65 protein-coding genes and 2 tRNA genes (2 of these 67 cut by a window edge) are annotated in these 53,735 nt (G+C 60.8%); 14 read left to right on the forward strand and 53 right to left on the reverse strand.

Features of this window, described 5'->3' with window-relative positions; translation table 11 throughout:
• The 5 genes from AC07NR_RS02390 to AC07NR_RS02410 all read left to right on the forward strand — a co-directional run.
• A tRNA-Met gene (locus AC07NR_RS02390) sits at nucleotides 1–63 on the forward strand (it extends 114 nt beyond the left edge of the window).
• 209 nt (nucleotides 64–272) lie between these two features.
• Nucleotides 273–349 (forward strand) — tRNA-Met (locus tag AC07NR_RS02395).
• Between the two features lie 279 nt (nucleotides 350–628).
• Entirely contained in the window at nucleotides 629–3,268 is a 2,640-nt protein-coding gene (mprF, locus tag AC07NR_RS02400) for a bifunctional lysylphosphatidylglycerol flippase/synthetase MprF (RefSeq protein ID WP_085712914.1), read from the forward strand.
• The gene (locus tag AC07NR_RS02405) at nucleotides 3,268–4,560 is read left to right on the forward strand and encodes a virulence factor family protein (protein WP_114881688.1); all 1,293 of its coding nucleotides are present in this window, start codon (nucleotides 3,268–3,270) and stop codon (nucleotides 4,558–4,560) included. Before mprF ends, AC07NR_RS02405 begins: the two co-directional genes overlap by 1 nt.
• Nucleotides 4,561–5,120: 560 nt before the next feature.
• Entirely contained in the window at nucleotides 5,121–5,453 is a 333-nt protein-coding gene (locus AC07NR_RS02410) for a DUF3077 domain-containing protein (RefSeq protein WP_248738125.1), read from the forward strand.
• A 51-nt stretch (nucleotides 5,454–5,504) separates the two neighbouring features.
• On the opposite strand, the gene AC07NR_RS02415 is transcribed toward AC07NR_RS02410, so the two are convergent.
• The 3 genes from AC07NR_RS02415 to AC07NR_RS02425 form a co-directional block, all read right to left on the reverse strand.
• A complete protein-coding gene (locus AC07NR_RS02415; RefSeq protein ID WP_248738126.1) occupies nucleotides 5,505–5,792 on the reverse strand; it encodes a type II toxin-antitoxin system RelE family toxin in 288 nt (95 codons plus the stop codon).
• An 11-nt stretch (nucleotides 5,793–5,803) separates the two neighbouring features.
• Nucleotides 5,804–6,094, reverse strand: coding sequence for a type II toxin-antitoxin system Phd/YefM family antitoxin (locus AC07NR_RS02420; protein WP_248738127.1), 291 nt, complete (start codon nucleotides 6,092–6,094; stop codon nucleotides 5,804–5,806).
• A gap of 173 nt (nucleotides 6,095–6,267) precedes the next feature.
• On the reverse strand, nucleotides 6,268–8,109 hold the full coding sequence (locus AC07NR_RS02425; RefSeq protein WP_371321039.1) for a potassium transporter Kup: 1,842 nt from the start codon (nucleotides 8,107–8,109) through the stop codon (nucleotides 6,268–6,270).
• A gap of 350 nt (nucleotides 8,110–8,459) precedes the next feature.
• Between AC07NR_RS02425 and rimO the strand changes: the two genes are divergently transcribed.
• From rimO to tsaA, 6 genes are all read left to right on the forward strand, one after another.
• Nucleotides 8,460–9,797, forward strand: coding sequence for a 30S ribosomal protein S12 methylthiotransferase RimO (gene rimO / locus AC07NR_RS02430; RefSeq protein WP_495077732.1), 1,338 nt, complete (start codon nucleotides 8,460–8,462; stop codon nucleotides 9,795–9,797).
• Nucleotides 9,798–9,909: 112 nt separating this feature from the next.
• Nucleotides 9,910–10,383, forward strand: coding sequence for a GNAT family N-acetyltransferase (locus AC07NR_RS02435; protein ID WP_248744349.1), 474 nt, complete (start codon nucleotides 9,910–9,912; stop codon nucleotides 10,381–10,383).
• An 82-nt stretch (nucleotides 10,384–10,465) separates the two neighbouring features.
• Nucleotides 10,466–11,176, forward strand: a complete 711-nt coding sequence (locus tag AC07NR_RS02440; RefSeq protein ID WP_495077733.1) for an rRNA pseudouridine synthase — start codon at nucleotides 10,466–10,468, stop codon at nucleotides 11,174–11,176.
• Nucleotides 11,177–11,249: 73 nt separating this feature from the next.
• Nucleotides 11,250–11,717: a YehS family protein gene (locus tag AC07NR_RS02445; RefSeq protein ID WP_114881683.1), complete on the forward strand. Its 468-nt coding sequence runs from the start codon at nucleotides 11,250–11,252 to the stop codon at nucleotides 11,715–11,717.
• 127 nt (nucleotides 11,718–11,844) lie between these two features.
• Complete coding sequence (locus AC07NR_RS02450) at nucleotides 11,845–12,615, forward strand: SDR family oxidoreductase (RefSeq protein ID WP_495077734.1); 771 nt, start codon at nucleotides 11,845–11,847, stop codon at nucleotides 12,613–12,615.
• A gap of 59 nt (nucleotides 12,616–12,674) precedes the next feature.
• Nucleotides 12,675–13,373 carry a tRNA (N6-threonylcarbamoyladenosine(37)-N6)-methyltransferase TrmO gene (tsaA, locus tag AC07NR_RS02455; RefSeq protein ID WP_248738132.1) on the forward strand — a complete coding sequence of 233 codons (699 nt, stop codon included), beginning with the start codon at nucleotides 12,675–12,677 and terminating at the stop codon, nucleotides 13,371–13,373.
• 69 nt (nucleotides 13,374–13,442) lie between these two features.
• On the opposite strand, the gene fpr is transcribed toward tsaA, so the two are convergent.
• Complete coding sequence (gene fpr, locus AC07NR_RS02460) at nucleotides 13,443–14,222, reverse strand: ferredoxin-NADP reductase (RefSeq protein WP_003222277.1); 780 nt, start codon at nucleotides 14,220–14,222, stop codon at nucleotides 13,443–13,445.
• Nucleotides 14,223–14,366: 144 nt separating this feature from the next.
• On the opposite strand from fpr, the gene AC07NR_RS02465 reads away from it, so the two are divergent.
• On the forward strand, nucleotides 14,367–15,293 hold the full coding sequence (locus AC07NR_RS02465; protein WP_085712905.1) for a LysR family transcriptional regulator: 927 nt from the start codon (nucleotides 14,367–14,369) through the stop codon (nucleotides 15,291–15,293).
• Here AC07NR_RS02465 and AC07NR_RS02470 read toward each other — a convergent pair.
• The 3 genes from AC07NR_RS02470 to AC07NR_RS02480 all read right to left on the reverse strand — a co-directional run bounded on the left by AC07NR_RS02470 (nucleotide 15,290) and on the right by AC07NR_RS02480 (nucleotide 17,351).
• Entirely contained in the window at nucleotides 15,290–15,652 is a 363-nt protein-coding gene (locus tag AC07NR_RS02470; protein WP_003222276.1) for a diacylglycerol kinase, read from the reverse strand. The two genes, AC07NR_RS02465 and AC07NR_RS02470, sit on opposite strands and share 4 nt — an antisense overlap.
• 75 nt (nucleotides 15,653–15,727) lie before the next feature.
• Nucleotides 15,728–16,378 (reverse strand): response regulator transcription factor ErdR, encoded by a 651-nt coding sequence (gene erdR, locus AC07NR_RS02475; protein WP_085647827.1) that lies wholly within the window; start codon nucleotides 16,376–16,378, stop codon nucleotides 15,728–15,730.
• Nucleotides 16,379–16,607: 229 nt separating this feature from the next.
• A complete protein-coding gene (locus AC07NR_RS02480) occupies nucleotides 16,608–17,351 on the reverse strand; it encodes a tRNA-uridine aminocarboxypropyltransferase (RefSeq protein ID WP_495077735.1) in 744 nt (247 codons plus the stop codon).
• Nucleotides 17,352–17,540: 189 nt separating this feature from the next.
• On the opposite strand from AC07NR_RS02480, the gene AC07NR_RS02485 reads away from it, so the two are divergent.
• Nucleotides 17,541–17,966 carry a PA3611 family quorum-sensing-regulated virulence factor gene (locus AC07NR_RS02485; protein WP_119427211.1) on the forward strand — a complete coding sequence of 142 codons (426 nt, stop codon included), beginning with the start codon at nucleotides 17,541–17,543 and terminating at the stop codon, nucleotides 17,964–17,966.
• Here the strand turns inward: AC07NR_RS02485 and AC07NR_RS02490 are convergent, their stop codons facing one another.
• Entirely contained in the window at nucleotides 17,967–18,161 is a 195-nt protein-coding gene (locus tag AC07NR_RS02490) for a hypothetical protein (protein WP_085712901.1), read from the reverse strand. It lies immediately after the preceding gene.
• Nucleotides 18,162–18,515: 354 nt separating this feature from the next.
• On the opposite strand from AC07NR_RS02490, the gene AC07NR_RS02495 reads away from it, so the two are divergent.
• Nucleotides 18,516–19,634, forward strand: a complete 1,119-nt coding sequence (locus tag AC07NR_RS02495) for an LOG family protein (protein ID WP_495077736.1) — start codon at nucleotides 18,516–18,518, stop codon at nucleotides 19,632–19,634.
• A gap of 73 nt (nucleotides 19,635–19,707) precedes the next feature.
• On the opposite strand, the gene recX is transcribed toward AC07NR_RS02495, so the two are convergent.
• The 45 genes from recX to AC07NR_RS02720 form a co-directional block, all read right to left on the reverse strand.
• Nucleotides 19,708–20,178 (reverse strand): recombination regulator RecX, encoded by a 471-nt coding sequence (gene recX / locus AC07NR_RS02500; protein ID WP_305837031.1) that lies wholly within the window; start codon nucleotides 20,176–20,178, stop codon nucleotides 19,708–19,710.
• A gap of 8 nt (nucleotides 20,179–20,186) precedes the next feature.
• Nucleotides 20,187–21,245 carry a recombinase RecA gene (recA, locus tag AC07NR_RS02505; protein ID WP_085712898.1) on the reverse strand — a complete coding sequence of 353 codons (1,059 nt, stop codon included), beginning with the start codon at nucleotides 21,243–21,245 and terminating at the stop codon, nucleotides 20,187–20,189.
• Nucleotides 21,246–21,328: 83 nt separating this feature from the next.
• Nucleotides 21,329–21,829, reverse strand: a complete 501-nt coding sequence (locus tag AC07NR_RS02510; protein ID WP_085712897.1) for a CinA family protein — start codon at nucleotides 21,827–21,829, stop codon at nucleotides 21,329–21,331.
• Nucleotides 21,830–21,897: 68 nt separating this feature from the next.
• A complete protein-coding gene (locus AC07NR_RS02515) occupies nucleotides 21,898–22,416 on the reverse strand; it encodes a lysis system i-spanin subunit Rz (protein WP_495077737.1) in 519 nt (172 codons plus the stop codon).
• On the reverse strand, nucleotides 22,395–22,961 hold the full coding sequence (locus AC07NR_RS02520; RefSeq protein WP_085729863.1) for a glycoside hydrolase family 19 protein: 567 nt from the start codon (nucleotides 22,959–22,961) through the stop codon (nucleotides 22,395–22,397). The genes AC07NR_RS02515 and AC07NR_RS02520 overlap by 22 nt, the downstream gene beginning before the upstream one ends.
• Before the next feature lie 34 nt (nucleotides 22,962–22,995).
• Nucleotides 22,996–23,250 (reverse strand): hypothetical protein, encoded by a 255-nt coding sequence (locus tag AC07NR_RS02525; RefSeq protein WP_432218786.1) that lies wholly within the window; start codon nucleotides 23,248–23,250, stop codon nucleotides 22,996–22,998.
• On the reverse strand, nucleotides 23,250–24,410 hold the full coding sequence (locus AC07NR_RS02530) for a glycine-rich domain-containing protein (protein WP_495077738.1): 1,161 nt from the start codon (nucleotides 24,408–24,410) through the stop codon (nucleotides 23,250–23,252). The genes AC07NR_RS02525 and AC07NR_RS02530 overlap by 1 nt, the downstream gene beginning before the upstream one ends.
• Nucleotides 24,411–24,428: 18 nt before the next feature.
• Nucleotides 24,429–24,875 (reverse strand): phage tail assembly chaperone, encoded by a 447-nt coding sequence (locus AC07NR_RS02535; RefSeq protein ID WP_248738137.1) that lies wholly within the window; start codon nucleotides 24,873–24,875, stop codon nucleotides 24,429–24,431.
• Nucleotides 24,876–25,763, reverse strand: a complete 888-nt coding sequence (locus AC07NR_RS02540; protein WP_134825685.1) for a gp53-like domain-containing protein — start codon at nucleotides 25,761–25,763, stop codon at nucleotides 24,876–24,878.
• Nucleotides 25,764–25,804: 41 nt separating this feature from the next.
• Nucleotides 25,805–26,272 carry a phage tail assembly chaperone gene (locus AC07NR_RS02545; protein ID WP_495077739.1) on the reverse strand — a complete coding sequence of 156 codons (468 nt, stop codon included), beginning with the start codon at nucleotides 26,270–26,272 and terminating at the stop codon, nucleotides 25,805–25,807.
• Nucleotides 26,272–27,198, reverse strand: a complete 927-nt coding sequence (locus AC07NR_RS02550) for a glycine-rich domain-containing protein (RefSeq protein ID WP_305837025.1) — start codon at nucleotides 27,196–27,198, stop codon at nucleotides 26,272–26,274. The genes AC07NR_RS02545 and AC07NR_RS02550 overlap by 1 nt, the downstream gene beginning before the upstream one ends.
• A gap of 83 nt (nucleotides 27,199–27,281) precedes the next feature.
• The gene (locus AC07NR_RS02555; protein WP_495077740.1) at nucleotides 27,282–27,863 is read right to left on the reverse strand and encodes a tail fiber assembly protein; all 582 of its coding nucleotides are present in this window, start codon (nucleotides 27,861–27,863) and stop codon (nucleotides 27,282–27,284) included.
• A gap of 7 nt (nucleotides 27,864–27,870) precedes the next feature.
• Complete coding sequence (locus AC07NR_RS02560) at nucleotides 27,871–28,911, reverse strand: phage tail protein (RefSeq protein WP_248738141.1); 1,041 nt, start codon at nucleotides 28,909–28,911, stop codon at nucleotides 27,871–27,873.
• 127 nt (nucleotides 28,912–29,038) lie between these two features.
• Nucleotides 29,039–29,554, reverse strand: a complete 516-nt coding sequence (locus AC07NR_RS02565; protein ID WP_495077741.1) for a phage tail protein — start codon at nucleotides 29,552–29,554, stop codon at nucleotides 29,039–29,041.
• The gene (locus tag AC07NR_RS02570; protein ID WP_248738143.1) at nucleotides 29,551–30,702 is read right to left on the reverse strand and encodes a phage tail protein; all 1,152 of its coding nucleotides are present in this window, start codon (nucleotides 30,700–30,702) and stop codon (nucleotides 29,551–29,553) included. Before AC07NR_RS02570 ends, AC07NR_RS02565 begins: the two co-directional genes overlap by 4 nt.
• An 11-nt stretch (nucleotides 30,703–30,713) precedes the next feature.
• A complete protein-coding gene (locus tag AC07NR_RS02575; RefSeq protein ID WP_248738144.1) occupies nucleotides 30,714–31,313 on the reverse strand; it encodes a YmfQ family protein in 600 nt (199 codons plus the stop codon).
• Nucleotides 31,301–32,344, reverse strand: a complete 1,044-nt coding sequence (locus AC07NR_RS02580; protein WP_495077742.1) for a baseplate J/gp47 family protein — start codon at nucleotides 32,342–32,344, stop codon at nucleotides 31,301–31,303. The genes AC07NR_RS02575 and AC07NR_RS02580 overlap by 13 nt, the downstream gene beginning before the upstream one ends.
• On the reverse strand, nucleotides 32,334–32,732 hold the full coding sequence (locus tag AC07NR_RS02585) for a phage GP46 family protein (protein WP_096819584.1): 399 nt from the start codon (nucleotides 32,730–32,732) through the stop codon (nucleotides 32,334–32,336). Before AC07NR_RS02585 ends, AC07NR_RS02580 begins: the two co-directional genes overlap by 11 nt.
• Nucleotides 32,732–33,241, reverse strand: coding sequence for a phage baseplate assembly protein V (locus tag AC07NR_RS02590; RefSeq protein WP_305837020.1), 510 nt, complete (start codon nucleotides 33,239–33,241; stop codon nucleotides 32,732–32,734). Before AC07NR_RS02590 ends, AC07NR_RS02585 begins: the two co-directional genes overlap by 1 nt.
• Before the next feature lie 29 nt (nucleotides 33,242–33,270).
• Nucleotides 33,271–34,314, reverse strand: a complete 1,044-nt coding sequence (locus AC07NR_RS02595; RefSeq protein ID WP_495077743.1) for a phage baseplate assembly protein — start codon at nucleotides 34,312–34,314, stop codon at nucleotides 33,271–33,273.
• 3 nt (nucleotides 34,315–34,317) lie between these two features.
• Nucleotides 34,318–35,553 (reverse strand): DNA circularization protein, encoded by a 1,236-nt coding sequence (locus AC07NR_RS02600; RefSeq protein WP_495077744.1) that lies wholly within the window; start codon nucleotides 35,551–35,553, stop codon nucleotides 34,318–34,320.
• Nucleotides 35,540–37,228, reverse strand: coding sequence for a phage tail tape measure protein (locus AC07NR_RS02605; RefSeq protein WP_495077745.1), 1,689 nt, complete (start codon nucleotides 37,226–37,228; stop codon nucleotides 35,540–35,542). The genes AC07NR_RS02600 and AC07NR_RS02605 overlap by 14 nt, the downstream gene beginning before the upstream one ends.
• Before the next feature lie 130 nt (nucleotides 37,229–37,358).
• Entirely contained in the window at nucleotides 37,359–37,655 is a 297-nt protein-coding gene (locus tag AC07NR_RS02610) for a phage tail assembly protein (protein ID WP_003222226.1), read from the reverse strand.
• Nucleotides 37,652–37,999 carry a phage tail tube protein gene (locus AC07NR_RS02615; protein WP_007908779.1) on the reverse strand — a complete coding sequence of 116 codons (348 nt, stop codon included), beginning with the start codon at nucleotides 37,997–37,999 and terminating at the stop codon, nucleotides 37,652–37,654. The genes AC07NR_RS02610 and AC07NR_RS02615 overlap by 4 nt, the downstream gene beginning before the upstream one ends.
• Before the next feature lie 67 nt (nucleotides 38,000–38,066).
• Complete coding sequence (locus AC07NR_RS02620; protein ID WP_248738150.1) at nucleotides 38,067–39,563, reverse strand: phage tail sheath subtilisin-like domain-containing protein; 1,497 nt, start codon at nucleotides 39,561–39,563, stop codon at nucleotides 38,067–38,069.
• On the reverse strand, nucleotides 39,563–39,742 hold the full coding sequence (locus AC07NR_RS02625) for a DUF2635 domain-containing protein (RefSeq protein ID WP_007954893.1): 180 nt from the start codon (nucleotides 39,740–39,742) through the stop codon (nucleotides 39,563–39,565). The genes AC07NR_RS02620 and AC07NR_RS02625 overlap by 1 nt, the downstream gene beginning before the upstream one ends.
• Entirely contained in the window at nucleotides 39,739–40,323 is a 585-nt protein-coding gene (locus AC07NR_RS02630) for a phage tail terminator protein (RefSeq protein WP_102621403.1), read from the reverse strand. The genes AC07NR_RS02625 and AC07NR_RS02630 overlap by 4 nt, the downstream gene beginning before the upstream one ends.
• A gap of 62 nt (nucleotides 40,324–40,385) precedes the next feature.
• Entirely contained in the window at nucleotides 40,386–41,414 is a 1,029-nt protein-coding gene (locus AC07NR_RS02635; RefSeq protein WP_248738152.1) for a phage late control D family protein, read from the reverse strand.
• 9 nt (nucleotides 41,415–41,423) lie between these two features.
• Nucleotides 41,424–41,636, reverse strand: a complete 213-nt coding sequence (locus AC07NR_RS02640; protein WP_423205019.1) for a tail protein X — start codon at nucleotides 41,634–41,636, stop codon at nucleotides 41,424–41,426.
• The gene (locus AC07NR_RS02645; protein WP_248738153.1) at nucleotides 41,629–42,012 is read right to left on the reverse strand and encodes a phage tail protein; all 384 of its coding nucleotides are present in this window, start codon (nucleotides 42,010–42,012) and stop codon (nucleotides 41,629–41,631) included. Before AC07NR_RS02645 ends, AC07NR_RS02640 begins: the two co-directional genes overlap by 8 nt.
• On the reverse strand, nucleotides 42,009–44,204 hold the full coding sequence (locus tag AC07NR_RS02650) for a phage tail tape measure protein (protein ID WP_495077746.1): 2,196 nt from the start codon (nucleotides 44,202–44,204) through the stop codon (nucleotides 42,009–42,011). The genes AC07NR_RS02645 and AC07NR_RS02650 overlap by 4 nt, the downstream gene beginning before the upstream one ends.
• A 128-nt stretch (nucleotides 44,205–44,332) precedes the next feature.
• On the reverse strand, nucleotides 44,333–44,914 hold the full coding sequence (locus tag AC07NR_RS02655; protein WP_423205017.1) for a phage tail assembly protein: 582 nt from the start codon (nucleotides 44,912–44,914) through the stop codon (nucleotides 44,333–44,335).
• A 153-nt stretch (nucleotides 44,915–45,067) separates the two neighbouring features.
• On the reverse strand, nucleotides 45,068–45,574 hold the full coding sequence (locus AC07NR_RS02660; protein ID WP_134825665.1) for a phage major tail tube protein: 507 nt from the start codon (nucleotides 45,572–45,574) through the stop codon (nucleotides 45,068–45,070).
• Nucleotides 45,574–46,740, reverse strand: a complete 1,167-nt coding sequence (locus AC07NR_RS02665; protein ID WP_248738157.1) for a phage tail sheath protein — start codon at nucleotides 46,738–46,740, stop codon at nucleotides 45,574–45,576. The genes AC07NR_RS02660 and AC07NR_RS02665 overlap by 1 nt, the downstream gene beginning before the upstream one ends.
• A gap of 2 nt (nucleotides 46,741–46,742) precedes the next feature.
• Nucleotides 46,743–46,928 carry a hypothetical protein gene (locus AC07NR_RS02670; RefSeq protein ID WP_039771239.1) on the reverse strand — a complete coding sequence of 62 codons (186 nt, stop codon included), beginning with the start codon at nucleotides 46,926–46,928 and terminating at the stop codon, nucleotides 46,743–46,745.
• 224 nt (nucleotides 46,929–47,152) lie between these two features.
• Entirely contained in the window at nucleotides 47,153–47,737 is a 585-nt protein-coding gene (locus AC07NR_RS02675) for a hypothetical protein (RefSeq protein ID WP_423205016.1), read from the reverse strand.
• 9 nt (nucleotides 47,738–47,746) lie between these two features.
• Entirely contained in the window at nucleotides 47,747–49,363 is a 1,617-nt protein-coding gene (locus AC07NR_RS02680) for a phage tail protein (protein ID WP_495077747.1), read from the reverse strand.
• Nucleotides 49,364–49,999: a phage tail protein I gene (locus tag AC07NR_RS02685; RefSeq protein WP_423205014.1), complete on the reverse strand. Its 636-nt coding sequence runs from the start codon at nucleotides 49,997–49,999 to the stop codon at nucleotides 49,364–49,366.
• The gene (locus tag AC07NR_RS02690; RefSeq protein WP_495077748.1) at nucleotides 49,996–50,991 is read right to left on the reverse strand and encodes a baseplate J/gp47 family protein; all 996 of its coding nucleotides are present in this window, start codon (nucleotides 50,989–50,991) and stop codon (nucleotides 49,996–49,998) included. The genes AC07NR_RS02685 and AC07NR_RS02690 overlap by 4 nt, the downstream gene beginning before the upstream one ends.
• On the reverse strand, nucleotides 50,988–51,320 hold the full coding sequence (locus AC07NR_RS02695; RefSeq protein ID WP_085712866.1) for a phage baseplate protein: 333 nt from the start codon (nucleotides 51,318–51,320) through the stop codon (nucleotides 50,988–50,990). Before AC07NR_RS02695 ends, AC07NR_RS02690 begins: the two co-directional genes overlap by 4 nt.
• Nucleotides 51,321–51,334: 14 nt before the next feature.
• Nucleotides 51,335–51,943, reverse strand: coding sequence for a phage baseplate assembly protein V (locus AC07NR_RS02700; RefSeq protein WP_495077749.1), 609 nt, complete (start codon nucleotides 51,941–51,943; stop codon nucleotides 51,335–51,337).
• A 3-nt stretch (nucleotides 51,944–51,946) separates the two neighbouring features.
• Nucleotides 51,947–52,468, reverse strand: a complete 522-nt coding sequence (locus AC07NR_RS02705; RefSeq protein WP_305837011.1) for a hypothetical protein — start codon at nucleotides 52,466–52,468, stop codon at nucleotides 51,947–51,949.
• Between the two features lie 72 nt (nucleotides 52,469–52,540).
• The gene (locus AC07NR_RS02710; protein ID WP_495077750.1) at nucleotides 52,541–52,879 is read right to left on the reverse strand and encodes a phage holin family protein; all 339 of its coding nucleotides are present in this window, start codon (nucleotides 52,877–52,879) and stop codon (nucleotides 52,541–52,543) included.
• A 94-nt stretch (nucleotides 52,880–52,973) separates the two neighbouring features.
• On the reverse strand, nucleotides 52,974–53,555 hold the full coding sequence (locus AC07NR_RS02715; RefSeq protein WP_495077751.1) for a DUF642 domain-containing protein: 582 nt from the start codon (nucleotides 53,553–53,555) through the stop codon (nucleotides 52,974–52,976).
• On the reverse strand, nucleotides 53,552–53,735 hold the 3' portion of the coding sequence (locus AC07NR_RS02720) for a Com family DNA-binding transcriptional regulator (protein ID WP_495077941.1). The gene runs 11 nt beyond the window's last position; only the last 184 of its 195 coding nucleotides appear in the window; the start codon falls outside the window, past its right edge; the stop codon is at nucleotides 53,552–53,554. The genes AC07NR_RS02715 and AC07NR_RS02720 overlap by 4 nt, the downstream gene beginning before the upstream one ends.

A 53,735-nucleotide genomic window follows, 5' to 3' on the forward strand; every position in this document is an offset into this window, starting at 1 on the left:
GTCTGGTAGCTCGTCGGGCTCATAACCCGAAGGTCGTCGGTTCAAATCCGGCTCCCGCAACCAAACATCAAAAAAGGCCAATCGAAAGATTGGCCTTTTTTGTGCGTGTCTGTTTTTCATTGGGTAACCATCCGGGCCAAACAGGAATCCTTTGCAATTCCGAAACTTACCGCCCTCCTGCGACGGATTGACGCGATTTCACGCTTATTTGACCCTTCGCGGGATTAACGGTTGACACCCCGCCGTTCGCCTGTAGAATGCCGCCACACAGACGCGGGATGGAGCAGTCTGGTAGCTCGTCGGGCTCATAACCCGAAGGTCGTCGGTTCAAATCCGGCTCCCGCAACCAAACATCAAAAAAGGCTGCTCGAAAGAGTGGCCTTTTTTGTATCTGTGGAAAAAGTCCTTTCGCAACAATGATCTGTCACTGTGCAGTGAACCGCTCAGGATCTTCAGACCCGCCGAGTTGCGACTATGCTTGAGTCGCAGGCAAGAGGTCTGCAATCCGAGACCTGCCCTCGCCGATACCCGACGAGAGGCGTAGTATTTTGTGATTATTTTTTTCTACAGGGATTGGTAACTTGGCTGGATACCCCCATCCTGTCGCGCACAATCCAAGAGGTGATTGATGCGCGCCAACTCGTCTGATCCACAAGACACCCTCACCGTGAATCCATCGATCAAGCCCGAGCGCATGCGCTTGCTGGATCGAATCAGCAAATACCGGCAACCGATTGGTCTGGCGGTCACTTTGCTGTTGTTCGCTATCGCGCTGATTGCCTGTCGCCATCTGCTCAGCGAACTCGACCTCTATGCCCTGCACGACTCGATTCTCGACGTGCCGAAGCCGGCCCTGCTTGGCGCTTTCGGCGCGACCGTCGTCGGCTTCATCATTCTGCTGGGCTACGAATGGTCGGCCAGCCGCTATGCCGGCGTGACCATCCCGCCGCGCACGCTGGCGCTCGGTGGCTTCACGGCTTTTGCGATCGGCAACGCCATCGGCCTGTCGATGCTGTCCGGCGGCTCGGTGCGTTACCGTTTATATGCACGGCTTGGCCTGGGCGCTTCGGAAGTCGCGCACATGACCCTGTTCGCCAGCCTGTCGCTGGGTTGCGCCCTGCCCCCGCTGGCGGCGCTGGCCACACTGAGTGACCTGCCAGCCGCTTCCCAGGCGCTGGGCCTGTCCGAAGGCCTGCTGGCCACGATTGCCTCTGCCGTGCTGCTGCTCGGCGCGATTCTGGCCATGGGCATTTATCGTCGGCGTCTGCCGGAACAGCCTTACCGCGACAACCTGCTGGTCAAGGTCGGCCGCCGCACCCTGCGCCTGCCGGGCCGCCGCCTGACATTCCTGCAACTGGTCATCACCGCCCTCGACGTCGCCGCTGCCGCTACCGTGCTGTACATGTTGCTGCCGGAAGCACCGCCATTCGGCGCGTTCCTGCTGGTGTACCTGCTGGCCCTGGCTGCCGGTGTGCTCAGCCATGTACCGGGCGGTGTCGGGGTTTTCGAAGCGATTCTGCTGGCCGCCTTCGCCGACAAGCTCGGCGCAGCACCGCTGGCCGCCGCCCTGCTGCTCTATCGCATGATCTATGTGGTGCTGCCATTGCTGGTGGCCTGCGTACTGCTGCTGATCAATGAAGGTCAGCGGCTGTTCCAGACCCAGACCATGCGCGCCGCTTCCGGTCTGGCCGCACCGATCCTCGCGGTGCTGGTGTTCCTGTCCGGCGTGGTGCTGCTGTTCTCCGGCGCCACCCCTGAAATCGACACGCGCCTGGAACACATCGCCTACCTGATTCCCCATCGTCTGGTCGATGCCTCGCACTTCGGCGCCAGCCTGATCGGCGTGCTGTGCCTGATGCTTGCCCAGGGCCTGCGTCGCCGGCTGTCGGCGGCGTGGATGCTGACCACCATTCTGCTGCTGGTGGGTGCCCTGCTCTCGCTGCTCAAGGGTTTCGACTGGGAAGAAGCCACGCTGATGACCCTCACGGCAGCACTGCTGGGGGTGTTCCGTCGTTCTTTCTATCGCCCGAGCCGTCTGACTGAAGTGCCGTTCTCGCCGCTGTATCTGGTGGCGAGCCTGTGCGTGCTCGGCGCTTCGACCTGGCTGTTGTTGTTCGCCTACCAGGACGTGCCGTACAGCCATCAGTTGTGGTGGCAGTTCACCCTCGACGCCGATGCCCCGCGCGGTCTGCGTTCGCTGCTCGGCGCTGCGGTGCTGTTGCTGGTGATCGCCCTGACCTGGCTGCTGCGTACCGCCCGCCCGGTGATTCATCTGCCGACCCCGGACGAGCTGGAGCGCGCCTCGAAGGTCCTGATGGCCTCCTCGCAACCGGACGGCGGCCTGGCCCTGACCGGTGACAAGGCGCTGCTGTTTCATCCCAACGACGAAGCCTTCCTGATGTACGCCCGTCGCGGCCGCAGTCTGGTGGCGCTGTACGACCCGATCGGCCCCGGCCAGCAACGGGCGGAAATGATCTGGCAGTTCCGTGACCTGTGCGACATCCACCACGCCCGTCCGGTGTTCTATCAGGTGCGCGCCGAGAACCTGCCGTACTACATGGACATCGGCCTGACCGCGATCAAGCTGGGCGAAGAAGCCCGGGTCGATCTGCATCGCTTTGACCTGGATGCCAAGGGCAAAGAGATGAAGGACCTGCGCTACACCTGGAACCGCGGTACCCGCGACGGTCTGTCGCTGGAGATCTTCGAGCCGGGCCAGGCGCCAATGGATGAGCTCAAGGTGATTTCCGATGCTTGGCTGACCGGCAAGAACGTACGCGAGAAAGGCTTCTCCCTCGGCCGTTTCAGCGACGATTACCTGAAGCATTTCCGCATCGCGGTGATTCGCTTCGAAGGCCGCCCGGTGGCGTTCGCCAACCTGCTCGAGACTTACAGCCATGACCTGGCCAGCCTCGACCTGATGCGCTCGCACCCGGACGCCCCCAAGCTGACCATGGAGTTTTTGATGGTCGGTCTGATTCAACATTATAAGAGTCACGGATACGCGCGTTTCAGCCTGGGCATGGTGCCGTTGTCGGGGTTGCAACCCCGTCGTGGTGCACCGCTGACCCAGCGCCTGGGCTCGATGGTTTTCCGCCGTGGTGAGCAGCTGTACAACTTCCAAGGCTTGCGCCGCTTCAAAGACAAGTTCCAGCCTGACTGGGAACCCCGTTATATGGCAGTGCCCGCCGGACTCGATCCGCTGGTGGCACTGGCCGATACTGCTGCCCTGATCGCGGGCGGCTTGACTGGATTGGTGAAACGCTGATGATTCAACGCTCCCTGAAGTACATCCTGGCCGCACTGATTGTGCTGGCCGTGATTGCCGGCGGCGGTTACTGGTACCTCAAACGCCCGGCACCGGAACCGACCCTCGAACAGCTCACGCCGGCTGACGGCACCGTGATGACCCGGGTCATCCCCGGCACCAAGCCCAAGGCCCAGGTGCTGGTGGCGGTCGAGGACGACAAGAAACTCACCGACAATCAGCTGACCACCCTGAGCCGCAGCGCCTCGGCGCAGATCGTCCAGGTGATTCTGCCCAAGGACTGCCTGCTGCAGAGCCGCGCACTGCAAAGCGGTCTGCGTGAACTGAACGGCCCGGCGACCCTGGTCAGCGGCATTGGCCCTGGCGCGGTGCTGGCCTGGCGCTGGCTGTCGGAACAGAAGGACGACAAGGCTCAGGCCGTGTCGGTCGATCTGGCCCTGGAAAAAGGCGGCTGCACCCACCTGTTGCCGAAATCCGCCGCCCACGGCCACTGGCTGGTGGCCTGGAACGACAACCCGGACGACACTAGCGCCGGTTTCGTGCGCGATCAACCGAACGCCGAAACCAGCATCAGCGACTACGACATCAACCTGCCGCAAGTGCTGAACAACGAACTGCGCAAGATCCTCGTCGGTGGCGACAAAGCCAACGGCGGCCTGCAGATCCCGGTGGTGGAAGTCCCGGCCGGCCAGGCCAAGGACACCGTGACCCTGTTCCTGTCCGGTGACGGCGGCTGGCGCGACCTCGACCGTGACGTGGCCGGTGAAATGGCCAAGATCGGCTACCCGGTCGTCGGCATCGACACTCTGCGCTACTACTGGCAGCACAAGAGCCCGGAGCAGAGCGCGCTGGACCTGACCGAACTGATGCAGCACTACCGCCAGAAATGGGGCACCAAACGCTTCATCCTGACCGGTTACTCGTTCGGCGCCGACGTCCTGCCGGCGATCTACAACCGCCTGCCGGAAACCGAGCAGCAGCGCGTCGACGCAATCATCCTGCTGGCCTTCGCCCGCACCGGCAGCTTCGAAATCGAAGTCGAAGGCTGGCTCGGCAACGCCGGCAAAGAAGCCGCCACCGGCCCGGAAATGGCCAAACTGCCACCGGCCAAGGTCGTGTGCATCTATGGCGAAGAAGAGAAGGATGAAAGCGGCTGCACCGACAAGACAGCGGTGGGCGAAGCAGTGAAGCTGCCTGGCGGCCACCACTTCGACGAGAACTACCCGGCGCTGGCCAAGCGGTTGGTGGATCTGATCGAGAAGCGTCAGAGCAAGGATCAGCCGGCAGAGTGATCTGAGGCGCTCCAACGAAAAGCCCCCGCAACCTTAGGGTTGCGGGGGCTTTTTCATTCATTGCTTGACTCTTCATGAAGCTGAAAACGCCAGGTGTCCACATTCCATAAAACGTGGACACCTGCTCCACTGGCCTTTTCGAGTAGTCAACTCCTCATTCATCTTCCGCACCGAAGAAGCGCCAAACCTCCACCAACGTTTAGTTTCGTTTACGTCTGGTGTCGCAATATCAGATGACGTCCGAGTACCTTGTAGGCAAACTCCTAATCTCGTGTTTGGGCACTTTGCCGCCCTATTGCACTGTTTTTTGACGGGATACTCTCCAGAGGTCGCTGACCCTTTCAGCGATCGGGTGTGGTAACCCGGATAAACCAGCGCAACAGCGCCCCATTCACAATCACAGGCACTTTCATGTCTGTGATTTCGATTTATGGCAGCTGTGCGTGGGACGCCTTCGGGCGTGCCGGTTTCCTTGGTTCCCGGTTTACCACCCTGCGTACAGCTGCCTCCCTTTCGTGTGGTAACGGAAGTTGCAGCTCCTCGAACCAAGGAGTAACACCATGACCGAAACGAAATCGTCTACACCCACAGACTTTACAACCATCGGCTTCACCTCCTTTCTCTATGGCTCTGGCTCCGATCAAGCGTTTTTCAATGTCCGCTCTGGCGTCCCCATCGTCGAAGCCCTGTCACAGGCTTCAGATCTGTTGTTCCTCGCCAAATCCTTCGCCGAGGATGCCGCCTACGACAAGGAAAACGACCGCCACGCCTGGGCTGCGCATTACCTGACAATCATGGGCAAGGCCTTGATGGATGATGTGACGAAATCCCTGATGCCACGAGCAGCGCGGACAAAAACCGAGTCTGAAGAAGATTTGCCAGAAAGCATCTAAAGACATAGAAACAAAAAAGCCCCCGACAGCCGCAAGGCTGGCGGGGGCTATTTAAAGGCGCCGCTCCGCTGCGTCATACACTTCTTCGTCACGTCGCGCGCCGACAGCAACGATCAACACCTGGATGGCCCGGCCATCGACTCGATAGACGATTCTCGTATCGCCCGCTCGAATTCTTCTACAACCAGCAAGACTGGCCCTCAGAGGCTTGCCACTTTTGTCGGGCTCACCATTGATGATCCGCTCCTCAATGACATCAAGTATCCGGTTGGCTGCCGTAGATCCAAGCTGATCCAGATCCCCTTGGACCTCCGGATGATAAATCACTCCCCAAACCATCCAGCACTCCTTTAATCCTTCCGCGCATACCTTGCCCGCATATCTTCATGGCTGACTGCCTGGGTCTGATCAAAATTGCTCAAACGCTCACGGGCTGCCGCTTCGATGCGAAGGTTCTCAAGTTCATCCAGCATTTCCTGATAGGCCTGCACGTTGATGATGACCGCTGCCGGTTGATTGTCCTTGAAGATAACCAGACGCTCGGTGGCACGACTGGAAATCTCCTTGAGCTTCGCGCTGAAGCTCCTGACCATGGCAGTCACGGAGATTGCCTGGTCAGCACGCTCTAATAATGCCGTCATAATTACCTCTCACTCACATGCTGATGCGTACGTTAATGCACAAAGTATTGTGCTGAATTAAACATAGTGCAACTTGCTGTTTCCACTATCCGACCAAACACTCAAACCGGACACGCACAAAAAAGCCCCCGCCAGCCACAAGGCCGACGGGGGCTTTTCAATTAAGGCGGAGCCTACATCTCCACCTGCGTCCCCAACTCAATCACCCGGTTCAATGGCAGATTGAAGAACCGCAGGTTGCCGTTGGCATTCTTCAACATGAACGCAAACAGCGCTTCACGCCAACGGGCCATACCTTCGAGTTTCGAGGCGATGACCGTTTCGCGGCTGAGGAAGTAGGTAGTGCGCATCGGGCTGAAGTCCAGGTCGTCCAGATGACACAGCTTCAACGCCTGCGGCACGTCCGGCTCGTCGGTGAAGCCGAAATGCAGGATCACCCGGAAGAAGCCTTCGCCGTGGGCTTCGACTTCGAAGCGTCGGGATGGCGGTACGCGCGGGATGTCTTCGTAGACCACGGTCAGCAGCACAACTTGCTCGTGCAAGACCTGGTTGTGCAGCAAGTTGTGCAACAGCGCATGCGGTACTGCGTCGGAGCGGGCAGTGAGGAACACGGCAGTGCCCTGCACCCGGTGTGGCGGCTGCACGCGGATACTGCTGATGAAGATCGGCAGCGGCAGCGCGCCTTCGTCCAGGCGCTCGACCAGCAATTGCTTGCCACGCTTCCAGGTGGTCATGAGGATGAACAAGGCGATACCGGCGACCACCGGGAACGCACCGCCCTGGACGATCTTCGGCACATTGGCGGCGAAGTACAGGCCGTCCACCAGCAGGAAGCCGATCAGCACCGGCACGGCCAGCACCGGAGGCCATTTCCACAACAGCAGCATGACCGCCGACACCAGAATGGTGGTCATCAGCATGGTGCCGGTCACCGCTACGCCGTAAGCCGAGGCCAGGGCGCCGGAAGACTCGAAGCCCAGCACCAGCAGCACCACACCGACCATCAGCGTCCAGTTCACTGCACCGATGTAGATCTGGCCCTGCTCATCACTGGAGGTGTGCTGGATGTACATGCGCGGGATGTAACCGAGCTGGATCGCCTGACGGGTCAGGGAGAACGCGCCGGAAATCACCGCTTGCGAGGCGATCACCGTGGCCAGGGTCGACAGACCCACCAGCGGAATCAGCGCCCAGCTCGGCGCCAGCAGATAGAAGGGGTTGCGCGCCGCTTCCGGGTTGTCCAGCAGCAAGGCACCCTGACCGAAGTAGTTGAGCACCAGCGCCGGCAGCACCAGCAGGAACCACGCCCGGGCGATCGGCTTGCGACCGAAGTGGCCCATGTCGGCGTACAGCGCTTCGGCACCGGTCAGCGCCAGCACCACGGCACCGAGGATCGCCACGCCCATGCCGGCATGCACCATGAAGAAACGCACGGCCCAGATCGGGTTCAGCGCCTTGAGCACTTCCGGGGAATGACTGATGCCGTACACGCCGAGGGCGCCGAGCACCAGGAACCAGGTGACCATGATCGGCCCGAAGAGAATGCCGATCCGCGCCGTACCGTGACGCTGGATCAGGAACAGGCCCACCAGCACCACCAGCGACAGCGGCACGACCCAGTGGTCGATGCCATCGAACGCCAGACCCAGACCTTCAATGGCCGAGAGTACGGAAATCGCCGGGGTGATCATGCTGTCGCCGTAGAACAGCGCCGCGCCGATCAGGCCGCAGACCACCAGCAGCGAACGCAACTTCCTGCGCTCCCCCGCCGCCCGTCGCGCCAATGCGGTGAGTGCCATGATCCCGCCTTCGCCCTGGTTGTCGGCGCGCAGGACGAACATCATGTATTTGATCGACACGACCCAGATCAGCGACCAGAAGATCAGCGACAGAATGCCCAGCACTCCGTCGTGATTGACCGGTACGCCGTAACCGCCGGAAAACACTTCTTTGAGGGTGTACAACGGGCTCGTGCCGATGTCGCCGTAAACTACCCCGACTGCCGCGACCAGCATGCTCAGCGGTTTTGCAGCCGAATGCTCGGCGCCCGCCGCCTGACTACTTGCCTGACCCATCCAACACTCCTGATTTCCAGACCGGCTTCTTTGAACGAAGCACTATGCTTTTTGATGCAGCATGCGCTGTTTTACCTGTTGTTACAGTCGTTTTGTTGACTGTAAAAAATTGGTAAAGCCCAACGGCGCGAAGCATAGCGCAGCACTCGTCGCATTTCCCTGCATAAAGCTGGTCAAGTGCGCTGCTCATCGCTAGAATTGCGCACTTTTTGATCAGAGGCGCACTTCAAGCGCCCGTCCGTCGGCTTCCGCCATCAGGCAAGCGGCGTCACAAAATACCGAGGTTAGACATGTCCACCACTCCTGCGCCGGCCAATCCAAAGGTTGGCTTCGTATCTCTGGGTTGCCCGAAAGCACTGGTCGACTCCGAGCGCATCCTGACCCAGCTGCGCATGGAAGGCTATGACGTGGTGTCCACCTATCAGGACGCCGACGTGGTCGTGGTCAACACCTGTGGCTTCATCGACTCGGCCAAGGCCGAATCCCTGGAAGTCATCGGCGAAGCGATCAAGGAAAACGGCAAGGTCATCGTGACCGGCTGCATGGGCGTCGAAGAAGGCAACATCCGTGACGTGCACCCGAGCGTGCTGGCCGTCACCGGTCCGCAGCAGTACGAGCAAGTGGTCAACGCCGTGCACGAAGTCGTGCCGCCGAAACAGGATCACAACCCGCTGATCGACCTGGTGCCGCCGCAAGGCATCAAGCTGACCCCGCGTCACTACGCGTACCTGAAGATTTCCGAAGGCTGCAACCACAGCTGCAGCTTCTGCATCATCCCGTCGATGCGCGGCAAACTGGTCAGCCGCCCGGTTGGCGACGTGCTCGACGAAGCCCAGCGCCTGGTCAAATCCGGCGTCAAAGAGCTGCTGGTGATTTCCCAGGACACCAGCGCCTACGGCGTTGACGTCAAGTACCGCACCGGTTTCTGGAACGGCGCGCCGGTGAAGACCCGCATGACCGAACTCTGCGAAGCGCTGAGTACCCTCGGCGTCTGGGTCCGCCTGCACTACGTTTACCCGTACCCGCACGTCGACGAGATGATCCCGCTGATGGCCGCCGGCAAGATCCTGCCGTACCTGGACATCCCGTTCCAGCACGCCAGCCCGAAAGTCCTGAAGTCGATGAAACGCCCGGCGTTCGAAGACAAGACCCTGGCGCGGATCAAGAACTGGCGCGAAATCTGCCCGGACCTGATCATCCGTTCGACCTTCATCGTCGGCTTCCCCGGCGAAACCGAAGAAGACTTCCAGTACCTGCTGGACTGGCTGACCGAAGCCCAGCTCGATCGCGTCGGCTGCTTCCAGTACTCGCCGGTCGAAGGCGCACCGGCCAATGACCTGAACCTCGACATCGTCCCGGACGACGTCAAGCAGGATCGCTGGGAGCGCTTCATGGCGCACCAGCAGGAAATCAGCTCGGCGCGCCTGCAAATGCGCATCGGCCGTGAAATCGAAGTGCTGGTGGACGAAGTCGACGAGCAAGGCGCAGTCGGCCGCTGCTTCTTCGACGCCCCGGAAATCGACGGCAACGTGTTCATCGACAACGGCAGCAACCTCAAGCCGGGCGACAAGGTCTGGTGCAAGGTGACCGACGCCGACGAATACGACCTCTGGGCCGAACAGATCTAAACGCGAAAAATACAAAAAGCCCCGCTCTCTTTTACGAGATGCGGGGCTTTTTTACGGCTATCGTTTGTGGGGGGAAGGACTCCCCTCATTCATGACAAAGAGGCTATCGGGCATGCGCCACCATTCGGTCATTCACACGCCGAAACTCAGCGATTATCAGGAACTGACCCGGGTCTGGGAGGCCTCGGTTCGTGCCACACATGATTTTCTGCCGGACAGCTACATCGAGCTGCTGCGCAATCTGGTGCTGACCCGCTACCTCGATGCGGTGATGCTGATCTGCACCAGGGACAGCCATCAGCGCATCACCGGGTTTGCCGGCGTGGCGGCGGGCAAGATCGAAATGCTGTTCATCGACCCCGAGCATCGCGGCCAGGGTCTGGGCAAAAAGCTGCTCAATTATGCGATGCAGCACCTGAACGCCGATGAACTGGACGTCAACGAGCAGAACCCGCAGGCCTTGGGTTTTTACTTCAAACAAGGGTTCGAGGTGATCGGCCGGTCGGAAGTCGATGGCATGGGCCAGCCGTATCCGCTGCTGCACATGCGTCTGAAACAACCGGAACAGCGCGCCGTACGCGGCTAAAAGCCACACGGTACAAATGCAATCGCGATTAACCGGCGCCAGGCAGGTACAATGCCCACCCCTTTTTTGTTACGGCCCTGTCATGACTGACCCGATTCGCCTCTCCAAACGCCTCATCGAACTGGTCGGTTGCTCCCGCCGGGAGGCCGAGCTGTTCATCGAGGGCGGCTGGGTCACCGTGGACGGCGAAGTCATCGACGAGCCGCAATTCAAGGTCGGCGACCAAAAGGTCGAACTCGACAAGGACGCCAAGGCCACCGCGCCGGAGCCGGTGACCATCCTGCTCAACGTGCCAGCGGGCATGGATGTCGACAGCGCCATGCAGTCGCTGAACTCCGAAACCCTCAGCGAAGAACACCGCTACGGCAAGCGTCCGCTGCGCGGGCATTTCCTGCGCCTGACCGCCAGCGCCGACCTGCAACCCAAGGCCAGCGGCCTGCTGGTGTTCACCCAGGACTGGAAGGTGCTGCGCAAGCTCACCGCCGACGCGGCCAAGATCGAGCAGGAATACGTGGTCGAAGTCGAAGGCGACATGGTTGCCCACGGCCTCAATCGCCTGCAGCACGGCCTCACCCACAAGGGCAAGGAACTGCCGCCGGTCAAGGCCAGCTGGCAAAACGAAAACCGCCTGCGCTTCGCCATGAAGAACCCGCAGCCGGGGATCATCGCTCAGTTCTGCGAAGCGGTCGGGCTGAAGGTGGTCGGCATCCGCCGTATCCGCATCGGCGGCGTATCGATCGGCAAGGTGCCGGCCGGCCAATGGCGCTACCTGTCCGGCAAAGAGAAGTTCTAAGGCCTCCGTTGCCGCCATACATTCCGGCATCGCGCCTGCGCGGTGCCCACAGCGAACGATCAGGATTGCAAACATGGTTCATAACGACGTACTGCGCAGCGTGCGCTACATGCTCGACATCAGCGACAAGAAAGTCGTCGAAATCATCAAACTCGGTGGCATGGACGTGACCCTCGCCGACGTGGTGACCTGGCTCGACAAGAAGGAAGAAGACGAAGAAGGTTTCGTGCGTTGCCCGGATGAAGTCATCGCGCACTTCCTCGACGGCCTGGTGATCTTCAAGCGCGGCAAGGACGAAAGCCGTCCGCCGCAGCCAATCGAAGTGCCGGTGACCAACAACATCATCCTGAAAAAACTGCGCGTGGCCTTCGAACTGAAAGAAGACGACATGCACGCGATCCTCAAGGCTGCCGATTTCCCGGTGTCCAAGCCTGAGCTGAGCGCGCTGTTCCGCAAGGTCGGCCACACCAACTACCGCCCGTGCGGCGACCAGTTGCTGCGCAATTTCCTCAAGGGCCTGACGCTGCGCATTCGCGGCTGATCCTTGAAAAAACGGCGACTTCGGTCGCCGTTTTCATGCATGCCCCTCCATTCCCTCGAAAAATAGTGGCTCCGCTTTTCGCGGCCGGCGACTAGGGTGTACTGAACCCTAGCCCTCAGGATTCGCCATGCACCCGTATTTCTCCCTGCAAGGCCGCACCGCCCTGGTGACCGGCGGCACCCGTGGTATCGGCAAAATGATCGCCAAGGCCTATGTCGAGGCCGGCGCCCGTGTCTATGTCTGCTCCCGGGACGCTGAGGCCTGTCACCAGACTGCTGAAGAACTCGGAGCGTTGGGCATTTGTCATGGCGTGGCGGCGAATCTGGCGACTGAGGACGGCGTAAAGGAACTGGCGGCCCGGTTGGGCGAGCAGATCACTCATCTGGACATTCTGGTGAACAACGCCGGCACCACTTGGGGTGCGCCGCTGGAGAGCTACCCGGTCAAGGGCTGGGAAAAGGTCATGCAGCTCAACGTGACCTCGGTGTTCAGTTGCATCCAGCAATTCCTGCCGCTGCTGCGCAAGGCTGGCTCGGCGGCCAATCCCGCGAGGATCATCAACATCGGTTCGGTGGCGGGGATTTCTTCCTTCGGCGAACAGGCCTACGCCTATGGGCCGAGCAAAGCGGCGCTGCATCAATTGTCACGAATCCTCGCCCGGGAACTGGTGAGCCAGCACATCAACGTCAACGTGATTGCGCCGGGGCGCTTCCCGAGCAAGATGACCGAGCACATCGGCAACGACCAGCAGGCACTGGCCGAGGACACTGCGCTGATCCCGATGAAACGCTGGGGCCGTGAGGAAGAGATGGCGGCGCTGGCGATCAGCCTGGCGAGTACCGCCGGGGCTTATATGACCGGGAATGTGATTCCGCTGGATGGCGGGTTCAGTCTTTAGGTCGGCGACGCGGCCGGACGGGTTATCATGCCCGCCCAGCTCCGCTTCGAATGCAAACCATGACTTACAGCGTCTCCCCCATCGGCTTCGTCCGCTCCTGCTTCAAGGAGAAGTTCGCCATCCCGCGCCAGCCGCAACTGGCTCCCGCCGCCCGTGGCGTGCTGGAGCTGGTGGCACCGTTCGACCAGGGCGATGCGGTGCAGGGACTGGAGCAGGTCAGTCACGTCTGGCTGCTGTTCCTGTTCCATCAGGCGCTGGAAGACAAGCCTCGACTCAAAGTCCGCCCTCCCCGTCTGGGCGGCAACAAGTCCATGGGCGTGTTCGCCACTCGCGCCACTCACCGGCCAAACGGCATCGGTCAGTCGGTGGTGAAACTGGACAAGGTCGAGGCCAATCGCCTGTTCATCTCCGGCATCGACCTGCTGGACGGCACGCCGATTCTCGATATCAAACCCTACGTGCCCTACGCCGACATCATCGCTGACGCCTCCAACAGCATCGCCAGTGCCGCGCCGCAACTGATCGACGTGCAGTGGACGGACGCGGCGCTGCAACAGGCCCACACCCACGCTCAGCGCCTTGCCGAGCCGCTGGTCGAGCTGATCGAGCAATGCCTGGCCCAGGATCCGCGCCCGGCGTATCAGACGCCCGCGCCCGAACGCGAATACGGCGCGCAGTTCTGGGATCTGGACGTGCGTTGGCATTACCCGACACCGGAGCAGATCCGTGTCCTGGAAGTCATCCCCGCCGAAGCGTGATCCCCGGAAACGAAAAAGCCCGCGCTGCCTCCTCAGGCAACGCGGGCTTTTCTGTTGGCATCGTCGGGATTACTTCTCGACGAATGCACGCTCGATCAGGTAATCACCCGGCTCGCGCATACGGGCCGAGATCTTCAGGCCGAAGCTGTCGAGCACTTCGCTGGTCTCGTCGAGCATGCTCGGGCTGCCGCAGATCATCGCGCGGTCGTCCTGCGGGTTGATCGGTGGCAGGCCGATGTCGCTGAACAGCTTGCCGCTGCGCATCAGGTCGGTCAGACGGCCCTGATTCTCGAACGGTTCGCGGGTCACGGTCGGGTAGTAGATCAGCTTGTCACGCAGCGCCTCGCCGAAGAATTCGTTCTGCGGCAGGTGCTCGGTGATGAATTCGCGGTAGGCGACTTCGTTGACGTAACGAACGCCGTGAACCAGGATCACTTTCTCGAAGCGCTCGTAGGTTTCAGGGTCCTGGATCACGCTCATGAACGGCGCCAGACCGGTGCCGGTGCTCAGCAGGTACAGGTGCTTGCCCGGGTTCAGGTCGTCCAGAACGAGGGTGCCGGTAGGTTTCTTCGAGATGATGATCTCGTCGCCTTCCTTCAGGTGCTGCAACTGGGAGGTCAGCGGACCATCAGGCACCTTGATGCTGAAGAACTCGAGATGCTCTTCCCAGTTCGGGCTGGCGATCGAGTAAGCGCGCATAAGCGGGCGGCCGTTTGGCTGTTGCAGGCCGATCATCACGAACTGACCGTTCTCGAAGCGCAGGCCCGGATCGCGGGTGCACTTGAAGCTGAACAGAGTGTCGTTCCAGTGATGAACACTGAGGACACGCTCGTGGTTCATGTTGCTCATGTACGTGGGACTCCTGGAGATTGATCTGCGCTTGCCCGGCTCGCGTTGAAGGATGCCGACGGTGCGCAATTGCATCGCATTCTAATAGCGCCGACAATATCTGTTAACTGGATTATTAAGATAAGGGTTATCGGTTATATCGATATGCGATTTACTCTTCGTCAACTGCAAGTCTTCGTCGCTGTCGCCCAGCAGGAGAGCGTGTCCCGTGCTGCGGGTCTGCTCAACCTGTCGCAATCGGCCGCCAGCACTTCCATCACCGAACTGGAGCGTCAGTCCAGCTGCCAGCTGTTCGATCGCGCCGGCAAACGCCTGAGCCTCAACGCCCTCGGCAAACAATTGTTGCCGCAAGCGGTGGCCATGCTCGATCAGGCCAAGGAAATCGAAGACCTGCTCAACGGCAAATCCGGTTTCGGCTCGCTGTCGGTGGGCGCGACCCTGACCATCGGCAATTACCTGGCCACCCTGTTGATTGGCGGCTTCATGCAGCGTCATCCGGAAAGCCAGGTGAAGCTGCACGTGCAGAACACTGCCAATATCGTGCAACAAGTGGCGCATTACGAAATTGATCTGGGTCTAATCGAAGGCGATTGCAGCCATCCGGACATCGAAGTGCAGAGCTGGGTCGAGGATGAACTGGTGGTGTTCTGCGCCCCGCAGCATCCGTTGGCCAAACGCGGCAGCGCGACCATGGAGGAACTGACCCATGAAGCGTGGATTTTACGGGAACAGGGTTCGGGTACGCGCCTGACCTTCGATCAGGCCATGCGTCACCATCGCAGTGCGCTGAACATCCGGCTGGAGCTGGAACACACCGAAGCGATCAAGCGCGCCGTGGAATCTGGTCTGGGGATTGGCTGCATCTCGCGTCTGGCACTACGCGATGCATTCCGGCGCGGCAGCCTGGTGCCGGTGGAGACGCCGGATCTGGATCTGGCGCGGCAGTTCTATTTCATCTGGCACAAACAGAAGTACCAGACTTCCGCCATGCGCGAGTTTCTCGATCTGTGCCGCGCCTTCACCGCCGGGGTTCAGCGCAGCGACGAGATCGTCCTGCCGACAATCGCTTAAAGCAGAATCACCGCCCACACCAGGGCAATCATGCTCAGTGCCACGAATTGCGCGGCGCTGCCCATGTCCTTGGCGTTCTTGGACAGCGGGTGCAGCTCCAGGGAAATGCGGTCGATGGCCGCCTCCACTGCGGAATTCAGCAGCTCGACGATCAGCGCCAGCAGGCACACGGCAATCAGCAACGCCTGCTCGACACGGCTGACATTCAGAAAGAACGTCAGTGGAATCAGCACCACGTTAAGCAGCACCAGCTGACGGAATGCCGCTTCGCCGGTGAAGGCTGCGCGCAGGCCGTCCAGCGAGTAACCGGAAGCGTTGAGGATGCGTTTCAGGCCCGTCTGGCCCTTGAAAGGTGACATAAAGTAAACAACCGACCAAAAAGAAGTGGGGAAGCTAGTTCAACGAAAGTCAAAAAAGCGTGAAGACGCCAGCCTTTACTGGCTTGGAATTGACTCAAGTTGTTGCAAGAGTAAAGCCGCCTGGGTGCGAGTCCGCACGTTCAGCTTGCGAAAGATCGCCGTGACGTGGGCCTTGATGGTCGCTTCCGACACACTCAACTCATAGGCAATCTGCTTGTTGAGCAGGCCTTCACAGACCATGGTCAACACCCGGAACTGCTGGGGCGTAAGGCTCGCAAGACCATCGCTGGCAGCCTTGGCTTCGTCGGAAACACTGACGGCCTCGAACGCCTGAGGCGGCCAGAACACGTCGCCGTCCAGTACTTTGCGCACGGCTTCCTGAATCACGCTCAAGTCGCTCGACTTGGGAATGAAACCGCTGGCACCGAACTCCCGCGACTTGACCATCACCGAAGCTTCTTCCTGCGCCGAGACCATCACTACGGGAATCTGCGGGTACTGACCGCGCAGCATCACCAGCCCGGAAAACCCGAAAGCACCCGGCATGTTCAGGTCCAGCAGCACCAGATCCCAGTCGGCCTTCTCGGTCAGGCGCGCCTCCAGCTCGGCGATGCTCGCCACCTCCACCATTCGTACATCCGGACCAAGGCCCATCGTCACCGCTTGATGCAGTGCGCTACGAAAAAGAGGGTGATCATCGGCAATCAGGATGTCGTATGTGGCCATTTTTCAAATGATCCTGTTTTTGATGGCAGACCCGATGCATTCGGGGCTCGCCAAGGCAAATCAAGATGCCGGCGCTTGTGCAGCGGCATCCACAGGGGCACGTTCAACGCCAATCACGGACAAAAACGGCGTTTCAAACCTTGGCCGCACCCCAATCGGCGCCAAGCATGCCCAGCGAAGCCGGGGTGGTCAAGCAACACGGCCACTGCTTTAGCAGTATGGGCCAGGATCAGGCCGACACCGGCTGCGGGTTGGCTATAAATGGCAGCAACTCGGCATGGGCCGGTGTCGACACATTCACCTCAAGCTGCTGCTTGGCCCCCAGGTAATGCTGGCTGAACACATCGAAATAGGCGTCCAGCGCCGAAGCGGCATCCGTATCGCCCGCCAGTTCCAGGCACAGCGCCGCGACTTCGGCGGTGCACAGGTGCTCGCTGCGGGTCGAACGGCGCAGGCGATAACGCGACAGTTTGTCGGGCAACAGACTGAGGATCGGCAGGCGATCGAAATACGGGCTCTTGCGGAAGATCTTGCGCGCCTCGGTCCAGGTCGCGTCCAGCAGAATGAACAGCGGACGCTTGCTGCTGTCGAGATCCACGGTGTTGGTGACCCGCGAAGGCTCGACGTACTCGCCGGGAAACACCAGATACGGCTGCCATTGCGGGTCGTTCAGCAGCGCCAGCAGTTGCTCGTCGGGTTCGGTCCGCGACCAAATGAAGGCTTGATTGTCCCGTACGATGTCGGCGATCAACCAGCCGGTGTTGCTCGGCTTGAACACTTCCTTGCCGGTCATGATCAGACAGACACCGGAGCGGGTTTCAACGGTCGGGCGCCAGGCGCACAGGCAATGACTGATGATGACCCGGCAGTCGCGGCAACGCTCGGAGCGGAAACCACGGGCCTGAATCGGCTTGATGCCCTCGTCCTCGCGCTGATCGCGCAGGCGGGCCACGGCGTTGGGGGCATGGTTCATTGCGGGCGACGCCGACTGACAGGAAAACTCGACACGAACAACTCTCGGCAAGGCAATAAAGGCCGGCAGTTTATCAGAGCAACGGGCACAAGCCTGTACCCTCCCGACCGGCTCCCCTATAATTCGCCGCCACTGAACGCACAGCCCCGGGGCTGGTCGAACCACCAGTCACTGAATCAGGAGAGTTTCATGCTGCGCCTTATCGTTCCTACCGCGGCCATTGCGCTGGCGTTGTCCTTCAGCGCACAGGCTGCGTCCCTGAAAGAGCAGAACCTGAACAAAGAGCTGCAAAACGTCGCCGCCCAAAGCAGCGTCGGTACACCACGGGCGATCAACGAAGACATCCTCGATCAGGGTTACACCGTCGAAGGCACCACGCTGATCAACCACCTGAGCGTCCAGGCAAGCCATGCCGACAAGATGCGCGCCGATCCCAAGGCCGTGTACTTCCAGCTGGGGGCTTCGGTCTGCAACAATCCGTCGTACCGCAAGCTGATGGCCAAGGGCGCCGTGATGCGTTATGACTTCAGCGAAGTGAAGACCAATCGGGCGATCGGTTCGGCCAGCTATCAGGAATCGGACTGCCCTAAGGCAGGCCCGGCGAAGAAGAAGTAATCAACGAGAATTGGCGCGCCGCTGTTCATCCTCGGCGCGCAGTTCGGCCAGCAAGGCCTGCAGATAGCGCGAGCGGCGCTCCCCTCCCGAAAGACGTCGGCAGCACTCCTCTTCGAGACTGACATGATTGGTCTCGGCCGATGCCTTCAACATTCGATACAGCTGCGTATCGATCTCCAGAATGACTCTGGTCATGTGTCCCGCCTCCTTGCCACCCGCAAATCCTTGAATCGCGTGCACCTTGCGTACGCTCGCTGACGCAAAGTTGTCGTACGGCGCCTTTAACTTAGTAAATCAGAGCATTTTGCCCTCGGTGCGCCATCGGACGAGCGGCGAAAGCACTTCGCAAAACGACAATAAGCAGTTGCCAGGCAAGACTTTGTGGCGCAATGCTCAATGAGCGAGAAATGCTTTGAGGGTCTAGATTCAAAGTATTCCCGATCATTTTATCAACGGCAGGAAAGGAGCTGCCGGACGTTTGTTTTTCTTGCAGCGCGGCACTGACGCCGCATGTCAGGGCCGAAGGCTCTGTGCAGAAGGAGAAGTTGCATGCCTTACCAACCGAATGACCTGCTCAGCCGTCATTTTCAGGAAAGCGGCCACGACCTCACCGGCAAGGTCGAAGAACAACTCAACCTGGTTTCCCCCAACAGCCCGAACATTCCCATCTACCGCGACATGATCCTGACTGTGCTGCGCATGGCCCAGGAAGATCACAACCGCTGGAATGCCAAGATCACCCTGCAAGCCCTGCGTGAACTGGAGCAGGCGTTTCGCACGCTCGAGCAGTTCAAGGGCCGGCGCAAGGTCACCGTATTCGGCTCGGCGCGCACGCCCGTCGAGCATCCGCTGTACGCCATGGCCCGTGAACTGGGCGCAGCCCTGGCCCGGTCAGACATGATGGTCATCACCGGTGCCGGTGGTGGAATCATGGCCGCCGCCCATGAAGGAGCCGGCCGCGACAACAGCCTGGGGTTCAACATCACCCTGCCTTTCGAACAGCACGCCAACCCTACCGTGGACGGCACCGGGAACCTGCTGCCGTTCCACTTTTTCTTTACCCGCAAGCTGTTCTTCGTCAAAGAGGCCGATGCACTGGTGCTCTGCCCCGGCGGCTTCGGCACGCTGGACGAAGCGCTGGAAGTGCTGACCCTGATCCAGACCGGCAAAAGCCCGCTGGTGCCGGTGGTGCTGCTGGACGCACCGGGCGGCACGTTCTGGCAAGGCGCGCTGGACTTCATTCGCCAGCAACTGGAGGACAACCGTTACATCCTGCCAACCGACCTGAAGTTGATGCGCCTGGTCTACAGCGTTGAGGAGGCGGTGGAGCAGATCAATCAGTTCTACGGCAACTTCCACTCCAGCCGCTGGCTCAAACGGCAGTTCGTGATTCGCATGAACCACAAGCTCAGCGACCGGGCCCTGGACCACATGCAGGAAGCCTTCGCCGATCTGTGCCTGAGCGACCGGTTCCATCAACACGCCTATAGCGATGAGGAACACGACGAGGCGCAATTCAGCCATCTGGCGCGACTGTCCTTCGCCTTCAACGCCCGGGACCATGGGCGCTTGCGGGAACTGGTGGACTTCATCAACCTGCCGGAGAACTGGGCCCAATCCAGGCCACAAACGGCGCAACCCTCCCGCGAACCGTCGAAGGTAATCTGAAGGCAAAAAAAAAGCGGCCCGCTATCGAAATAGCGGGCCGCTTTTTTATTTTTTGATTGAAGCTGGAACCGATTTAATCGTCCATCCCTCTGCCGCTGAACAAGCGGTTGATCATCTCCATCGAGAACCCCCGATACGCCAGAAACCGGCCTTGTCTGGCTCGCTCCTTGGCGTCGACGGGAAGCTGTCCGGAGAACTTCCGTTGCCACGTGTCTGTCAGTTGCTCTTGCCAGTTGATGCCGCTCTCACGCAAGGCAAGTTCGATATCGGCACGCTGCAAGCCGCGCTGACTGAGCTCCTCACGAATCCGTAACGGGCCGTAACCTGAACGGGCGCGATAAGAAACAAAGCTTTCCAGATAACGGGCTTCGGAAAGCAGCCCTTCTTCCGTCAATCGGTCGAGGGCTGTTTCGATCATCTCGGGCGGGGCGCCGCGCTGACGCAGTTTACGCGTCAGCTCGACTCGACCATGCTCGCGGCGTGCGAGCAGGTCCATTGCGGTTCGCCGCACCGCGACGAGGGTATCGAGTACGGCGGTTGTCATCGGTGCAATCAGATGTCAGCGTCAGCCAGGTCGTCTTCGGTCTCTGTGACCGCAGAAGCCTTGGAGTCAGCGATCACGGCTGGCGACAGCAGCTTGTCACGCAGTTGCTTCTCGAGCTTCGCCGCGACTTCCGGGTTGTCTGCCAGGAACTTGGCCGAGTTGGCCTTGCCCTGACCGATCTTGGTGCCTTCATAGGCGTACCAGGCGCCGGACTTCTCGACGAAACCGTGCAGCACGCCCAGGTCGATCATCTCGCCGTTCAGGTAGATACCCTTGCCGTAGAGAATCTGGAACTCGGCCTGACGGAACGGCGAAGCCACCTTGTTTTTCACAACCTTGACGCGGGTTTCGCTGCCGACCACTTCGTCGCCTTCCTTCACCGCGCCGGTACGGCGGATGTCGAGACGGACCGAAGCGTAGAACTTCAGCGCGTTACCACCGGTGGTGGTTTCCGGGCTGCCGAACATCACGCCGATCTTCATGCGGATCTGGTTGATGAAGATCACCAGGCAGTTGGCGTTCTTGATGTTACCGGTGATCTTACGCAGCGCCTGGGACATCAGACGGGCTTGCAGGCCCACGTGCATGTCACCCATTTCGCCTTCGATTTCAGCCTTCGGCACCAGTGCCGCCACGGAGTCGACGATGATCACGTCAACAGCGTTGGAGCGCACCAGCATGTCGGTGATTTCCAGGGCCTGCTCGCCGGTGTCCGGCTGGGAAACCAGCAGGTCGTCGACGTTGACGCCCAGTTTGCCGGCGTACTCAGGGTCAAGGGCGTGTTCGGCGTCGACGAATGCGCAGGTCGCGCCGGCCTTCTGGGCCTGGGCGATCACGGACAGCGTCAGTGTGGTTTTACCGGAAGATTCAGGACCGTAGATTTCAACAATACGGCCTTTTGGCAGACCGCCGATGCCGAGCGCGATGTCCAGACCCAGAGAGCCGGTGGAAATGGCCGGGATCGCCTGACGGTCCTGATCGCCCATACGCATCACGGCACCCTTGCCGAATTGACGTTCGATCTGACCCAGGGCCGCAGCCAAGGCTTTCTTCTTGTTGTCGTCCATTAAAGTCCTCACGTAATCAATAAGGCCTGACGGCCAACACCTGTATAAGTAGCCAGTATTATTCCACAGCGTTCGCGGATCGCCTACCCCTGATTTTCGATTTCTCGTGCCGCTAGTCGCAGGAGCCCCTCTAGCGCGGCCTTCACCGTTTGTCGGCGGACTTCGTCGCGGTTGCCGGGGAAGTGCTGCACCTCGCTGGAAACCGCGTCGCCGACACCCCAGGCCAGCCACACCGTGCCCACCGGCTTGTTCGGCGAGCCGCCGTCCGGCCCGGCGATACCGCTGACCGCCACGGCGAACCGCGCACGGCTGTGTTTCTGCGCGCCGCGCACCATCGCCTCGACCACCTCGCGACTGACCGCGCCCACCGTCCCGAACAGTTCGGCGGGCACGTTCAGTTGCTGGGTTTTCTGGCGGTTGGAGTAGGTCACATAACCGGCCTCGAACCAGGCGGAGCTCCCCGGGATCCGGGTAATCGCTTCAGCGATGCCGCCGCCGGTACAGGACTCGGCCGTGGTGACGTGGGCATTGAGCAACTGCAGGCGTCGGCCGAGTTCGGCCGCCAGTTGGGTGAGGTCTTTCACGGCACTCTCCGGATCGGATGGAATGCCTACCACCGTACACGAGCCGGTTGCGCTTTCAATACACAGACTCATTCAAAATGTGCGGGCGCCAGCGCTCTGATATAGGCCTGACAGGCCTGCAGGGCAATCAGTCCGCGATCGCCTTCACCGGTGATGGCGATAATTCGTTGAGCATGCGCCGGGTCAAGTCGGGCGCGTACGGTTGCATGATCCACGCCGCCGGTGCCGGAGGCGGCTGGCACACCGCAGCCTTGGGCAGCGTCGCCTGCGTCGATGAGGACTGACAGGCGCAGATCAGCAGTGGCAAGGCGATCGCGCAGGCGATCCTGATCACGTTGGGCATCACTGAGTGCTCGATAGTGGGTTTGTTCACTGGCCGCGAGCCGTTGCTCCAGGGCCAGACGTTTGTCCTGTTCGGCCTGTTGCGCCGTGGCAGCAGCCTGAGTCAACTGGTTGAGGGCTTCGGCATGCTGTCGGGCCTGCTCGGCCATTTGGCGGCCGTAGCGCCAGTCCTGGAATTGCCAGGCCAGCGCGGTAGCCCCCAGGACCAGCAATGCAACACCGGTTACACGCCAGGAGATGGACATAAAACCGCCCTCGCCCGCGCCCAGATATCCAGGCGATCCTGCAAGCCGTTCAACCCGCCGTTGATTCGACGGGTGATGGTGTTGAACTGATCGCGGTCCGCCAGTTCGTTCAAACCGTTCTGCTCCCAGAACCACGCGGCGGACTCCGCCGCCCACTGCGGTTGCTCGAGCAATTCGGGCAACGACAGCAGACGCTCATCGCCAAACAGTCCGAGACTGCACTGGCGATAGTTGGTGCGGCCAGTGATCTGGATCAGTCCGCGACCGCGATACTTCTGCCCGTCACCATCGGCTTCCGGCGTGTTGCCCAGGCGCAGGGCCAGCGTGCCGGTGTCGTATTTGCTCAGGTATTGATTGTTACCCAGTTCGCGTACATAACGCAGTTGCCCGGACTCATGGCCGACCTGGGCGAGAAACGCAGCGACGCGCTTGGGCGTATCGATGCGATGACGCGCCATGGCGTCGTTGAGCGGTGAAACAAAAACGCCCGCTTGGGAGCGGGCGTTGGGCATGATGTTGCTGAGGTTGTTTTCTGTGATTTGCATAATGCTTGGTCCTCCCTGGATTGCGCCGATTGAATCACGGCTGGCGACCGAATCCGGTCAGCCATTTCTTTGCCAGGGTTTTCAGGGCGCCATCAGGGGCAATGTCTTCTTGCGACGAAAACACCCAGCCGAGGGTGCCGAAGTTCGCCGACCAGTCGATTTGTGGTGCTGGAGTGATCTCGGTGATATCGACCCAGAGCAGATCCGGGTGAAACATCTCGACCATGTTTCCGTCGGTCGAGAACAGTTCGACCACCGTGTCGTTAACGATGCGTGCGTAGGTTTTCATCAGGCGTACTCGTAAATGATCACGACGCCGGGGGCGCCCGAACCGCCAGGCCTGCCCGGTTGAGTGAGGGCATTGGCAATGCCGCCGGCGCCGGATCCGTAGCCGGTTCCCGGTGCTGCCAGACTCATTGCCACACTGCTGCCAAAACCACCTCCGCCCAAAGGAGAGTTCCCACCATGCCCGGCCAGAATCGATCCGGTGACGTTGATTCCCGGACTGCCGGCCGCACCCGCACTGTTAACGATGCTGCCGCCGGTAGCGCTCGTACCCGGAAAGCCACCGACGAACAAGCCAAAATCAGTGATATTGATGACTCCGACATAGGGAGATCCGCCGCCGCCCGGTGCAGATACCAAGGAACCGAAGGAACTGGTCCCACCCGGGCCGGCGCTTGCTGCCACAGCCCCCGCGGCGCCTTTTGCCCCCACGGTTATGACCTGGCTGGCGCCTGTTGCGGCGGAAGAAATCCACGCTTCGGCGTAACTACCGGAGGCCCCGCCCCCGGAAAGTGAAACCTGACTGCCGTTGGTTGCGCCGATACCCGAGCTACCTCCACCACCTCCCAGGACTTTGACCAACACATTCTTCATGCCTGGCGTCGGTACATAGACACCTGAAGCGGTGAACGTCTTGATACCCAACAAACGGCCGCTGTTGGCGTTGCCACCACTTGCATACACCAGCAGCCAACTGTCCAGCGCGGCGCTGTAAACCACAGAACACACACTGCCCGCCACAATCTCGGCAGGTCGCAACGCACTCAACGCCAGACTCAATAGCGGTTTGGGCAGAAGACCATTCGGTGCAAAAGTGCTCGCGCCGGTATTGGCATTGCCTGCCGTGAAGCGCAGCGTCAGCCCGTCCTTCAACGCAGTGATGGCCGGCACATAATTGGCCATGTAGAGATTGGCAGCGCCGATATCCGCTGCATGTTTATCTTCACCGCTCTGGCTGATTTTCCTGATCGCCAGCAACAACTGCGTCGCATCGTTTTCGCTGGGTTCGAGTCCGGCAGACTTGACGACATTCAGCAGCTCATCGGTGATGCCATTGCCCCAGGTCGCGGGGATCAGCGATCCCGGCAACCCGCCGACAACGTCTTCATTGACGAACTTGCCGTTCACCAGCCCGATGCCGGGAACGCTTTTCGGATAGTCCATTTCAGTTTCCCTGATCCATTAGAGTGCCGTTGCCAACCAGCGCGGCGCCACCGGACGATGCTCGCTGAACGGGAAAAACGAAGCCTGTGGCCAGTCCCGCAGCGCGCGCCGAAATGTTTGCAGTTCGGCATATTGCTCGGTGGTCAGTGTGGTGCCGCCGCCATCCTCCAGCTCATCGCGGTCGCGGGCCACCAGACCATCGGTGGCTGCCAGTTGTGCGGTGCGCCAGCGGCGTTCGATGTCAGCGGCTTCGTCTGCCGTCGGCGGTGGTGGATCAACCAGGATCGGAAAACCGTTATCGGCCCGCACGCCAATCACCTTCGCAGTGACCGCCAACTCTTGCAGGAGCGAAGTCCAGTAGGCCTGAGGAATTTCGATGACATCGTCGGGAATGTCCGACGAGTTGATACCCGGTACATAGGCGCCCCGGGTACTGGCGCTGAACAACACGTTGAAGGGGTTCATTCAATAGCCCTTTGCAAAATAGCTCACGGAACAATTGGCGGCGAGGCTGCCGGCCGCATCACGGATTCTCAGCGTGCAGCCCTGTTGGTTGACTGCAATCAACGCGAGCATCGCTGCATCACCTCCGGCGTGAGTGGCCACGAGCGAAAAGAATCCCCTGGGAAACGAGATCGGAAACGTCACCACGACATTCCCGCTGGCATTCGACATACCTGAGCCCCACTGATCGATATTCCCACTGAGGTGCTTTTGATAACCGGGATTGGCCACCAGGCCGGAAAACAGTGGGGCATATTTCAGACTGGCCGTACCGTGTACCGTCCAGATACCGTTCTCTTTGACAACGTTGGCACTCTCGCCACTGTTCATCACAATCGAACTCAGATAAGCGCCTTGCGGGCTTATCTGCGTACTGCCCATGCAGGCAATGGTGATCGCTGCGTTGCTGCGACAGTGAAAGCCGATCGTCGCGCCGTTGGGCACACTGAGGATGTCCGGCAAGGTCACGGTGTATGACGAATTGCCACCCAGGCCGATTGAACATCCGACATCCGCAGCCGTCAGTTGCGTGGCCGCAGACACACCGCGCGCGCTGGCATAGTTGCCAAGTGCTCGCTGAACAAACTCGGACGTCGCCGCCGAACGACTGACATCGAATGGCGCAGCGGTCTGGAACAGTTGAGAACCGCGAAGAGCACCCAACAATTGAGTATTTGACGCCTCACTCGGCGTCAGGCCGCCCGCACGCACAACACCAAGAATTTCCTGCGTGACACCATTGCCCCAGCTCGCCGGGATCAATGAACCCGGCGAGCCTTTGAGCGGGTCTTCATCGACAAACTGTCCGTTCACCAGACCTGCGCTGGGAACACTCTTGGGATAGTCCAAGGCTTATCTCCTTATCTGAAAACATGGGTAGCGTGACGGCTTCAGCCAATTGGGTTGGCCAGCCACTGCGGCGCTGATGGCCGAGAAACGGATGACGGGAATGCGCCGGAATCGGGCCAGTCGCGCAATGCCTGGCGGTACTCGAGCAGCTCCAGGTATTGCTGGGCCTTGAGCGTTGTCCCACGCCCCAGCTCCTGCTCATCGCGATGGCGGGTGACCCGCCATTCGGTGGCCGCAAGTGCGGATTGGCGCCAGGCGCGCGCAGCCGTCAAAGACTCGTTGTCCTCAACCATTGCGACCTGAGCGACTTCAGGAACTGGCGGTTCGCGCAGAGGCTCGACAGCGGGCGTCAACTCAGACATCGGCGCGTCGATTTCAACATCAGCACCTTCGGGCACCTGCACCATCGCCGCGACGAACGCCGGCGCAAACAGTTGCTCGATCGCGTAGTCACCGGTGTCGATCACTTCGACCGCGACACCGTTTTCAATACGTGCATAACGGGCCATTACTCGTACTCCCAGATTTCACAGAAGGCGTTGCCGCCGACGCCGCTCACGACTGATGCGGATGCATTGTTCGAGCACGAACCACTTCCTCCCGAGCCACGAACACCGGCAATACCAATGCTGTTCACACCTATCAGCGGCGCACCGCCATCGAACGGGCTGGGGCCTCCGCCCCCGCAGACCATTCCCCAGTTACCGTTGTACATCGCAAAGGTGCCGGTGATGCCCCGAGCACTGCAGAGGTTGCCGCCCGTAACGACTTGCCCTCCCAAACCGCCTTGCACAAAGCCGGACGCCGTTGGGGACGTCAGGACGGTAATCGTCTGGCCGCCCAAGCCTCCCGAAACACTCAGGTAGGAACCGAAAGAAGCGCCGCCACCGGCCTGGCCAACCGCGTTACGCGGGGCACCGCCGGCGCCCAGAGTGACCGGAACACCGGTCAGCATTTCCGGCGTGACGTCATACAGACTTTCCCCATAAGCGCCCGCCCCGCCGCCACCGCCGATGCCTAGATAATTCGCCGGGATGGGTACACATCCACCCCCCGAGCCACCCGCCCCCACCAGCCGCACGCGAATCCGTCTGGCTCTCGGGTTCGGCTTGTAAACCGTGATCCCGACGGTTTCGATCTGCCTGACCGCCAGCAGTCGCCCGACCGCATCGGTGATGCCGTAACCGGCCAGGGTGGTCGGGGTGTTCTTCAGTTTGGTGAAGTCCACCAGCGCACCGATGGCCGTGGCCAGTTGATTGGTTTTGCTCTCGTCCGGCGTCAGCCCGGCCGCCTTGATGGCGTTGAGAATTTCTTGCGTGACACTGTTGCCCCAGGCGGCGGGGATCAACGACCCGGGCGTGCCGGCAACGGGGTTTTCATCGATAAAACCACCGTCGACCAGGCCGACGCCGGGGATGCTTTTTGGATAGTCCACGTCTGCACTTCCGAGGATCTACAGGCAGCCGGATGCTGGCAGCAATCGTCCGCCTGTGAGATTGATAAGGGGGATAGGTTCAGTCAGGCAGCAGGCGAAACAGCCGTTTTGGCCGGTGCTACAGGCCAGTCGATGGTCAACGGATAATCCGTTTGCAACTCAATCTGCGCCAGCTTCACGGTGTAGCGTTTCCACGCCTGCAGAGCGGTCAACTGTTCGTTGGAAGCCTCGCCCAACTCATAGGCGTATTGCAGCGGTGCGACACGAATGACCACTTCACGCAGGCGATTGTCACGCTCGACGTCAGCCTCGGCGACTTTACCCGCGCGCTCCGCCGCGACATCCAGGACCCAGTCATCGGTGCCCCAGACATAAAACTCGCTCGGGCGCGGTTTGAGCGTCAGGTACTCGGGCAACGGGCCCAGTTCGTTCCAGTAGAAAAAGTTGCCGTTGTCTTTGCGATAGACCGGTCGGTTGCGCAAATCGATCAGTTGCAACGCCGCTCCGTCACGCCACACCCAGACATGACCCGACTCGGCCGGTGGCAGCACCTCGGGCAATTCGATAGCGTTGCCCGGAAGAACGACACCCATGCCCGGGATGACCGGCAACTCGACCGGGCCGTTCAACTCCTGCGTTCTTTCATTCACATAGTAATAAGCCATATGCACCTCAAATAAGTTTCAATCGACCGGGGTACGCAACGTTTCTGGGACGGGTCATCCCCCAATAGCCACTCACCAGATTTTCCGCCGTCGTAGCACCGGTCCAATAAACCAGACCCGCGAACGTTGTCGGATCGGTTCCGACCGTCGAAAGGTCGCCGATCCCGTGAACGGCCGGCGCGTATCCGTTATCACCGGTTATGTTGGTGCCGTTTTGCCAGGAGCCGGCCACTCGCCCGGTATCAATGTTGCGTTGTTCATCAAGCACCCGGATGAATTCGCCCCGAACCTCCGGCCCGCGGAATGTCTTGATGCCGTCACCACTGCTCCAGCCGCCAGCACGACTGGCTTCGGCACGCAGCATTCCGGATTGAACAGCGTGATCCCACAACCAGGGCCATTCGGCGCGCAGGAATTCCCGACCGTTCAACGCGCCATAACCGCCAGGGTTCAAGGTGGTCGAACTTTCGAACACAATCCGCCCCAAAGGCGTCGTATCGAAGCGCCCGACCGGCCACCAGTTGCCCGAACCGTCGCTGCGCAGATGCCACCAGTCACCCGCCCCCACCAGCACCAGAAACGGATAACCGCTGGCGGACAAATGCGTGTGAAACCTTATGCGGTCGTTGCCGGCGGCCTGAACCACCAATCGGTTGGCACTGTTGTCGGTACGACGGACGATCACATCCCGTACTCCCGCCAGCGCACTCACTGCCGGCAAGGTAATGGTGGTATCAGCCGCATTAGCGCTGATCAGTACGAGCCCGAGCTCATCGGCGATCAACGCTTTCGAGGCAGACACCTCCGTCACCCGCGAGGTCATGGGACTGGCCAGGCTCAGAAGCTTCTTGAAAGCCGAGAGCAACTGATCGTTGATGCCTTCGGCCGGCGTCATGCCGGCCGCTTTGATCACACCCAGCAACTCTTCGGTGACACTGTTGCCCCACACCGCCGGAATCAGCGAGCCCGGCGTTCCCGCCACCGGGTTTTCATCGACGAAGCGGCCATCGACCAGGCCGATGCTGGGGACACTTTTTGGGTAATCCATGGGTACTCGTTCCTCTGTAATGACAAATGAAACGTGGCGGCGCGAAGACTTTCGCAACGGCGCAAACATTTCAGTTTCTGAAAATAAAAAGCCCACATGAAGTGGGCTTGGGTAAGGCGGACTGCGATTACGGGGCTGGAGGCGCCACTAGTTCACGAATGGCCTGCAGCGCCTCATCGGCGGCAGCGCGAGCCTGATCCATCTGGCTTTTGCTAGCGTACGCACGGATCTGGGTCTTGGCTTTCAGGCGCACGGTTCGCAGGGTCAGCAGGTTTTCGCTCAGCTGGGCAGCCTTGTCGAGGATCTGCTCGGCCGCCTGCTTCGCCGACCGGCCTTTGGCGACCCAGGCAGCAACGGACAGCGGTACTTCCTTTTTCGGGTAGCCGGCATTCTGATAGACCTGAGCGTCAATAGCTGCCTGGGCGTACTCCAATGCCTTGAGCGGATCACCTGCCAACACGCTGCGCGCACTGTCGGCGACAGCATCGACTCGGGAACAAAGGCTCTCGGCCTCTTGTTGTTCGAGTGCAGCCAGTTTCAAAGGGTTCGACACCCACTGTTGACCGTCCCACTCGTGGTCGGGCGCAGGTTGTGGCGTACGCAACTCGTCACCGAACTGATGAAGGTCCTGAATCACTTTCATCGGAGCAACTCCCACACAATATGAACATTGACGGCATTGCTGAAATTGACCCCGATACCCGAGGTGTAATCGGTGACAGGATGATTTTTGATGCCGATGCCATGCAACGCCTCGTCTTTCAATGCGCTCGTGGAGCCAAGGCCATGCTGAGACTGGAACGTCTGCCATAACGAGCGGAGTTGCGAATGATCAAAGCTGGCAGACAATGTCGATACCGTGACATCCCCTACCTCATTGTTGGTGGTAATGACGGTTGGATATTTGCCAGTCCATCCTGCCGGATTGCCCGAGATCGCCTGCGTGCCAGGCGAAAGAAAGGTGTAACTGGACCCCACCCAGCCGACCTCCGAGAACCCTACGTTCGTTACCAACGTGGCTGACGGCGTTGGATTGCCGACCGTCAGTCGTGCCGCTCGTGCATGCGGATCCAGAGGCAGATAAATCACGCCGGTCCCATTGACCGTCTGGCTCCAGGTGAGCCGTGCCCGGTTATAGATCGTCAGAACCGAAGGCAAGGTTCCAACGGTTCCGGTCAGAATCCAGGCAACGCACATATCCAGACTGGTAGACGGAAAACCGCCGCCTCCCACCCCATCTGCGGTGCCTTTGAGAGAGGCAGGCACTGCGTCAGTCGGCGTACCACGCTGCACATAAAACGTCAGTGCACCGGCGATCACCTGAGCACGCAAAAAATACCCCGTGTTAGGTAAAAGATCTGCACTGGTCCAGCTTTGCGTGGTGAAAGTACGCGACCTGCCCAACTGACCGTCCACAACCTCCTGGCCCAGGCTGACCGGCACACCGGGGGGAACCGTGACCTTGCCGCCACTGGTAGCCGCCGCGCTGCCGGTCACGGAAAGTCGACCCTCTGCACTGGCGATCGTCGGCAACGGCAACGAGCCAATCGGCAGTGCCGAATCCAGCGTCCAGCCCTTGCTCGAAACGCTGCGAATCGCCTGCAACAACTGATCGTATTTCTTCTCGTCCGGAGTCAGGTCCCCGGCCGTGATCACGTTAAGAATTTCCTGCGTGACACCGTTGCCCCAGTTCGCCGGGATCAACGATCCCGGTGTCCCGGTCAGCGGGTTTTCATCGATAAATTTCCCATCCACCAGACCGGCGCTGGGCACACTCTTCGGATAATCCATTACGTTATTCCCTAGTCATAATTGATGTGCACCCTGGTGTGCGCCGGTGCCGCCCGGTGAATCAGGCATTCAAGCGCCGAGCCCGGATTCACGCCGAAGCGTTCGCCCCAGTAACTCGCGCCGAAACGCCGTCCGAGCAGCAGGCGGCCACCGGTGTTGAGCGTCCACATGAACTGCGCTTCCCAGGTGCCCCAATGCGCCGCACCGAAACGCGAACGGCCCATGCGCGGGGCTTCGAATTCGGTGATGGTGGCGTTCGGGTAACCCTGGCTTCTGGCGATTTCCAGGTAGTAGCCGACGGCCTGGCTGCCGACCGCCAGCAAGCGGCGGCGCACGGCGAGGCGGCGGTCGTCGAACAGCGGCGTTGCGCCGAGGCACGGATCGGGCAGGTTCATCACCTGTTCCCAGTCCGGCACCAGTTCGCTGACGCCGGCCGGGTCCATCTCGTTGAGCAGGTCGGCGGCGCGGGCATCGAGACGCGCCAGTTCGGCGGCGACGCCTTGCAGCACCTCTTCCAGCTCCGGCACCCGCTCCGGGTCCCATGCCGGGCCGCTGGGCAGCAAGGCGCGCAGTTGCGCCTGGTATTGCGCGGCGGTTCTTATGGCAGCCATACGCAACCCCCGAAGGTCAGCAGTTCGCTGTCACCGGCGGCTACGTTCGCCACAGGGGCCGAAAGGACGTGGTCGGTTTCACCCGCCGCACTGCTGATCGCTTCGCGGATATGGCTGATCAGCAGGTCTTCACCCAAGTCGGCTTCGCGGTTGTGCAGATCGCGCAACTGGGTTTCGACGGCGGCACGTACGGCGGTGGTGTCGGGTGTCAGCTTCAACTGATAGGTCACCGCTTTCTGTTCCGGTGCCCGCACATGCACTTCGGCGGTCACCGGACGCAAGGGTTCGATGTAGGCCTGCACCTCGGCCAATTGGTCGGCCGTGGGCACGGGTTGCGGATCGTCGTCACGCATGATGTAGACGCCGACCGTGCCCGGTCCGAGAAAACCGCCACGGCACCAGGCGCGGGTTACGCCCGGCACTTCCAGCGCCCAGGTTTCGTAGTCACTGGCCGAGCCGCCATGGGGAATGACGCGATAGGAACGAATCACTCGCGAGCGTAACGATTCCAGGCTTTCCCGTGCCACACCGCCATTGAGTCCCGGCGCCAGCACCACAAAGCTGTTGCCGACAACGCCGGCAATCGGCTGCACCGGAGTCAGCGCCAGTCCGGCATCGGCGTTGCCGAGGCTGCCGGCATCCAGCGCCGCGATGGTGGTGGTGTTACTGCCATTGAAGGTGGTGCGCGCGGTGGTGACTTTGTAGGTACGGCCATCGCTCGATTGCAGCAGCGTATCTACATCCAGCACCGCGCCCGCAGTTGCAGTAAAACTGATGCTGCCGGTGGCGACTTGCGCCGGTTTGCGCGGCTGGTTCAGGCGCAGCGCGGCGATGCGCTCCAGAGTCGACTCGTCGGCGGTGTCGGGCAGGATCTGCTCGGCAATCCAGTCAAGGTAGCCATACAGACCGTAAGCGGCACCACCGACGGTGCGGGCCAGGACTTGCGCATCGGACTGGCGCAGCGAATCGCCGGCCAGGTCGCTTTGGGTGCGCTTGATCAGCACCGGCAGCGAAGGGGTTTCAAACGGCATAGATCACCTGCCAACTGTTATCGGGGTTGATGTCCAGGCGTTCGCCGTCGGCCAGGGTCAGGACCGTACGCAGGTTCAGGCGCTGGGCGTCGAGGCGTTCGCTGATGATGTCGATGGCGCTGCAATGGCCGTCGTCGATCAGCCATTGCAGGGCTTCGCGGGCATAGAACTCGGCGTCCATCTGGGTCTGCCGGGTCAGCTTGACCCGACGCAGCAGCCACAGCCGCGAGCCGATGCGATCGTCGGCCACGGTGGGAAAGGTGTCGCCCCACCAGCCGTAACGCTCCTCGTCGTCGAGGGCATCGTCGTCGGCCGCACGGCGCCAGGAGAACAGGCTGATCAGCACTGAACGGGTCAGCGCGGCGTGAAGGTTCTGACTGAAAAGCATCACTGACCTCCCGCCGGCACGCCGGTCTGGCCGCTGCCGCCCTGCACGCCGCCATGCACGTGCTTGATCTGGCTGATGCCAGCGGCCACCTGATCGCCTTTGGAAACGATCTTGCCGGTCTGGTTGATCACCGGCGTCTCGAAGTTCACGGCAGTGCTGGCGCGGATGTTGAGCGTGGCGGTTTCGATATCGATGATCCGCCCGCGCTTGAAGTGGATCTTGTCGCCTTCGTCGGTGTAGATCGCCACCTCGCCGGCCGCCAGCGATTGCAGGCGATAACGGCGGTCAGCGACCACCAGGGCGATGGCGTGGGAACGGTCACCGCCGAGGAACGTGACGACACCTTCGGCGCCGGCCAGCGGATGGCTGGTGAAGCCGTAGGGTTCGAAGTGCTCCAGGTCATCGTTCACTTCGCCGGCGGTAAGGCGCATTTGCAGCGATTGCAGCTTGGTGGCCGAACTGGCGAGCACGACAGTGCCGCGCGCCAGCAGGCGTGTCAGTAGGCTCATAGGGTTTTCCTTGGAGGGCGGTGTCGGGCTCAGGTCTTTTTCGGGGGAGTCGGGTTCGCGTCGAAGGTATGCGGCGGTGCCACTTGCAGGGTGGTCACCGAGCCCTGCGCCGACAGCGAATACGTCACCTTGGAAATCAGCATGTCTTCATCGAAGCCAAGCACCGGATCCTTGACCCGCACCAGGGTGTTGTGACGCCACAGGTCACCGTTGGACTGACGCCAGCCCTGTACCTGATAAGTCGTGGTCAGCGCCCGGCCCATGCGCGTGGCGCTCTCCCACTGGGCCCGTTGCTGGGCCAGTTCGAACGTCAGTTGCGAGCCTTCGTTGATGATCGTGGTACGCCGGCGTTTGAAACTCAGGTCGGCCGCCGTCGATTCCACTTCGCTGGCCGCCGCCCCGCTCTTCTTGTCGTTGCCCTTCTGCTGGCCGATCACCCGGTATTCGGAAAACACCTGGCTGAAATCCATCGGCGCATTGGCCGAGAGAATGTTCTTGCCCAGCTCCAGTGCATCGCTGGCGCGGCCGCCGCTGCCCGGTCTGGCGAGTACCAGCCGGCCTTCGGCGTCATCCGTGGAAAACACCCGGTACAGCGAGAGCAGACGGTCGATCGACTGAAACGCCGTTTCACCCGGCACAATCGTGTGTTTGCTCAGGCGTGCGGTCTCGGGAATTTCGTTGACCACCATCAACGCGTACTCCATGGCCAGGGCCTGGACGATGCTCAGCAGCGACTGATCCTGCCATTGGCCGGGGTTGTTTCGCGCTGCGCAATCCACCAGATCCTGGGTCTTGGAGCTGCCTTCGATGCTCAGGCTGATCTGCCGCCCGTCATAACTGATCGGGGCCTTGAAGACATAACCGGTGAGCACCAGATCCTGGCCGATCCGCACTTCGCACGGGTCGCCGGCCTTGATCCGCTGATCCACGGTCTGCCCCGGCCATTGCCAGGTGATATCGAGTTTGAAGGTGCGGAACTGGCGCTCCAGGTCCGCGGAGATCTCCACGCTTTTCCAGCCACCGAATTCCAGGTTGCCGACGGTGAGCGTGACGCGGTTGTCAGTCTCGCTCATGGCTCACTCCCTGGAAACCTTGACTTCGTTGGGTGGGAAGCTCGGGTGAGACAGCCCGTTGCGCTGAATGACCTCGGTCACCCGAGTGGCGTCGCCAAACTGCTTGTAGGCCACGACCAGCGCCGGAAAGGTTTCCTGGAAAGTCTTGCTGACCAGTCGCACACCGGACGACGCCACAGCCTTGAAGTGCCCATTCAGCGCCTCCTTCAGATCGCCGATGGCCTGGTAGTGCGCGGGATCGGCCTTGTCCTGAGCCATTTGCAGCACTTCGTTCAACGCTTTTTGCAGCGTTTGCAGATCATCCGTGACCGGCACTTCCTGACGGCTGACCGGCTGTTTCGATTGTTGGTCCAGCGAAGGTGTCGACGACAGTTTCACCGGCGTCGACGCCACCGGCATCGACGCCACCCACTGCGCCACTTTGACGATCAGGGTGTCCTGCACCAGATTGGCCAAGGCCTGCGCCGCAGCGGTGGTGTCCTTGCCGGTGGTGATTTTCGGTGCGTCGGCCTTGCGGATGGCTTCGATCTGTTGGGACACGTCGGCAATCACGCCACGGTAGCCCTCCTTCGCGAACTCCTTCAGCTCCTTGATATCGCCGAGCAAGCCCTTGAACTCCGCCGCCACTTCCTTGGGCAGTTCCTTGACGGCCCTGACCAGTTCGGTGATCTGCTTGTATTGCGCGATCAGCGGTTTGAGTTGCTCCTTGATCACGTCATACACGCCAGTGAGGCTGTTGCGCAGATTGGTGATGCCGATCCGCGCCGCCTTGATCAGGGTCATCGCCTGTTCGAAGCGCGCCACCGCCGAGCCGAGCAAACCGTCAGCCTTGGCCAGCAGCACTTTCTGCGTGCTGACCGTCGCCGTCGGAAACGGCAGCGGTCGGTCCGGGTAGAACTTCAGGCTGAAGGTCACCATCCCGCCGTCCTGACGGGTGTGCGTCATGTCGCACTCGCCGACCTTGACCTGCAAACGTCCCAGCCACGGATGCACCAGTTCGCCGCTGCCCTGCTCCAGGGCCTGGAGCAGCTTGTCGCGCTGCTCCAGGCAATCAGCACCAATGATGAACGCCGTCAGGTCGTGGGTCTTGGCTTGCTGGCCGAGATCCTCGAAAAACGGCAGGTCGCGTTGCGGGTATTCATGCAACTGCCCCTTGCGACCGACCGGGGTTTTCGCCTGGTCGATCCAGAAGCCGACACCACGAAAGGATGCCGGCAACAAACGGTCACGCCAGTTCATTGGAACCTCCTGCCGATAGCGAGCGATAGCCGATGCGCGAACTGAGCGCCAGCCCCGGTTGATTGGTTTGCGGTTGATCGGTGCGCAGTCCCGCCGGCGCGTTTTCGAAGCGCACCGTCAGGCCGCCTTCGAGTTGCGTGCGGTTGTTGGCGGCGCTTTGCTGGATCAGGCTGTTGGAGGTTTGCGACAGTGAGCCGCCCTGCAGAGCAGGTTTATCCTGCGCAATGCCGGAGCCCGACAAGCCATTCGACGCTGACTCGCTGTTGCCGCCAAAGAACGCCGGCGCCAGCTCACCCTTGCCTTCGGCATTGGTTTTTTTCTGAGCTTCGGACAGGCCTTCGATCTTGCCGGTAATCTTGGTGATAAACCCGCCGAAGCTGCCGCCAAGCATTTCCCTGATCGGCGCCATGTACGACTCGATCTTGTCCGCAAACTCACGGATACGATCGGTCAGCGGGGCCCACTTCAAATCAAACATTTCCAGCGGTGAACCCATGAACGGCAGGCCGAAAATGGCGCCCAGCGCCATCATCACCGCACGAATGGATTCTGTTTTCTCGGCAAAGAACGCAGGCACCTGGCCCCAGAGTTCGTTGATCCTGTCCATCGGAATGTAGTCGTTGAAAATCCCGCGCAACGTCTCCTTGAGTGGCACAACCAGCGCTGCCAGCAAGTCCCAGATGGCTGCGAACAATCCGGTGACAGGTCCCCAGTTGTTCACTATCAGGCCCAGTGGCGTCCAGCCGAACCCCTCCTTCAGGGCCGCGAAGGTCGAGGCCACGTTTTCCTTGATGCGCCCGAAAATTGCCGCAAATATCGGGCTGATTGTCCCCCAGTTGTTGAGGATCATCCCTAGAGGAGTCCAGGCAAACATCGATTTGTAGAACTCGATCACGGGCACTGCCACGGCCTTGAGACCTTGCCAGAATCCCCTGAAGAACTTGGTGACCGGCCCCCAGTTACTGATCAACATCCCCAAAGGCGTGTAACTGAACATCGTCTTGAAAAACTCGGCCATCGGCATAACCACCGGGGCGATTTTCTGCCAGAGCCCGATAAAAAACGTCGAGACCGGTTTCCAGTAAGCCACGATCAGACCGGCGGCCAAGGCGATGCCGGTGGCAATCAGCATGACCGGGTTGGCCTTCATCACCATGCTCATCACGTCGAAGACCTGAGTCGCACCGGCCACGGCGGTCTGCATCGTCGAGAACGCGATAGCTCCCGCCGCGAGGCCCTGCACCAGCTCGGGATTGTCATTGAGCAAGTTGCCCACCCCGGTCATCAACGGCTCAAGTCCGACGACCACCGCGCCCACCGCCGGCACCAGGGCGGCATTCACCGCCGTGGAAACCTTCTCCATCGACGCGCTGAACACGTTCATGTTCTGCGCAGCGGCTTTCGGTGCGGCGGGCAGATCCACGGTTTTCGCCGTCTCGCTGACTTCGCTCAGCTTGCCCTGAAAGGCGGCGGCGGATTTGATGCCGTCCACGAACGGCGTAATCACGCTGCCGCCCTTGAACAGACCGCTGATGTCCAGTTTGCCGAGGCCGGTCTGTTCGAGGTTTTTCTTGAAACTCTCGACCTTTACTCGCAGGGCGCCGAGTTTGGGCGACAGTTCATCGATGCCCGTCAGCAGCACCGAGGTTTTCTCTTTCTTTTCTTCGTCTGCCATCACTGCACCTGCTGCATCGCATTGATCCGTTGCGCGTGCTCCAGCGATTCGCGAAGCACATCCAGTGGCCTGGCCATCATCTGTTCGGGGTCAACCTTCCAGAACCAGGCCAGGTCATAGGCGACCGAAATCAGGTCGGTGATGGCTCCGACGCCGCACTCATGAAAAAACTCGCAACGGCCCAGCTCAGCGCGTTGAGGTCAGCCAGATCCAGCTGGTTGACCGACGACGGTGGAATGCCGGCGCACACGGCGATGTATTTGGCCGCCACGTCCATGTCGAGGCTGACTTCTTCGCTCTTGTCGATCTTGTACGGCAGCGCCTTGATCGCTCGCACCTCCTGCACCGTCGGACGGCGCAGGACGAGTTCGGTCAGGGGCTCGCCGTGAGCTTCGATCGCAACCTGAAGCTTCACGGCGCCGCTCATTGCCAGGTCCCCTTGATGCCTTCGAATTTCAGTTCGATGGTGGCGTCATCGCCCTTGGAGACTGGTTCTTCGACCAGGTAGGCACCGGCCAGCACATAGACTTTGCCGTTGCTGAATTCGCAGGTGACGGTGATGTCGGTGCCTTCGATCAGCTTCTTCAGCGGGAAGTCGGCGGTGTGCAGCGCGGTCACCTTGAACGATGGCGCGATGTCGGTTTCCTTGTAGAAACCCGGCACGACGGTTTCGCGTTTGACGGCCATCAGCGGGGCTTCGCAGCCGCCATTGATGGTCAGTTGTGCACCGTCGACCTTGACGTAGCAGGTGCCTGCAATCAGTTGACCCATGGTGTTACTCCCTTCAAATAAAAAGCCCACGCGAGGTGGGCTGAAATCACAGTCTCAAACGGGCCGATCAGGCGACGTCGTCGTACTGCAGACGGAACTGGTTGAGCAGTGCGAACACGCGCAGACCGTTGATGTAATCCGGCGGGAACAGCACGTTCACGCGGCTCGGGTCCTGCACGTCGCGCTCGACGATCAGGTGCTCGGCGAACAGCTCGGCGTTTTCCACGTGGCCTTCCAGTTCGAGCTTGGCGTACTGGGCGATCAGTTCACCGCGAATGGTCGCCGGAGTGACGATCGGCTGGCCGGCGCCGAAACGGGTGCCGTCGGAGGCCAGTTTGTGGCGACCGTATTTGCTGGTGATCACGCTTTGCAGACGACGCACGATGAACGCCGACTGGTGCATGGTTTCGCTGTCCAGGTACGAGTTGTCGGCCTGGCCGTAAGCGTTCTTCTGGTAGGTGGTGATCGAGCGCTGGATGCGCACGTAACCGCCTTCGTAGTACGCGGTGGCGATGCCGTAGTTGAGCAGCGACTGACGCTCGGTCAGGGTGAAGCGCTCGCTGGCCGGAGCCGGATCGACGCCTGGCAGGCTGCCGCTCTGGGTCGGACGGCTGGCGTCGGCGGAGATGAACACCGAAGTACGTGCAGCCAGTGCAGCGGCTTGTACCCATACCGGTTGCGGAACGCCCGGCTCCAGCGCCTGAATGGTCATGTGCTGGTCATTGCGCGCCTGACCGGCTGCCACCAGAGTGCCGACGGTGCCGCGTTTGGCGCTGTAGACGTGACCGAACAGTTGCTTGGCCCACGACCAGCGACCGGTGCTGTCGTCCATCACTGCTTGCCAGGTGTTCAGGGTGGCCAGGTCGGACCATGGCAGCGCGATGAATTCGAACGGCTCGTCACCCAGTGCGGCAACGGCAGCCACTTGATCCGGAACACCGACGCCGCCGGTCATGGCGGTGATGGCGGTGGTCAGGCCGGCCGGGGTTTCTTCGCCGTTGCTCTTGCCCAGGCGATTGAATTGCAGGCTGATGTCGTTGCCGCTCTCGCCAGTCCATTTGGCGTTCAGGGTGACCACACCTTCGGCGGCCGCAGCGCTCACCGGCAGATCGGCGGTGGCGTTGATTTTCTGTGCCAGGGCGGTGGCCGCCTGGGCAGCGGTGGCACCGTTGACCACGGTGGCCTGTACACGGACGCCGCCGACATACAGGTTGAGCACGCCAGCCTGAGTTGCGGTGCCAGTCAGGGTCAACACGCCTTTGGCGATAGCGCCGGTGGCGTTGTGCAGCGGCAGGCACCAGATCTCACCGATCGGGTCGGCCTTGCGGAAGGTCTCGTACATCGACGCCAGCATCGAGCCCTGGCCGCCAATGCTCTTGGCCAGTGCCACGCTGGAAACCAGCACCAGTTTGCCGACTTCGCTCGGGGCGATATTGTCGTTGACCTGCGCCACGATCAGGCGGCGCATGGACGAGGACGCGCTATTGGCGGCCGAGTTGTCCATTTCGGCATAGAACAGCGGTACACGAATGTCCGCAGGAATGTTGCTGAATCCGATCGCCATTATTTGGCTCCCTTTTGTTTAGCTGTTGCGGTTTTGAGGGTGATATCGCCGTCGGCCAGACGCCGGCGCCACCAGGCGCTGTCCAGCACTTCACGGCCTTCCAGTGGCAGCAGGTCGCCTGCTTCCGGGTCCGGCACGGCACGGCCGGCGGCCGGCACTACGGTGATGCGGTTGCTCATGGGGTTACGTCTCCAGAGAAAGTCATTTCCACGCGCCCGTCAGGGCCCGGGTGTTTCAGGTTGGGGTCGGCCGGGTCGATCGCATCGACCCGCACGGTGACCCCGGTAAAGGACGACAAACCGTCCAGTTCACGTTCGTGCCAACTCTCCGCAGGCTGACTTGGCAGATTGCGGCCCAGCTGGAACTCGGCAAAAAAGCGCAGCCGGTAGAACGCGCGGCTGCTGTTGATCGAGACCGTTTCGCCGCCGTCATAAACGATGGCGCTGTAGTCGGAACCGGGCTTGAAACCCACCAGCGCCCGCCACACTTCGGCACGCAGGTCGTGCAACAGATCCAGCGCTTTTGTGGCGTCCGTGGCATCAAGTACCAGGATGATTTCGAAGCGGTCGCGGATCGGCTGGCTGGCGGAGTTTTGTGCGGTGCTGGCGCTGGCCAGATCGGCCAGCGGTAAAACGTGGGCCGACGGGGTCGGCAGATTCGGGTTGCCTTGCAGCAGCGCCAGGTCGACACCTGTCGCGATATGGCCGGCAAGGCTTGGGCATTGCGCACGCAGCTGCGTGAGGATCGGGGAGATCTTCATGGGGAGCGTTCCAGGTTTTGTGAGTGACCACCGTGAGGGGTGTGGTGGTGAGATCGGGTGGATCAGTCCTTGGCTTTTGCCTCGGGATCCCGGCCGTTTGCTTCGATCAGGCAGCGATAGCTTTCTTCGGGCTTGCCGCTGGCAGTCACCTTTTCAATCGACCAGCGACCGCGCATGAAGTCCGGCCAGGTGTCATCGAGCACCAGCAGGCCCTCGGCAACCAGCAGCGGATCGCCCGGGCAGGTGACCTTCAGCTTGTATTTCTCGCGCAGCATCTTGCGCACTTCGGCTTCGCCGATGGCTTTGGCTTCTTCCACACTGGCCTGTTTCTGACGAACGACCTTGTAGGGCGCCGAGCCGGTTTTCACCTCCACCTGCTTGCCGGCATTGGCGTCCCAACAGCAGACTTTGCAACCCTGATTCTGGGTGCGGGCGGTCTCTTCCAGCGTGGCGCTGATAAAGGCGTGATCGCCCGGCCGATTGTTGTGGGTCACCGACAGCCTCACATCCGGTATCACCTGACCCGACAGGTTTTTGAGCTGCGCCGGTTTCGCCAGTACGTAGAGGTCGTTGAACGGTTTGGCCACCGCGTCGTACTTTTTCGCCAGTCGTGTGATGAAGCCCATGTCGGTTTCGTTCGACTGGTCGACATGAGCGATCCTGATCAGCGCCAGTTCGGGATCGACGCGCGGCGAGAAACCGTGCGGCTCGACCAGTTTGCGAAACAGCCCGCCAAGCGTCGTGGGGCCATGACTGGCCGTGCGCCGTTCCTTGAATCCGGTTTCGTCCTTGCCGCTGAAAGGCGCGGCGGTCGCGACCAGCGTCAGACGCAGCGGGAACAGCGTCGGTGTCAGTCGAGTGACCTTGAACTGGCCCTTTTCGACCAGTCCGGTCTCCAGATACCCCACCCGCAGGCCGATGGTTCCGCCCAGAGTCGGCAAGCCTTCAAGGCCTTCCAGGTCGAGTACCAGCGTCAGTTGATCGGACTCCATCCCCGCGGCATCGATGTGCTCCCAACTGATCAGGCGCTGGTTCAGCAGGTCCTTGTTGGCGCCGTAGATTTCGATCGCCGGCGTAAATCCCTGTGCCATGCTGCCTCCTTAATCCCAGGCCAGAACCGGTTTGATCGCGGCGGGTCTGCTATCGAGTTCCGGGAGTGTCACCCAGACACCGGCCGACAGAATCGGGCCGTGCTCGGCCAGGGTCGGGTTGAGTGCCCACAGGGCTTCTTCGGCGCTGTCATCGCTGCGACCGGTTTCGCGGTAGAGCAACAGATTCACCGAATCGCCGGCCACGCTTCGTACCTTACGCATTGTTGAACTCCGACAATCCGATGACCCACTTGATCACCATCGCGGTGCCGTCATCGATGACCTCGCTCTGGTTTTCGTCGATGCTGTTGATCCGCCACAAACCCCAGTTGCGGCCAATGCCGTCAATCAACGGCAGTGGTGCTCTCAGTGCTTGCAGCGCACGCAGCTCATCGAGCCGCTCCATCGCCACGGCGTACATCGAGGTGCCGGAAATGGTCAGGGTTTCAGGCTTCTGTCCTGTCTGATGGGATCTGGGTTTGCTGTTGAGGATCTGCAGCTCGGTCCAGCCACCCTCGGATTTTCGCGACAGCGTGCTGTAGGCAAAATCCCGGGACAGTCCGAAGATGAAACTGCCCAGGGCCATTTGTTGTTTCATGTGGCGCCTCCATCGGTCAGGGCTGCGTCGCGGCGGGTGGCGAGCGGGTTGTTGGTCAACAGCGGCAGGAACTGGCCGTGGAACTGCCCGCTCAGTTGTTGCCCGATGATCGTGCGAATCTGCTCGGCAGTGTCCGGTGCCGGACAGGTGACCTGGATCAGTGGGGAGAAGGTGACTTGCTGGTTTTGACTTTGGGTGGGAGCGTTGACCAGGTTTTTCGCGACATCTCCCGGCGCAGCGAGTTTGTCGGCGGGCGGGCTGGCGAATGCTTCTCCCGCCAATGAGCCGAAATATCCACCCGCAATACTCCCGATGGCCGTACCGATACCTGGAAGAATAAACGAGCCGACCAGAGCGCCAATGGCTGTCCCCGCCAGCTCACCCGTTGCGCTTCCCACCGCTTTTTCATCACCGTCACGCAAGCCTTTGAGACCTGTGTAAGCGGCGTGCGCCACCATCAACGGGACAGCGACCTTACCCGCCAAAGGTGCCGCCCGAGAAAGCATCGGCATAATCCTGGCTCCGACGCTCCGCACTGCAGGCAAGACCCTGGCAGACGCACGTTTGATCGAAGGCATGACCTTCATCGCTGCACCGCGCAGTCGACTGCCCAGGCTTTGACGAACAGCGGGAGTGCGGGGCTTGGCACCTTTCGCAGAGGCTTTGGCCTGCTTGCCCTGACCCGACTTGCGAGCCGATCGTTTCTTTTTGCGGCCGCCACCGTTGTCATCGTCACCGGTGAGCATATCGCCGACTTCGGACGGTAAACGTGCCGCGGCCAGGCGCAGAAGTCTCGTGGAGACCGCATCAAGCACCGCAGACACGCCGGTTTTCAGAGCGCCCGCCACGAACGGCGTGGCAGCCACACCAAGCAATGTCAGTGCAGCGGTGACGAACGGGAAAGTTTCGGCGGCTGCGCTCAGTCCATTGACCATCGCAGTGAGCCCGATGGCAAAGCCGTCCGTCACCGGGGCCAATGCATTGCCGACTGCCGTGGACAGCCGGTTGAGACTCGCATCCAGCGCATTCCAGCGCCCCTGCGATGTATTGCCATAAGCCTCAGCGGTTTTTCTCGCCGAGTCTGCATACAGGGACTTGTCAGCAACCAGCTTGAACGCCGTTTGAACATCCTCAGGTTTCTTCAACAACTCGAGGATTGCATCGTTGTTGCCAAACAGCGTTTTAGTCAGCGAAGCCTGTTTCTCTTCAGGCTGTTGCTTGAGTTGTTCCAGAACCAGCTTGATCGTTTCGGGTGCATTGTCACTCATCCCGCGCGCGAGCGACTCCGGGTTCAGACCTATGTCGGCCCAGGCCGAACGCTGCGCCGACGATGCGGATTCTCCCTTGCCCAGAACCGTCGTGAAACTCTTCAGCGCCGCTGCGGCATCTGTCTTGCTGGCGCCGCTGTTGAGGAACGCCGCCGCAAGTGCAGCCACTTGCTCGGGTGTCATCCCGGCAGCCTTGGCGCCCTCACCGGCGCTTTGAACGACGGAGCCGATGTCCGCGGCTTTGACGTTCAGGCCACTGTTGCCAAGGTAATGGGTCGCGTCTGCCAGATCCTGGCTCTGCACCCGATCAAGCTTCAGTGTGGTGCGCCAGCCCGACAACATTTCTCCAGCCGCCTTGACATCGATCTTGAAGGCCGAGGCATTGATGGCGGCATCACGGGAGAAATCCTGTAACGCCTCCGTTTTCTGCTCGCCCTTCAGACCATCACTGATGCCGGACCGCAGCGCTGCGAGCTGCACTTGCAGCAGATCCGCGCCGGTAGCCCCGCTGGGGGCAACCCGTTTGTCACTGGCGATTTCCAGGTTCTTTTCCGAGAATGCCTGAAGTGATTTGTTGCTAAGGTGCAGCACCTGATTCAACTCAAACAGCGCCGTCTCGTTGGCCATCGCCGATTGCAGTGTTTTCGGTGGCGGGCGCTGCTCGATTTCCGCCTTGAGTTTTGACTTCGGCTCACTATTGGCGGCTGGCGGTGCCGTGACGACCTTGAACAACGACTGCTGGCTGACCAGCAGTTCCCGCAGCTTGATCTGTTCCTGCGTGAGCAAGCGAATATCCACGCTGGCCAGCGCCATAGTCAGATTCAAGTCCTGCAGCGGTTTGCCAAAGCCATCGGCCACCGCCGACCCGGCTGCTGCGTTGCCACTCTCATTGGCGTATGTGAGCGCAAATTTGCTCTCTGCCATGCCGCTCTACTCCTGTTTCACGCCAAGGCGAGTGATCGCTATGTCGTAGCGGCGCAACGCCTTTTCGGCGTCCCACTCCAGAATTTCCGCCTCACTTACCGGGTAAATGAGCGGCACGATATCGAGGATTACTTCGATGTCGCGTTCTGAAAGAAGGCCGCCGGCTGGTTTAAAAAATCGTCGATGCGCACCTGCAATTGCGTCCAGTCCGGGACGCTCATCAGGGCCAGATCGGGGATCATCAGTCCGGTGCAATGGGCGGTGATGAACTCGGCGCGTTCCTTGGCCGTTTTCAGTTTCTTCATCACTTTGGTGGCCCGCAGCGCCGGCATTTCCAGGCTCAGCGAGGTCACGGTGCGGCCGGTGACGGCGAGCGGTTGCAGCAGTTGCACCTGATCGGGGTCGTCGGACTTTTCCGCGTCTTCGACCTGGTCGAGAAAGTACGACGCCGGACGGGTCGACATCTCGTGCACGTACTGCGCGATGCTCACGTAGTCCGGGCGCTTGAGCTGGTCGAGTTCCTTGACCGACATCCCGGTGGCCAGCAGCGCCAGTTCGAAGAACTGATCGTCTTCATCGTCGCCGGCGCGTTCCAGCGCTTCTTTCTGGGCGGCGTAGAACAGCGGCTTGAGCTGGATCGATTCGATCTGCGAGCCGTCGTCACCGGTGATCGGCGACAGCAGGTCATGCTTGGGTGGCATCCACGACATGAAAGGAATTCCTTGGTGATTCTTGAGTACAACCTGTGGGAGCCAGCCTGCTGGCGATGGCGGCGGGTCAGTCAACATTGAATTTGAATGTGATGGCCTCATCGCGAGCAGGCTCGCTCCCACAGGGTGGGTTGTTGCCTTTCTGGCCGAGCCTTACGGCATCAGCACCGCACGACGCGCATCGCCGAGGATGTCGACGCCGTTGAGTACGAACTTCTGGGTGCGCACGTCGATGTCGATCACCGGCACGCCATTTTCCAGACGGTTGTAGGTACGGCAGGAGAGCTCCAGGTTGGTCTTGGGTTTTTCACCCATTTTCACCGCGGTTTCCTCCAGGGATTTCAGCTTGCCGCCGACCGTGTGGTAGGTGAACCAGGTGTTGCCGTCCTGGTCCTGACCGGCTTCACGCACGTTCAGCAGGATGTCGTCGCCCAGCTTCACACCCAGTGCAAGCATGACCTCGGTGCCCATGCCTTGCAGGGTCAACTTGGCGTTGAGCGCTTTGCCGCCCTTGACCATTTCTTCAACGATAAAGCGGCCGCCACGCATCTCTTCCACGTCGAATTCGATCTTCGGCGGGGTGAATTCCTCCACGGTCGCCGACAGCGGCAGGCCTTGCAGGGTGGCCGCGATGGCCTGGCGATTACGGTTGGTAAACATTAGAGAACGTCCTCCAGGAACTGCTCGATGATTTCATCGCGGGCGTTGAGTTGATAAACCATGTGTTCGTTCGGCGCGTAGCGGCCGTAGTCGATGACCACGTACCAGGTGCCGTTCTTGTACTTCTCGACGCTGTTGAGTTCCGGGTGCAGGTAAACGCTGCCGCCAGGAATGGTTTCGTCGGCGACCAGGGTTTGCAGCCAGTCGTTGATGCGTTTGACTTCCTGATCCATGAACGACTTGGTCAGGTTCTTGGCCATGGCTTTCTGGCCGGCCTTCACCAGCTTGCGGCTGATGGCGTCTTCCAGACCGACGTAGCTGATGAACTTGCCGGTGATCGAGCGGTTACCCAGCAGCGAGAAGCCGCCCAGCACGGTGCGGGCGTAATAGCTGACGCCGTAGCGGTTGAGCAGATCGCCTTCGGTGGAGGTGTCGAGGATGTTGTACTCAACGACCCGGGACACGTCTTCGGCGTAGGTCACCTGGTTGCCCGGACTTTCCCATTGCTTGACCTTGGCCAGCGCGGCGATTGCCAGACTGGATGGTGCGAGGAAGACGTTTTTCTTCGCCGCTTTCGAGTACACGGCGGGCATGTTGTGCACCACCAGGCAACGGTCGAAACCAAGGTCGGCGCCACCCAGTTCCTGGCTGTAGGTCACCTGGTCGGCGACCGAAGCGTCCTTGCCGTCCAGCACCACACGGGCCTTGATGCGTTTGCCGAACGAGGCGAACTCGCTGGCCACCGCCTTGGTGCCGGTGAAGCCCGGCGCGCCGATGATGGTCAGGTCTTCAGGGACGCTGCCCAGCGCGGCCAGACCAAGTTTGCGACCGGTCACTGGCTCGATGCCGCCGATCACTGCGTTGACGGTGTCGGCCGGGGTCGCGCCCGCCTCGACGATCACCACGTACACCGGCACCTTGACCACTTTGAGGATCTGGTAAACGGCGTGGTACAGGGTGCCCTCTTCCGCGCCGGTCGGATCGAGCAGCGCGTGGGTGGTGAAGCTGTTGATGCGAAACGGTGCGTTGCGCGGAATCAGCGGATCGGCTTTCGGCGCGGTGCCGACCAGACCGATGACGTTGTCACCCAGGCCACCCATGGCCTCGGGGGATTCGGTGGCATTGACGGTAATGCCGTTGTGCTCGAAGTTCAGAACCTCAGCCATATTCAGTCAGCCTTCTTGGCAGCGGCCTTCACGGCCTTGGTGGTAGGTGTTTTCAGCTCCAGTCGACCGGCGCTGTGCAGGGCACTGGCCTCGACGTCGAGCAGATCGAGTTCCTGGCCGACGCTCGACCAGTGCCCACCGCCGGTGGGGAATGGAACGAGCACGGTGTAGGTTTGGCGGGTTGCCATTTTTCGTTTCTCCATAAACGGGAAAGCCCCTCGTGGGGAGGGGCTTGGCGGGTGATATTTTTTTGGGGAAAAAGAACGCCCCTGAGATTCGAGGCGTTTATTGGAGCTCTGCAATATCGGAGTTTGCCCGCAGATAAAGCGTCCGGATTGAGCTAATCATGTGACATTGCAGATCAGGGTACTCAACGGACTTTTCGAATTGCAGAACAAAAATCCAAAGGTATTCATCGTTGACCGTTGACGCTCCCGATTCCGGAAACTGCTGCTTGAATCGCCGTGATTGCATCATTAGCAATCTGCTGTGCGTCCTCGGTGGCCCCCGATGCGATCTTCTGTTTGATCAATTCCCTCGCCTGAAGACGAAGATCGCGGATTTTGGACAACACCTCTGTGTATTGTTTAGCTTCAGCCAATATGCTGTCGGCCGCCTCACGTGGGGTTCGCCCCGTGATTGCCCAAGCGGCTACCGTGCGCGGTACAGCACTGCCTGGATAGCCGTCGTCCTTAAACTGCTGGGTTTCAGCGATTACACGGCCATACTCAACTGCGCGCAATGGATCGCCGGCAACAAACCTGCGCATTTCATCAGCGTAGGTGTCGATCCGAAAACAAATATCCTCGGCCGTAGGGACTGGCTCCCCGTCCTGCAACCATACGCCAGTCCACTCCCCAGTTGTCTTGTCCCGCGCTCCGGAAAACCGGGGGTTCCAGCAGGGCTGGGGAAGTGGGATCAAAGTCCAGTCTAGATAGTTCTTGTTGGTGGCATCGGAGTAAAGAAACTCGCCGTTTGAATCAAGGATGAAATACATGGTTTGCCTTCACGCCAGTTGAGTGCATAAGTGGATTTGACCTTGATAGCCGCCAGCTCCGTTCGTCGCGCCCACCGACAAATCAATAGTCAAGTTCCCATTTGTTTCGAGTGACCAAGAGAGGTAACCAAACGCCAAAGGTGACGACGTAACCCAGTCCCCCGTACCGCAACACCTGAAACGTGGCCTGGCTCCGGGCGGCAGGACGCACAACAGAGTCGATTGGTTACCGAGTGCGGCTCCACGGGCGAAGTCAATGGAGACATACAAATTGCCATTTGCTGTCCAGTAGCGCGACGTGTTTGCGTCATAGAACCCGTTTAGAAAGGCGGGAACCGCTAAATTTTTAGTGGTTGTGAAGTCAGCAATAGCCTGGTTGACGACACTCTGGGTACCCACTGTTGTGTAGGCGTCAGTGATCCCGTACCCCGCGAGGGTGGTCGGTTTACCGGATCCAATTTTCGTCCAGTTAAGGGGCGGAATATCTGCCTCTGAAAGTGCTGATCCACCTGTAATCAAGCCTTTTGCGTTTACGGTGACCTTTGTGTACGTACCTGCAGAAATACCTGAATCGATAAGTGCCAGGGCAATGTTGGCATTCGCCGACCCGTCAAATGACGCGCTACCACTCGCCGCGCCGGAGATGGAAATACTGCGCGCCGTTTCGAGCTTTCGAGCCGCGACTGCAGTGGCGTTGATTCCAAGGGCGTCAGTGATCCCGAAACCGGCCAGTGTCACGGGGTTGGCCCCGGCGGTCGCACGGCCATATTCGTCAACGCTCAGGCTCTTGTAAGTCCCGGCAGCAATCCCGGTGCGCCCTGCCAGCATCTTGAAGGTCAGCGCTGTGGTGCCGAGGGTGATCGGCGCGTTGGTGGTCAGGTGCCACAACGAATCGCCGTTGAGCGTGCCCTCTTCCACCATCACCGTCAGGCCTGGAGTGACCTTGGCGCTGACGTTGGCATCGTTCGCTCGTACCCAGTCACCGTTGGCGACGATCCACAGGCCGTTGTCCTTGGCCAGAGTCTGGTTCGGCAGCAGCACGCGGTCACCGGCGATCACCGCCACGCCGTCGATCTGCTGCGCACCGTTCAGCACCACATTGGCAGTGGCAGCAACGCGCACCGACTGCTTGCCATCGAGTTTGCCGAGTTCTTCGGCGAGGTAGCTCATGACCCACGCACGAGTGGCCTTGACCACCGTGTCGTCGATCAGCAGCGTCACCAGCGAGGCATTGCTGGTCTCGAAAATCGAGCGGATGTAGAACTCTTTGCCCGAGCCGGAGGTGGCCAGCACCGGTTTGAACGACTCCGGGTATTTGACGATGGCGTAGAGAATGCCGGTGTCGGTCCACAGCCCGGCTTCACGCACGTACCAGCCACCGACGTCCGGCGGGATGGTGACTTCAGCGAGCAGCCAGCTCGGATTTTTCTCGTCCTGGAACAGCGCATTGAGCGGTCCGCGCCAGACTTCGCGTTTCAGCGCGGTCACTGTTGCAGCCGGGTTGTAAACCGCGCCGCCGCCATCGCCGACAGAAATCTGCGTCAGCTTGATCGGCACGCCCGCCGCCTTGCAGGCGGTTTCGTAGGCAATCCCTGCGTTGGTGAGCAGGGTGTAATAGTCAGCCATTCAGGCCCCCTGAGGATAAATAGTGGATGTTTCGACGGTGTAGAGACCGGCCGCAATGAAGGCTTCACCGGAGGTTTCGAGGCCTTCGAGGAACACCGGATAGACCGTGGTCAGTTCGCCGCAGAAGGTCGCGGCGCCAATCACATGAGAGCCGAAGGCGCTGAGGCCGACCGACACCGACAGCACGTCCCGTTCGCTCTTGGCATCGGCCAGGCGTCGGTCGAGACGGGCGTCGATTTCTTCGCTGTAGGGTTGGTCGGTGAAGGCCCGCACGGAAAAGCTGTACGGCGCGCCCGGCGGTGTCTGCTCATACCAGGCGCGGACTTCAGGCCTCAGTTGCAACCCCTTGGCGGCATTTTCCAGCGCCTTGCGAGTGCCGGCCTGGCGCGCAGTGGGCCAGGCCAGTTCGACAGTCAGGCGCTTTTCCCGCTCCGGTGCGTCGGTGCTCCATTCGGCCACGCCGCGATCCGCTGCGAGATACGGCAGGAACGCGACCGGTGTTTCGCTTGGATTCATCAGTTCGGGAAACGGCGGCACGATGCGGTCAAGCAAGGTGCCGAAGCCAATATCGAGCGCCCGTTCCAGCGCCGAGCTGTTGGCCGGCAGCAGGGTCGGACGCGGTGTCTGGTCCGTCATAGCGTCTGCACCTCGACCTCGACCGCCGTGCAATACGGCGCTTGAAACGCGCTGCACACGATGGGTGTCAGCGGTTCAAGAATCTGCAACTGGACGGCGCCGGCGCTGTGCAGCGTGTAGTCGATCCAGCTCGGGTCGACCCGGCCTTCCAGACGATGGCAACTGTCGGCGTAAGCTTGCAGATGCTGCTCGGCGGCGACTTTGGTCAGACCCGAATCCGGGCCGGAATTGATCTTCGCCACGACGCGGATCCTGTAGCGCTGAATCTCGGCGCCCTTGACCGTGACCTTGTCGGTTTCCGGGCAGACATCGGGCCGGGCGAAGTGTTGGCGCACGCCGTCAAGCAATGCAGCGGACGGTGTGCCGTCGGCATCGCGGGACAGCACAGTCACCTGCACTTCACCGGGTGCGGTGCGGCGGCCATTGCCATCCTTGACCTGTGCGGCGAGGCCGTCCGGGGCGAAGGTGTAGGTGACGTCGACGACGCCGGCATCGCTGGATTCGACTTTCACCGCCGGCCGCTCGCCGAGGGTGAACACTTCGCGGCGGTACTGCATCCGCGAACCTGCTGCCGGCGCATGGGGCGCCAGGTAATAGCGCAACCGGGCGTCATCGTCGCTTTCGTAAATCGCCGGCACCGGCGGAAATGCCGCCGGGTCGCCCGGGTCGAGCAGCTGCCGCTCCAGGCCCATGTCCGCCAGCCGTGCATCGAGATTGCTGCCGGTCGCCCACCACGCCAGCATCTGCTTGATGCGGGCGTTGTATTTGCGTTCGTGGGTCTGCAGGCGAACGCAAAACGCTTCGAGCGCCATCGTCAGCAGTTCGCTTTCGTTGTCCAGGCTGGTCTTGAGTTTCGCAGCACTCTGCGGCGAGCGGGATCCGACGTACTCCAGGACGAAGGTCTTGAACTCGGCGAGTAGATCCTCGAAGGCCTCGACCTTGATCAGCGAAGGTTCGGCCAGTTGGTTCTGGCCAGGGATCAACATGCTCATGTCACGACCTCGAATGTCTGTTGGCGGTTTTTCCAGGTGCCGGCGAAACGCAGCAGCAGGCCGGCGCCCTGTCGGGTGGCGACGATCACGCCGGGCTGGAAATCGCCGATGCCGTTCTGCGGGTTGTAGAACGCCTGCGCGGCGTGGCTCTGGGCCAGAAGCAGAACGTCATCGCCGAGGTTTTGCCCCAGCAGCGTGGGGATCAACGAACCATAAAGGGGCCTTTTTTGCCGGGTGCCCAGCGGCGTGGTCAGGGCTCGTGTCGCGCGCTGCACGAATTGCAGCCAGTCGTCGACCGTGGCCCCGGTGTCTCTATCGATTCCGATCATGGGAGGCTCTTGATTCAGGGGCTGATGACGCGACCCTGGTGATCCACCAACGGGCCGCTGAAGTGCACGCCCGAGGCGTCGATGGTCAGGCCGGTGGCGCCCAGTTGCAGGTTGATCGCTTGCGGCGTCATCGCCAGCCGCGCCGGGCCGATGCTCAGCTCAAGGGATTCGCGAGAACCGTTGAAAGCCGCAGGACCGTTTTGCCAGTGCAGGGTGTGAGAGGCGTCGTCGTAACCGCTTTCACTGCCATCGACATGCACCCGTCGCGTCAGCGTGGGGATGGTCGCAACGGGTGGAAAGCGATCACTGTTCAAGCCGAACAACGCCACGCTTTGCGCACCGCTTTCGCCGCTGCCGTAGTTGAGCAACAGACACTGTTCACCCACGCTGGGAATCCGCGACTCGCTTTGCGCGCCGGCGCTCGGGTTGAAGAATTTGATGGCCGGCGTGAGCAGTCCACCGTGACTGACACGGCAGGTGTTGCTTGCCGCGTCGACCTCCTGACAGATACCGATGCGGCAGAAACTCTCGGCGCGCCGGTGCAGGTCTTCGATCTCCGCTTCCATTTCGGCCAGGCGCTCGATGATCGGGCCCAGTTGCATACGCAGTAATGCGTCGAACATCGGTCAGGCCTCCAGCGAGGTGTATTGGTCAGGGTCGTCGATGTCGCTGACTTCCCAGGTGCGGGCGAATTTCGGGGTGCCGAGCGGATCGTCGAGCAACGTCGGACCGAGGTAGAGGGTCTGGTTGAAAGTCAGGGTCCAGGCCTTGTTGGGCTGATCGGCGCGAATCGCCAGTGACGGCAAACCATCGATATTCACAGGCAGATCACACTGATCGCCGGGCAGGCCCCAGCGGTTGTCAGTGATCAGGTTTTTCAGGGCGGCGATCAGGTCACACGCGGCAAACGCCGTGGCAGAAATGGCCGGAATGACTTGAAGAGACAGCGTCAATGCGTGAGCAATGCGCCCGTTGGCGGCGCGCTCTCCCGGTGCATTACGTTCGATGTCGATCAGCACCCAGGCCTTGTCGCCGGGGACCGTGAAGTCATCGTGAGTACCGACCTGCACGTTCAGGCCGGCGTTATTGCGCAAGGCTGTCGCCATTGCCGTGAACAGCTGCGATGGCTGTAAAACCAGTGCAGGCATGCATGACCTCCTTTTCGATTGTCCACGCGCAGCCCCGCCGCACGTGTGCAGCGAGACAGGGAAGTGAAAGGGTTATTGCGGGTCGCGCGGAGGAACTTCGCTGACGCCGATGCGCTTGGCTGCCCAGCGTTCGTACAGACCGATGGCCACGTCGGCACCGGCCATTGCGGTCAGGCAACCGAAGGCACCGGCGGCCCAGATCGACATGCCGGCGGCGTACAGCAGCATGATCGCCGAAACGCCGCAGATCATGCAGGCACCGGAGCGCAGGGCGAGGCGTCGCAGCAGTGGCCAGCCGCGGGCGCCCTCCTTGTCGGCGCGCCACATTTCGCCGGAGACCCCGCCCGCCACGGCAAGGAGGATGACCAGCCAGACTGGCATGTCCAGCAACGCTTGTTGCTCGTTTGTCATGTCACGCCTCCAGGAAAGATTGATGTGTGATGTGTTTTAGTTTCAAACGCTGTCTCTGAAAGCGGGCACTGCAGGAGTGCCCGCCGGTAATGCCTTAAAGAGGTACTACGCTGACCTTGTCGATGAACGCGAAATGAGCGTTCGGATTCTGCTCGTTCCAGAAGCTCAGGGTCGTTTGCGAAGTAGTGGCGGTGAAGTCCAGGGTTCTGGTTTCCCATACGGTTGCATCACCTGTCGCCACAGGAGTGTCGAAGCTGGTGGTTTTTCCGGCCACCTTGACGTTGATGACACCGTTGCCGGAGCGATTCACATACTTCGAGTTACCGGCACTGAAACTCAGGCGATACTTCGCGCCAACGACGGTATTGATGTTCTGCTGAATCCCGCCGCCGTTTTCGTATACATAGTTGGCAAGATCTACGGCCATGGCGCCATCGGCGGCAACCGAACTGCCGATGGCCGCGCGGACGTTCATGTACTCCACACCGGACAGGAACGTTGTCCAGCCGTTGATGAAGTCGGCCTGAGCGGGTGTATTCAAAATGCAGTCGTTGCCGCAACCGGGGGTTTCAAAGCTTCCATTGACGACCAGTTCGGCCGCGAACGCAGAATTGCTGGCAGCCAGCAGTGTCAGGGACAACAGCATCGAACCCAGATGAGTTTTGATCGATTTCATTTTTTACCTGTAGAGTCGGATGGTCTTGTGCACGCGATCGTGCTCATGTCGCTCACAGGCGATCGCTCGGGGCTCGTGGCCTTCACATGATTCAATGTTCCGCAGCGGGAACACTTGATCTGGAGCTCGGTGTACTCACCCACCCGGGCAAGCAGTCTTTTGCAATGGCCGCAGCGGCAG

This window comes from Pseudomonas sp. GW821-FHT09C09 (genome assembly GCF_059418105.1).

Bases quoted from the DNA above. Each gene is read 5' to 3' on its own strand.
- AC07NR_RS02490 (WP_085712901.1), bottom strand. From the start codon at position 18,161: ATGACCAGAGTCATTCTGGAGATCGATACGCAGCTGTATCGAATGTTG.
- AC07NR_RS02480 (WP_495077735.1), bottom strand. From the start codon at position 17,351: ATGAACCATGCCCCCAACGCCGTGGCCCGCCTGCGCGATCAGCGCGAG.
- AC07NR_RS02715 (WP_495077751.1), bottom strand. From the start codon at position 53,555: ATGAAATCGATCAAAACTCATCTGGGTTCGATGCTGTTGTCCCTGACA.
- AC07NR_RS02470 (WP_003222276.1), bottom strand. From the start codon at position 15,652: ATGTCACCTTTCAAGGGCCAGACGGGCCTGAAACGCATCCTCAACGCT.
- AC07NR_RS02680 (WP_495077747.1), bottom strand. From the start codon at position 49,363: ATGGCTGACTATTACACCCTGCTCACCAACGCAGGGATTGCCTACGAA.
- AC07NR_RS02495 (WP_495077736.1), top strand. From the start codon at position 18,516: ATGCCTTACCAACCGAATGACCTGCTCAGCCGTCATTTTCAGGAAAGC.
- recA (WP_085712898.1), bottom strand. From the start codon at position 21,245: ATGGACGACAACAAGAAGAAAGCCTTGGCTGCGGCCCTGGGTCAGATC.
- AC07NR_RS02560 (WP_248738141.1), bottom strand. From the start codon at position 28,911: ATGGATTACCCAAAAAGTGTCCCCAGCATCGGCCTGGTCGATGGCCGC.
- AC07NR_RS02575 (WP_248738144.1), bottom strand. From the start codon at position 31,313: ATGGCTGCCATAAGAACCGCCGCGCAATACCAGGCGCAACTGCGCGCC.
- AC07NR_RS02625 (WP_007954893.1), bottom strand. From the start codon at position 39,742: ATGAGCAACCGCATCACCGTAGTGCCGGCCGCCGGCCGTGCCGTGCCG.
- AC07NR_RS02450 (WP_495077734.1), top strand. From the start codon at position 11,845: ATGCACCCGTATTTCTCCCTGCAAGGCCGCACCGCCCTGGTGACCGGC.
- AC07NR_RS02685 (WP_423205014.1), bottom strand. From the start codon at position 49,999: ATGACGGACCAGACACCGCGTCCGACCCTGCTGCCGGCCAACAGCTCG.
- AC07NR_RS02610 (WP_003222226.1), bottom strand. From the start codon at position 37,655: ATGAGCGGCGCCGTGAAGCTTCAGGTTGCGATCGAAGCTCACGGCGAG.
- AC07NR_RS02565 (WP_495077741.1), bottom strand. From the start codon at position 29,554: ATGAAAGTGATTCAGGACCTTCATCAGTTCGGTGACGAGTTGCGTACG.
- AC07NR_RS02700 (WP_495077749.1), bottom strand. From the start codon at position 51,943: ATGTTCGACGCATTACTGCGTATGCAACTGGGCCCGATCATCGAGCGC.
- AC07NR_RS02670 (WP_039771239.1), bottom strand. From the start codon at position 46,928: ATGGCAACCCGCCAAACCTACACCGTGCTCGTTCCATTCCCCACCGGC.
- AC07NR_RS02630 (WP_102621403.1), bottom strand. From the start codon at position 40,323: ATGAAGATCTCCCCGATCCTCACGCAGCTGCGTGCGCAATGCCCAAGC.
- AC07NR_RS02440 (WP_495077733.1), top strand. From the start codon at position 10,466: ATGACTGACCCGATTCGCCTCTCCAAACGCCTCATCGAACTGGTCGGT.
- AC07NR_RS02445 (WP_114881683.1), top strand. From the start codon at position 11,250: ATGGTTCATAACGACGTACTGCGCAGCGTGCGCTACATGCTCGACATC.
- AC07NR_RS02415 (WP_248738126.1), bottom strand. From the start codon at position 5,792: ATGGTTTGGGGAGTGATTTATCATCCGGAGGTCCAAGGGGATCTGGAT.
- AC07NR_RS02615 (WP_007908779.1), bottom strand. From the start codon at position 37,999: ATGGGTCAACTGATTGCAGGCACCTGCTACGTCAAGGTCGACGGTGCA.
- AC07NR_RS02515 (WP_495077737.1), bottom strand. From the start codon at position 22,416: ATGTCCATCTCCTGGCGTGTAACCGGTGTTGCATTGCTGGTCCTGGGG.
- AC07NR_RS02705 (WP_305837011.1), bottom strand. From the start codon at position 52,468: ATGCCTGCACTGGTTTTACAGCCATCGCAGCTGTTCACGGCAATGGCG.
- AC07NR_RS02650 (WP_495077746.1), bottom strand. From the start codon at position 44,204: ATGGCAGAGAGCAAATTTGCGCTCACATACGCCAATGAGAGTGGCAAC.
- recX (WP_305837031.1), bottom strand. From the start codon at position 20,178: ATGACAACCGCCGTACTCGATACCCTCGTCGCGGTGCGGCGAACCGCA.
- AC07NR_RS02535 (WP_248738137.1), bottom strand. From the start codon at position 24,875: ATGAACCCCTTCAACGTGTTGTTCAGCGCCAGTACCCGGGGCGCCTAT.
- AC07NR_RS02635 (WP_248738152.1), bottom strand. From the start codon at position 41,414: ATGGCACAGGGATTTACGCCGGCGATCGAAATCTACGGCGCCAACAAG.
- AC07NR_RS02405 (WP_114881688.1), top strand. From the start codon at position 3,268: ATGATTCAACGCTCCCTGAAGTACATCCTGGCCGCACTGATTGTGCTG.
- AC07NR_RS02665 (WP_248738157.1), bottom strand. From the start codon at position 46,740: ATGGCTGAGGTTCTGAACTTCGAGCACAACGGCATTACCGTCAATGCC.
- AC07NR_RS02580 (WP_495077742.1), bottom strand. From the start codon at position 32,344: ATGCCGTTTGAAACCCCTTCGCTGCCGGTGCTGATCAAGCGCACCCAA.
- mprF (WP_085712914.1), top strand. From the start codon at position 629: ATGCGCGCCAACTCGTCTGATCCACAAGACACCCTCACCGTGAATCCA.
- AC07NR_RS02690 (WP_495077748.1), bottom strand. From the start codon at position 50,991: ATGAGCATGTTGATCCCTGGCCAGAACCAACTGGCCGAACCTTCGCTG.
- AC07NR_RS02600 (WP_495077744.1), bottom strand. From the start codon at position 35,553: ATGAACTGGCGTGACCGTTTGTTGCCGGCATCCTTTCGTGGTGTCGGC.
- AC07NR_RS02655 (WP_423205017.1), bottom strand. From the start codon at position 44,914: ATGTCGTGGATGCCACCCAAGCATGACCTGCTGTCGCCGATCACCGGT.
- AC07NR_RS02485 (WP_119427211.1), top strand. From the start codon at position 17,541: ATGCTGCGCCTTATCGTTCCTACCGCGGCCATTGCGCTGGCGTTGTCC.
- AC07NR_RS02570 (WP_248738143.1), bottom strand. From the start codon at position 30,702: ATGGATTATCCGAAGAGTGTGCCCAGCGCCGGTCTGGTGGATGGGAAA.
- AC07NR_RS02425 (WP_371321039.1), bottom strand. From the start codon at position 8,109: ATGCTGGTCGCGGCAGTCGGGGTAGTTTACGGCGACATCGGCACGAGC.
- fpr (WP_003222277.1), bottom strand. From the start codon at position 14,222: ATGAGCAACATGAACCACGAGCGTGTCCTCAGTGTTCATCACTGGAAC.
- AC07NR_RS02660 (WP_134825665.1), bottom strand. From the start codon at position 45,574: ATGTTTACCAACCGTAATCGCCAGGCCATCGCGGCCACCCTGCAAGGC.
- AC07NR_RS02605 (WP_495077745.1), bottom strand. From the start codon at position 37,228: ATGGCAGACGAAGAAAAGAAAGAGAAAACCTCGGTGCTGCTGACGGGC.
- AC07NR_RS02520 (WP_085729863.1), bottom strand. From the start codon at position 22,961: ATGCAAATCACAGAAAACAACCTCAGCAACATCATGCCCAACGCCCGC.
- AC07NR_RS02435 (WP_248744349.1), top strand. From the start codon at position 9,910: ATGCGCCACCATTCGGTCATTCACACGCCGAAACTCAGCGATTATCAG.
- AC07NR_RS02555 (WP_495077740.1), bottom strand. From the start codon at position 27,863: ATGGCTTATTACTATGTGAATGAAAGAACGCAGGAGTTGAACGGCCCG.
- tsaA (WP_248738132.1), top strand. From the start codon at position 12,675: ATGACTTACAGCGTCTCCCCCATCGGCTTCGTCCGCTCCTGCTTCAAG.
- AC07NR_RS02675 (WP_423205016.1), bottom strand. From the start codon at position 47,737: ATGTATTTCATCCTTGATTCAAACGGCGAGTTTCTTTACTCCGATGCC.
- AC07NR_RS02695 (WP_085712866.1), bottom strand. From the start codon at position 51,320: ATGATCGGAATCGATAGAGACACCGGGGCCACGGTCGACGACTGGCTG.
- AC07NR_RS02545 (WP_495077739.1), bottom strand. From the start codon at position 26,272: ATGGCCCGTTATGCACGTATTGAAAACGGTGTCGCGGTCGAAGTGATC.
- erdR (WP_085647827.1), bottom strand. From the start codon at position 16,378: ATGGCCACATACGACATCCTGATTGCCGATGATCACCCTCTTTTTCGT.
- AC07NR_RS02645 (WP_248738153.1), bottom strand. From the start codon at position 42,012: ATGAAACAACAAATGGCCCTGGGCAGTTTCATCTTCGGACTGTCCCGG.
- AC07NR_RS02620 (WP_248738150.1), bottom strand. From the start codon at position 39,563: ATGGCGATCGGATTCAGCAACATTCCTGCGGACATTCGTGTACCGCTG.
- rimO (WP_495077732.1), top strand. From the start codon at position 8,460: ATGTCCACCACTCCTGCGCCGGCCAATCCAAAGGTTGGCTTCGTATCT.
- AC07NR_RS02420 (WP_248738127.1), bottom strand. From the start codon at position 6,094: ATGACGGCATTATTAGAGCGTGCTGACCAGGCAATCTCCGTGACTGCC.
- AC07NR_RS02410 (WP_248738125.1), top strand. From the start codon at position 5,121: ATGACCGAAACGAAATCGTCTACACCCACAGACTTTACAACCATCGGC.
- AC07NR_RS02585 (WP_096819584.1), bottom strand. From the start codon at position 32,732: ATGCTTTTCAGTCAGAACCTTCACGCCGCGCTGACCCGTTCAGTGCTG.
- AC07NR_RS02590 (WP_305837020.1), bottom strand. From the start codon at position 33,241: ATGAGCCTACTGACACGCCTGCTGGCGCGCGGCACTGTCGTGCTCGCC.
- AC07NR_RS02525 (WP_432218786.1), bottom strand. From the start codon at position 23,250: ATGAAAACCTACGCACGCATCGTTAACGACACGGTGGTCGAACTGTTC.
- AC07NR_RS02640 (WP_423205019.1), bottom strand. From the start codon at position 41,636: ATGCGTAAGGTACGAAGCGTGGCCGGCGATTCGGTGAATCTGTTGCTC.
- AC07NR_RS02710 (WP_495077750.1), bottom strand. From the start codon at position 52,879: ATGACAAACGAGCAACAAGCGTTGCTGGACATGCCAGTCTGGCTGGTC.
- AC07NR_RS02530 (WP_495077738.1), bottom strand. From the start codon at position 24,410: ATGGACTATCCGAAAAGCGTTCCCGGCATCGGGCTGGTGAACGGCAAG.
- AC07NR_RS02465 (WP_085712905.1), top strand. From the start codon at position 14,367: ATGCGATTTACTCTTCGTCAACTGCAAGTCTTCGTCGCTGTCGCCCAG.
- AC07NR_RS02595 (WP_495077743.1), bottom strand. From the start codon at position 34,314: ATGAGCGAGACTGACAACCGCGTCACGCTCACCGTCGGCAACCTGGAA.